At 60.8% G+C, this 57671-nt stretch carries 49 protein-coding genes, 2 tRNA genes and 1 riboswitch (1 of these 52 only partly in view); of the genes, 46 read left to right on the forward strand and 5 right to left on the reverse strand.

Going from position 1 to position 57671, the window contains the following annotated elements:
• From FGQ67_RS00230 to FGQ67_RS00270, 9 genes are all read left to right on the forward strand, one after another.
• Positions 1-1562 carry the 3' portion of a DUF6020 family protein gene (locus FGQ67_RS00230; RefSeq protein WP_249934336.1) on the forward strand. 622 nt of this gene lie to the left of the window's left edge, so 1562 of the gene's 2184 nt are visible here — the last part of the coding sequence; its start codon lies off the left edge, out of view; it ends in the stop codon at positions 1560-1562.
• Positions 1563-1726: 164 nt separating this feature from the next.
• On the forward strand, positions 1727-2533 hold the full coding sequence (locus FGQ67_RS00235; RefSeq protein WP_006234926.1) for a YebC/PmpR family DNA-binding transcriptional regulator: 807 nt from the start codon (positions 1727-1729) through the stop codon (positions 2531-2533).
• 166 nt (positions 2534-2699) lie between these two features.
• Positions 2700-3245 (forward strand): Asp23/Gls24 family envelope stress response protein, encoded by a 546-nt coding sequence (locus FGQ67_RS00240; RefSeq protein ID WP_138339564.1) that lies wholly within the window; start codon positions 2700-2702, stop codon positions 3243-3245.
• Positions 3238-3615, forward strand: coding sequence for a DUF2273 domain-containing protein (locus FGQ67_RS10215; protein ID WP_233504040.1), 378 nt, complete (start codon positions 3238-3240; stop codon positions 3613-3615). Before FGQ67_RS00240 ends, FGQ67_RS10215 begins: the two co-directional genes overlap by 8 nt.
• Before the next feature lie 44 nt (positions 3616-3659).
• Positions 3660-4175, forward strand: coding sequence for an Asp23/Gls24 family envelope stress response protein (locus FGQ67_RS00250; RefSeq protein WP_138339565.1), 516 nt, complete (start codon positions 3660-3662; stop codon positions 4173-4175).
• A gap of 208 nt (positions 4176-4383) precedes the next feature.
• Positions 4384-5406 carry a YitT family protein gene (locus FGQ67_RS00255; RefSeq protein ID WP_117821081.1) on the forward strand — a complete coding sequence of 341 codons (1023 nt, stop codon included), beginning with the start codon at positions 4384-4386 and terminating at the stop codon, positions 5404-5406.
• Positions 5407-5556: 150 nt separating this feature from the next.
• A complete protein-coding gene (locus FGQ67_RS00260) occupies positions 5557-6864 on the forward strand; it encodes a DUF4013 domain-containing protein (protein ID WP_171025107.1) in 1308 nt (435 codons plus the stop codon).
• 195 nt (positions 6865-7059) lie between these two features.
• Positions 7060-7668, forward strand: a complete 609-nt coding sequence (locus FGQ67_RS00265; protein ID WP_138339567.1) for a DUF4234 domain-containing protein — start codon at positions 7060-7062, stop codon at positions 7666-7668.
• Positions 7669-7681: 13 nt separating this feature from the next.
• Complete coding sequence (locus FGQ67_RS00270; RefSeq protein ID WP_171025108.1) at positions 7682-8158, forward strand: DUF2752 domain-containing protein; 477 nt, start codon at positions 7682-7684, stop codon at positions 8156-8158.
• A gap of 106 nt (positions 8159-8264) precedes the next feature.
• On the opposite strand, the gene FGQ67_RS00275 is transcribed toward FGQ67_RS00270, so the two are convergent.
• Positions 8265-9728, reverse strand: coding sequence for a M20 family metallopeptidase (locus FGQ67_RS00275; protein ID WP_138339569.1), 1464 nt, complete (start codon positions 9726-9728; stop codon positions 8265-8267).
• A 162-nt stretch (positions 9729-9890) separates the two neighbouring features.
• Between FGQ67_RS00275 and FGQ67_RS00280 the strand changes: the two genes are divergently transcribed.
• The 12 genes from FGQ67_RS00280 to FGQ67_RS00335 all read left to right on the forward strand — a co-directional run bounded on the left by FGQ67_RS00280 (position 9891) and on the right by FGQ67_RS00335 (position 24430).
• On the forward strand, positions 9891-11534 hold the full coding sequence (locus FGQ67_RS00280; RefSeq protein WP_249934337.1) for an amidohydrolase: 1644 nt from the start codon (positions 9891-9893) through the stop codon (positions 11532-11534).
• 921 nt (positions 11535-12455) lie between these two features.
• Entirely contained in the window at positions 12456-12749 is a 294-nt protein-coding gene (gene groES, locus FGQ67_RS00285; RefSeq protein ID WP_022094351.1) for a co-chaperone GroES, read from the forward strand.
• 96 nt (positions 12750-12845) lie between these two features.
• Positions 12846-14483, forward strand: a complete 1638-nt coding sequence (gene groL, locus FGQ67_RS00290; protein WP_006234938.1) for a chaperonin GroEL — start codon at positions 12846-12848, stop codon at positions 14481-14483.
• 369 nt (positions 14484-14852) lie between these two features.
• A riboswitch (FMN riboswitch) is annotated at positions 14853-15045 on the forward strand.
• A 5-nt stretch (positions 15046-15050) separates the two neighbouring features.
• Positions 15051-15641: an ECF transporter S component gene (locus FGQ67_RS00295; RefSeq protein ID WP_055252299.1), complete on the forward strand. Its 591-nt coding sequence runs from the start codon at positions 15051-15053 to the stop codon at positions 15639-15641.
• Complete coding sequence (locus tag FGQ67_RS00300) at positions 15638-17542, forward strand: energy-coupling factor transporter ATPase (protein WP_138339570.1); 1905 nt, start codon at positions 15638-15640, stop codon at positions 17540-17542. The genes FGQ67_RS00295 and FGQ67_RS00300 overlap by 4 nt, the downstream gene beginning before the upstream one ends.
• Entirely contained in the window at positions 17542-18342 is an 801-nt protein-coding gene (locus FGQ67_RS00305) for an energy-coupling factor transporter transmembrane component T family protein (RefSeq protein WP_138339571.1), read from the forward strand. The genes FGQ67_RS00300 and FGQ67_RS00305 overlap by 1 nt, the downstream gene beginning before the upstream one ends.
• A gap of 30 nt (positions 18343-18372) precedes the next feature.
• Positions 18373-18819, forward strand: coding sequence for a pyridoxamine 5'-phosphate oxidase family protein (locus FGQ67_RS00310; protein WP_138339572.1), 447 nt, complete (start codon positions 18373-18375; stop codon positions 18817-18819).
• Between the two features lie 54 nt (positions 18820-18873).
• Positions 18874-19284 (forward strand): pyridoxamine 5'-phosphate oxidase family protein, encoded by a 411-nt coding sequence (locus FGQ67_RS00315; protein WP_099432117.1) that lies wholly within the window; start codon positions 18874-18876, stop codon positions 19282-19284.
• 257 nt (positions 19285-19541) lie between these two features.
• The gene (argC, locus tag FGQ67_RS00320) at positions 19542-20612 is read left to right on the forward strand and encodes an N-acetyl-gamma-glutamyl-phosphate reductase (RefSeq protein ID WP_138339573.1); all 1071 of its coding nucleotides are present in this window, start codon (positions 19542-19544) and stop codon (positions 20610-20612) included.
• Positions 20613-20746: 134 nt separating this feature from the next.
• Complete coding sequence (argJ, locus tag FGQ67_RS00325) at positions 20747-22015, forward strand: bifunctional glutamate N-acetyltransferase/amino-acid acetyltransferase ArgJ (protein ID WP_171025109.1); 1269 nt, start codon at positions 20747-20749, stop codon at positions 22013-22015.
• An 81-nt stretch (positions 22016-22096) separates the two neighbouring features.
• Complete coding sequence (gene argB, locus FGQ67_RS00330; RefSeq protein WP_138339575.1) at positions 22097-23077, forward strand: acetylglutamate kinase; 981 nt, start codon at positions 22097-22099, stop codon at positions 23075-23077.
• Positions 23078-23146: 69 nt separating this feature from the next.
• A complete protein-coding gene (locus FGQ67_RS00335) occupies positions 23147-24430 on the forward strand; it encodes an aspartate aminotransferase family protein (RefSeq protein ID WP_138339576.1) in 1284 nt (427 codons plus the stop codon).
• A 612-nt stretch (positions 24431-25042) separates the two neighbouring features.
• Here FGQ67_RS00335 and FGQ67_RS00340 read toward each other — a convergent pair.
• Positions 25043-25118 (reverse strand) — tRNA-Val (locus FGQ67_RS00340).
• 187 nt (positions 25119-25305) lie between these two features.
• Here FGQ67_RS00340 and asnB point away from each other — a divergent pair.
• The 21 genes from asnB (at position 25306) to FGQ67_RS00445 (ending at position 50914) form a co-directional block, all read left to right on the forward strand.
• A complete protein-coding gene (asnB, locus tag FGQ67_RS00345; protein ID WP_117563808.1) occupies positions 25306-27186 on the forward strand; it encodes an asparagine synthase (glutamine-hydrolyzing) in 1881 nt (626 codons plus the stop codon).
• Positions 27187-27298: 112 nt separating this feature from the next.
• A complete protein-coding gene (locus tag FGQ67_RS00350; RefSeq protein WP_138339577.1) occupies positions 27299-28861 on the forward strand; it encodes a Mur ligase family protein in 1563 nt (520 codons plus the stop codon).
• A 107-nt stretch (positions 28862-28968) separates the two neighbouring features.
• Positions 28969-29880: an HAD family hydrolase gene (locus FGQ67_RS00355; protein WP_138339578.1), complete on the forward strand. Its 912-nt coding sequence runs from the start codon at positions 28969-28971 to the stop codon at positions 29878-29880.
• Positions 29881-29931: 51 nt separating this feature from the next.
• On the forward strand, positions 29932-30816 hold the full coding sequence (gene murI, locus FGQ67_RS00360) for a glutamate racemase (protein ID WP_117745775.1): 885 nt from the start codon (positions 29932-29934) through the stop codon (positions 30814-30816).
• A gap of 54 nt (positions 30817-30870) precedes the next feature.
• Positions 30871-31596: a ribonuclease PH gene (gene rph, locus FGQ67_RS00365; protein ID WP_138339579.1), complete on the forward strand. Its 726-nt coding sequence runs from the start codon at positions 30871-30873 to the stop codon at positions 31594-31596.
• 141 nt (positions 31597-31737) lie between these two features.
• A complete protein-coding gene (gene rdgB / locus FGQ67_RS00370; RefSeq protein WP_138339580.1) occupies positions 31738-32379 on the forward strand; it encodes an RdgB/HAM1 family non-canonical purine NTP pyrophosphatase in 642 nt (213 codons plus the stop codon).
• Positions 32380-32382: 3 nt separating this feature from the next.
• Entirely contained in the window at positions 32383-32829 is a 447-nt protein-coding gene (gene dtd, locus FGQ67_RS00375; RefSeq protein WP_138339581.1) for a D-aminoacyl-tRNA deacylase, read from the forward strand.
• Between the two features lie 183 nt (positions 32830-33012).
• The gene (locus tag FGQ67_RS00380; RefSeq protein WP_006234957.1) at positions 33013-33309 is read left to right on the forward strand and encodes a Veg family protein; all 297 of its coding nucleotides are present in this window, start codon (positions 33013-33015) and stop codon (positions 33307-33309) included.
• Positions 33310-33311: 2 nt separating this feature from the next.
• Entirely contained in the window at positions 33312-34208 is an 897-nt protein-coding gene (gene ispE, locus FGQ67_RS00385) for a 4-(cytidine 5'-diphospho)-2-C-methyl-D-erythritol kinase (protein ID WP_249934338.1), read from the forward strand.
• Positions 34209-34257: 49 nt separating this feature from the next.
• Positions 34258-34334, forward strand: a tRNA-Pro gene (locus tag FGQ67_RS00390).
• Between the two features lie 112 nt (positions 34335-34446).
• The gene (tatA, locus tag FGQ67_RS00395) at positions 34447-34722 is read left to right on the forward strand and encodes a twin-arginine translocase TatA/TatE family subunit (protein ID WP_022094895.1); all 276 of its coding nucleotides are present in this window, start codon (positions 34447-34449) and stop codon (positions 34720-34722) included.
• Between the two features lie 105 nt (positions 34723-34827).
• Positions 34828-35298 (forward strand): transcription elongation factor GreA, encoded by a 471-nt coding sequence (greA, locus tag FGQ67_RS00400; protein WP_006234960.1) that lies wholly within the window; start codon positions 34828-34830, stop codon positions 35296-35298.
• Positions 35299-35377: 79 nt separating this feature from the next.
• Positions 35378-37342 carry a lysine--tRNA ligase gene (lysS, locus tag FGQ67_RS00405; protein ID WP_138339582.1) on the forward strand — a complete coding sequence of 655 codons (1965 nt, stop codon included), beginning with the start codon at positions 35378-35380 and terminating at the stop codon, positions 37340-37342.
• Between the two features lie 304 nt (positions 37343-37646).
• Entirely contained in the window at positions 37647-39215 is a 1569-nt protein-coding gene (locus tag FGQ67_RS00410; protein WP_249934339.1) for a threonine/serine exporter family protein, read from the forward strand.
• A 311-nt stretch (positions 39216-39526) separates the two neighbouring features.
• On the forward strand, positions 39527-40075 hold the full coding sequence (locus FGQ67_RS00415) for a DUF2798 domain-containing protein (protein ID WP_055285230.1): 549 nt from the start codon (positions 39527-39529) through the stop codon (positions 40073-40075).
• Positions 40076-40356: 281 nt separating this feature from the next.
• Positions 40357-44796, forward strand: a complete 4440-nt coding sequence (locus FGQ67_RS00420; RefSeq protein ID WP_138339584.1) for an acyl-CoA dehydratase activase — start codon at positions 40357-40359, stop codon at positions 44794-44796.
• Positions 44780-45469, forward strand: a complete 690-nt coding sequence (locus FGQ67_RS00425) for a TetR/AcrR family transcriptional regulator (protein WP_138339585.1) — start codon at positions 44780-44782, stop codon at positions 45467-45469. The genes FGQ67_RS00420 and FGQ67_RS00425 overlap by 17 nt, the downstream gene beginning before the upstream one ends.
• A 197-nt stretch (positions 45470-45666) precedes the next feature.
• Entirely contained in the window at positions 45667-48309 is a 2643-nt protein-coding gene (locus FGQ67_RS00430; RefSeq protein WP_138339586.1) for an ATP-dependent Clp protease ATP-binding subunit, read from the forward strand.
• A 106-nt stretch (positions 48310-48415) separates the two neighbouring features.
• The gene (locus FGQ67_RS00435; RefSeq protein WP_138339587.1) at positions 48416-48784 is read left to right on the forward strand and encodes a type II toxin-antitoxin system RelB/DinJ family antitoxin; all 369 of its coding nucleotides are present in this window, start codon (positions 48416-48418) and stop codon (positions 48782-48784) included.
• A 20-nt stretch (positions 48785-48804) separates the two neighbouring features.
• Complete coding sequence (locus tag FGQ67_RS00440) at positions 48805-49308, forward strand: PIN domain-containing protein (protein WP_171025110.1); 504 nt, start codon at positions 48805-48807, stop codon at positions 49306-49308.
• A gap of 148 nt (positions 49309-49456) precedes the next feature.
• Positions 49457-50914, forward strand: coding sequence for an aminoacyl-histidine dipeptidase (locus tag FGQ67_RS00445; RefSeq protein WP_138339588.1), 1458 nt, complete (start codon positions 49457-49459; stop codon positions 50912-50914).
• A gap of 126 nt (positions 50915-51040) precedes the next feature.
• Here the strand turns inward: FGQ67_RS00445 and FGQ67_RS00450 are convergent, their stop codons facing one another.
• The 3 genes from FGQ67_RS00450 to FGQ67_RS00460 form a co-directional block, all read right to left on the reverse strand.
• Positions 51041-52345, reverse strand: a complete 1305-nt coding sequence (locus FGQ67_RS00450; protein ID WP_138339589.1) for a type II toxin-antitoxin system HipA family toxin — start codon at positions 52343-52345, stop codon at positions 51041-51043.
• Between the two features lie 3 nt (positions 52346-52348).
• Positions 52349-52819: a helix-turn-helix domain-containing protein gene (locus FGQ67_RS00455; protein ID WP_171025111.1), complete on the reverse strand. Its 471-nt coding sequence runs from the start codon at positions 52817-52819 to the stop codon at positions 52349-52351.
• A 120-nt stretch (positions 52820-52939) separates the two neighbouring features.
• Complete coding sequence (locus FGQ67_RS00460) at positions 52940-53518, reverse strand: manganese efflux pump MntP (RefSeq protein ID WP_138339591.1); 579 nt, start codon at positions 53516-53518, stop codon at positions 52940-52942.
• A 373-nt stretch (positions 53519-53891) separates the two neighbouring features.
• On the opposite strand from FGQ67_RS00460, the gene disA reads away from it, so the two are divergent.
• From disA to cysS, 4 genes are read left to right on the forward strand one after another with little or no spacing between them, the layout of a single operon-like run.
• On the forward strand, positions 53892-54932 hold the full coding sequence (gene disA, locus FGQ67_RS00465) for a DNA integrity scanning diadenylate cyclase DisA (protein ID WP_006234973.1): 1041 nt from the start codon (positions 53892-53894) through the stop codon (positions 54930-54932).
• Positions 54932-55660, forward strand: coding sequence for a 2-C-methyl-D-erythritol 4-phosphate cytidylyltransferase (ispD, locus tag FGQ67_RS00470; RefSeq protein WP_138339592.1), 729 nt, complete (start codon positions 54932-54934; stop codon positions 55658-55660). The genes disA and ispD overlap by 1 nt, the downstream gene beginning before the upstream one ends.
• Positions 55650-56144 (forward strand): 2-C-methyl-D-erythritol 2,4-cyclodiphosphate synthase, encoded by a 495-nt coding sequence (ispF, locus tag FGQ67_RS00475; RefSeq protein ID WP_006234975.1) that lies wholly within the window; start codon positions 55650-55652, stop codon positions 56142-56144. The genes ispD and ispF overlap by 11 nt, the downstream gene beginning before the upstream one ends.
• Positions 56145-56147: 3 nt before the next feature.
• Complete coding sequence (cysS, locus tag FGQ67_RS00480; RefSeq protein WP_138339593.1) at positions 56148-57614, forward strand: cysteine--tRNA ligase; 1467 nt, start codon at positions 56148-56150, stop codon at positions 57612-57614.
• Positions 57615-57671: the final 57 nt, after the last annotated feature.

The following is a 57671-nucleotide window of genomic DNA, read 5'->3' on the forward strand; positions in this document are numbered from 1 at the left end:
TCGCCTGGGCGCCCACGCTCATCGCCTCGCTGCCCGGCCTTTTTATGGGAGACACGGGCGCGCAGATTCGCCAGTGGTTCAACTACCCCAACGGCACGAGCGACTACCTGCGTCTGCTCAACCCCAATGTGTTGCTCAATGGGCATCACCCCGTGGTGCACACGGCCATCATCGGTTCGTGCGTGCAGCTGGGCCTTTCGCTGTTCAACAGTGCTAACGCCGGCCTCATCATCTACACCTGCACTCAGTTCGTCATCACGGCCGCCTGCATGGCCTATTCCATCTCGTCGCTGCGCAAGCTGGGCGTGAGCCTGCCGGTCCGCGGCGTTATCTTGCTGTTCTTTGCGTTTATGCCGATGTTCTCCAACTACGCGGCGCTGCTCACCAAAGACGTGCTGTTTGCCGACGCGTTTTTGGTGCTGCTGGTGCAGACTGTGAAGCTCGTGGCTTGCGGTCTGCCCCGTCGCGATGCCAATGCCGAGCGTGCGGGCGAACAGAGGCCTGTGCTCTTTGCGCGCCACGACTGGCTGCTGCTTGCTCTGGGCGCCATGGGTTCCACGTTCCTGCGCAACGGCGGCTTGGTGTTTCCCCTGGCGGCATGCGTAATCGCGGCGGCGTTTTGTGCCTGGGACGTGCATGTGGCTCGTCGTGCGGCCAAGCAGACGGGTACTGCGCCAGCGGGCGTCACCCCGCGTTTCCGCTGGGTGGGAGTTCTTGCGGTGCTCGCACTCTGCCTTGTCTCTAATATGTACTTCACCAAGGTCTTTATGCCGGCGCACGACATCACGCCTGGCTCCAAGCGCGAAATCCTCTCGATTCCGTTTCAGCAGACGGCCCGTTTTGTCCAAAAGCACGACGGCCTCAATTCGGGCGTCAATCCCACGGTCAAGGAAGACGGCACCATCGTGGAGGCTCCTTGCGATGGCTTGGTGACTGACGAAGAACGTGCCGTGATCGATCGGGTGCTCCAGTACGAAAACTTGGGCCGTCGTTACAATCCCGACAAGTCCGACGCCGTTAAGAATTGCTTTAACGAGTACGCATCGCAGGAGGACATCAAGGCCTATTTTGAGGTGTGGGCCCAGATGTTCAAAAAGGATCCCGAGTGCTATATCTCGGCGCTTATCAATAACTACTATGGATACTTTTATCCGAGCGCGCGCGATGCCTGGGTTTACAGTACGGCGCGCAGTGCCGAGATTATGGCACGCCCCGATAATCTCAAGTACTTCGACTTCCATCCGGTTGACAGCAACGTGGTGCGCTGGTGCGACCACCTGATCAATCTGTGCCGTGTGGCGGTGCAGCGCATCCCGTTTATCTCGCTCACCATGAGCTCGGCCACCTATGTGTGGATCATGATCGCCGTGGTGGTCTACCTGCTGCGTCGTCATTCATGGCGTGCGCTGGCGATCTGGGTGCCGCTGTTGGGCGTGCTCGCCGTGTGCCTGATTGGCCCGTGCAACGGCTCGACTTACATGCGCTACCTGTATCCGGTCATCGCCTGCATGCCCTTCGCCATCGGCGCCACCGTCACCCGCAGCGACTTCCTCTGGTTCTAACTTGGTGCATTGAGGTCGGGTTTCTTTGCACCAAAGGGGCCATCATCACGACGCCTTCATTTTGGGGTTTATCTCGCAGGCCAGTAGGTATATCATAACGACGTTTGTTTATATTGCCCGAGCATCTGCGCTGGGCTTTAGGTCGAAACCGATAGGAGACACGTATGTCCGGACACTCTAAGTGGGCCACAACCAAGCATCGTAAGGGCGCGCAGGACGCCAAGCGTTCCGCCCTCTTCTCCAAGCTCAGCCGCAACATCACCGTTGCTGCCCGTCTCGGCGGTGACCCGCTGCCCGAGAACAACGCCAGCCTCGCCGCTGCCGTTGCCAAGGCCAAGGCTCAGTCCATGCCTAAGGACAAGATCAAGTCCGCTATCGACAAGGCTTTTGGTTCGGGTGCCGACGCTGCCGTCTACGAGAACATCGTGTACGAGGGCTACGGTCCCGCCGGTGTCGCCGTCTACGTCGACTGCCTGACCGACAACCGCAACCGTACCGCCGCTGATGTCCGTTCCGCCTTCTCCCACGCTGGTGGCAACCTGGGCACCTCCGGCTCCGTCGCCTTCCAGTTTGAGCGCAAGGGCCAGATCGTCGTCGCCAAGGAGATCCTGGACGAGAACGCCAAGAAGGAGACCATGATCGCCAACGGTGCTGCCGGTGACGAGGATGAGTTCATGATGGCCATCGCCGAGGCCGGTGGCGAGGACTACGAGGACGCCGGCGAGGAGTGGATCGTCTGGACTACTGCCAACGAGGTTATGGCTGTCTCCAAGGCGCTCGAGGAGCAGGGCGTCCAGGTCAAGGGTTCCGAGACCACCATGGTCCCGACCACCCCGACCGAGGTCTCCGGCGCCGACGCCAAGAAGGTCCAGCGCCTCATCGATCGCCTTGAGGAGCTTGACGACGTCCAGGATGTTTACAGCACCATGGACATGACCGACGAGGTCATCGCTGCCCTCGAGGAGGAGTAGCGCCCGCACGGGTTAAGCCGTGTATATCTGGGCATAATGAAGCGAGCATGCAAGCCTCGTGGAATAGATGAGCCGGATCCGCGTGCGTAGAGCACCGGACCCGGCTCTTTTATAATGATGCGAACCGTTCTGCATTTCGAGAGCCGAGATTTGAAGGGAGCGCCACGTGCGCGTACTCAAACGAGCCCTAGCGATTGTGTATCTTGCCGCCGCCATCGTGGCGCTGGGTACGCTTGTCTGCCAGTTTTGGGGGGCGTATACGTATCGCTTTATGCTGCTGATGCGCGACCCCATGCCGCGCATTGTCGTGACGGCATGCGGCGGAGTTGTGGCGATCGGCGTGCTGGTAAGCTTTTTCCGCCTGATGTTTGCTCGTCGCGAGCCGTCCTGCGTGCATCCGGCGGGGGAGCGCAATATCGAGGTTACCCTTGCGGCGCTTTCTTCGTGCGCCAGGGCTGCTGCCGAGCGCGACGACCGCGTGATGGTCGAGCATGTCGAGGCCCGCGTCCAAGGCCCCGACGATTCGCACGTCCGATTTAAGGTCGAGGCTATCGCGCTTGACGATAAGGACGTGGCATCTCTGGCTACCGCGATGCAGCAGCGCATCGAGGAAGCTTGCGACACCATGCTCGGCACGCCGGGTACGACTACGCGCGTCCGTTTTTTGCCGTCCAAGACTACCGTCCAGACCGTGGAGGTTTCCGGTGAGTGATACCAATCAAGATAAGACCGCTCGTACGCCGCGCCTGACGATTGACCAGAGCGCCACGCCGGCGAGCGAACCTGTTGATTCCAAAGCAGAGGCAACCGAGTTGCAAGACGCGGCCGCCGCGGATTTTGACGAGGCTATGGGTCTCATCAAGGGTACGGGCGCTGCCATCTGGAGCTATGCTGTGCGCCATCCCAACACCACGCTCGGCGCCGTCGCTGGCTTTGTCCTCGCCGTGTTGGTGCTCACGTTGGGCCTGTGGGACACGCTCGTCATTGCATTCTTCGTGCTGATCGGCGCTGTGATCGGCCAAATTCGCGACGGCGAGAACGGGATCGTCAACTTCTTCGGCCGTCTGTTTAGCGGCCGCTAATATGTATTCGACTGTCGCATCCGCGGCAGGCATAAGGAGGAACCATGGCTTTTAATACGAAGGTCGATGTAGCCGATACCGAGCTCGAGGCAGACGAGACCGTGACCGCCGAGGCCGAGGACGTAACGCTCGAGGACGAGGCGCTCGTCGAGGCCGAGTCCGATGCGGATGAGGACGACGAGGAAGCGGACGAGTCCGAGGACTCGCTGACCTATTCCAACGGTGTGATCGAGAAGATCGTTGCCATGGCCACTCGCGAGGTTCCGCACGTTCTGGGCATGAAGGGTAACCTCATGCACTTTGTGCAGGAGCAGTTTGGTGCCGAGAATCTGACCAAGGGCGTGACGGTCGAGGTCACCGATGACAATCGTGTGGTCGTCAACATCTCCGTCATTATCGAGTACGGCGCCTATGCGCCCGCGATCTTCGACGATGTCAAGGCACGTGTCACCGAGCGCCTTGCCGCGATGACCGGCCTTGAGGTGGCGGGCGTCAACCTGCGTATCGAGGACGTCATCACCCCCGAGGAGTACGAGCACCGCACCAGCCAGCACGAATAACCTTCCAAAAAGGGACAGGTTTGTTTTGGCAGGTTTTATCTGCGAAAACATTAAACGGCCGACCGCGTAAGCAAAAGCGTGGCCGGCCGTTTTTTGTATGCCCCCCGATGTAGGCATACCGCTCGTCTAACTAGGGGTTGCAATCGTCGCGTTCCGCGTTACCCTAATGGGCGCATTGTTTCCAAATCGTTAACGAGGAGTTGCCGTAATGGCCGACGAGCACGAAACAGAAAGCAAGGCATGGGCGATTGAGGCCGCCGCTGCAGAGGCGGCATCGCGTGCTGCCGAGGAGGTGCATCGTCCTCCCGTGGTGCCGATGGAGCGCGTGGTCGATCGCACCGATATCGAGCGCGGCGAGCGTGCCGGTCAAAAGCGCAGCCAGGAGCCGGGCTTCCCGCGCTTTTTTGCCGAGCTCAATCTGGGTCTGATTCTTACGGCCTTTGCCATCGTTGCGTTTAAAACCCCTAATCACTTTGCTTTTGGCGGCACCTCGGGCGTGTCGGTCATTCTGTCCACGCTGTTCCCGACTCTGCCCGTCGGCGTCTTTATGTGGATTATCAACGCGGTTCTCGTCGTTTTGGGCTTTATCTTTTTGGAGCGCAAGGCAATCCTGTGGAGTGTCTTCGCCTCGTTTGCGCTTTCGGCCTACGTCTCGCTGTTTGAGCTCTTCATTCCGACCGATGTCTCGATGACGGGCGATATGTGGCTCGACCTGTGCTTTGCCGTCATCTTGCCGGCGCTCGGCAGCGCTATTGTCTTTGACATCGGCGCCTCGACGGGTGGCACGGACATTCTTGCCATGATCCTCAAGCGCCGCACCACGCTCGAGATTGGCCGCGCCCTGCTGCTGGTCGATATCGGTATCGTGACCATCGCGGCCTTCTTGTACGGCCCGCGTGTCGGTCTGTATTGCGTGCTCGGCCTGTTTGCCAAGACGCTTGTGGTCGACAAAGCCATTGAGAGCATTCACCTGCGCAAAGTCTGCACGGTCATTTGTTCCGAGCCCCTTAAGGTCGAGGAGTTTATCGTCAAGCATCTCAACCGCACGGCGACCATCAGCCGCGGCTACGGTGCCTTCTCGGGCAAGTGTGTGACGGTGATCATGAGCGTGCTGAGCCGTCGCGAGGCCGTGCAACTGCGCCGCTATGCGCGCGAAGTCGATCCAGGTGCCTTTATCACGATCGTCGACAGCTCCGAGATCGTCGGCAAGGGCTTCCGCGGAACGAACTAGCGCGGACACACTCATCAAACAATCGAAAAGCGCCTCGCGCGTTGCAAATACGTCATCTAAGAGCATTTGTCCTCACATTGGGTGATAATGATGCCAAAGACATCGTTTGCGATCCAGGTGATTCGCTCTAGATACGAAGGGATGATTTCGATGTTCTGTTCGCAGTGTGGCGCTCCTATGGGCGATAACGACAAGTTCTGCGGTGCGTGCGGTGCTCCTAATGCTGGTGCTGCAGCTTCCACCCCTCAGGGTCAACCTCAGCAATTTGTCCCTCAGCCTCCCATGAACGCGTCCAAGGGCTGTGTGGCTCAGGCGTTTGAGGATATGACCAAGACTCCGGGCGTGCTGCAGCGCGTGTGCCAGATTGCTTTTTTGCCGGCGCTTATCTGTGTCGTGTCGGTACTCGTGTTGTTTATTCCCGTTATTGGCGGTATTGCAGCTGCCATCGGCTTTTTGGCTGCCTACGTGGCGAGCGTGTGCGGTTCGGGCTTTGGCATCGAGTGGGGTCGCGATCTGTCGCTTAAGATCGATGACGGCATGGAGCGTCCGTTGATGCGTTCCACGTCGTTTGGCCTCGGAGTCTTTTCGAGCGTTATTTCGGTCGTGCTCGAGGTTATCGCTGCCATTCCCGTGATCGGTGTAGCGCTTTCGCTGGTGGAGGGCGTGGTAATTGGCGCTGCGGGCTCGTATTCTTATTACGGCTCTTATGCGCTCGAGGCTGCGCTGTTTGGCTCGCTTGGCTTGCTCGTTCTGGCTATGATTGTCACGGCGGTCCTGGGGGTCTTCTTTAAGATGTTCGCCGACATTGCCGTGATGCATTTTGCGGTGACCGGTCGCGTCGAGAGCGCGTTTTCGCTCGATAAGGTCTGGGCGGCCTTTAAGAACAACAAGACCAAGCTGTTCTGCGCTTCGTGGCTTCCCGAGTTTTTGACTGGCCTGGTCGCCAACGTTGTCACATGGATCTTGACGGTTGTCTTTGGCGCCATTGCCTCTGTCGGTATGTATAGTTACTACTATCGTCCTACGGTTATTGAGGCGCTTGTTACCGGCGGTGGCATCACACTCGTGCTGTTCCTGGTGCTGGTCGCTTTCGTCACCGTATTTCTTACGGTCTTTGGCAAGATGCTCAAGCACCGTGCCGTTGGCTATTGGGTTGCACGTTATGCAAGCGAGTGGGCCGACGAGGACAAGGACGACGTCCTGACTTTTGTGCTCCCGGGTGAGAAGAAGCCTGCTCCTGCGGGATTCAATCCCACGGCAGCCACTGGTGCTGCGCCTGCCCCGGCGCCCGCGCCTGCACCTGCCCCGGCACCCGCGCCTGCCCCTGCCCCGGCACCTGCTCCTGTCCCCGCACCGGCGTCCGGGGCGACGCCTGCGGAGCCCGATTGGGATGCCGTTGCCACGCCGGCGGATGAGCCGGGCGATAATCCTGCTGCCGAAAACAATCAAACCGAATAGCCGGTCGAGGCGCCCTGGGCAACTGAGCCCGGGGTGCCTTTTTCTACTGCGAAAGCAAGAAAATGCCTGGGAAAACGGTTGCAGCAAAATTTCTCGGAAATTGGTCAATGTTGCGCAACAACGTCGCGGCTATTGTTGAGAACGTAGACGTGTAAGGTTTGAAGGCGTGCGACGCCTTAGGAAAAGGAGAGGCTCATGTTCTGTCCCACTTGTGGTTCTCCCATTTCGGATGATGCCAAATTCTGCCCTGTTTGCGGATCCGCCGTTGGTGCCGCTTCTGCCGCTGCGGCCCCGCAGCCCCAGCCCGCTCCGGCCCAGGCTATTCAGCCCGCGCCCCAGCCTCAGCAGCAGTACACCGGTCAATACGCCCAACAGTCAGCATCCGCTCCGATGGGCTATGACCCCATTAAGGCTGACCGCAGCCTGATCGGCTGGCTGCTGCTCTCTCTTGTGACCTGCGGTATCTATTCGTTCTACTTCCTGTATTGCTTGGCACGCGACGTCAACACGTTGTGTCAGGATGACGGCGATTACACGCCGGGTCTGGCGGAATTCATCCTTCTATCGTTTGTGACCTGCGGCTTCTACGCGTACTACTGGTATTACAAGATTGGCAACCGCCTGCAGGCCAACGCTCCTCGCTACGGCCTGGTGTTCCAGGAAAACGGCACCACCGTTCTTCTGTGGCAGATCTTCGGCGCGCTCCTGTGCGGCCTTGGTCCCATCTTCGCTATGAACATCGTCATCAATAATACCAATGCCATGGCAACGGCTTACAACACTCGCCTTGGCGCTCGTGCCTAACAATAAGGGCGGCGTGAACAGCTTCCAGGGACATAGGGGCACGGCAGAGCTCCTTCGCCGCGCCCTTTTTTGCACCGGCGCGCTCTTTGTCGCCTGGCTCGCGCTCTACCTGCTCGACATTGGCTGCATTTTTCGATTGATGACGGGCATTCCTTGTCCGGGATGCGGCATGACGAGGGCGTGGCTGGCGGCGCTGCGCCTCGATTATGCGGCTGCCTTTGCCTACCATCCGCTGTTTTGGGTGGTGCCGATTGCGTTTGTGCTCGCGTTCGTGCGCGAGGAGGTGGCATCGAGCAAGCTAAAGCGTGGTATCGACATTGCGGTCACCGTGTTGTGTGTGCTGGTCGTCGTCGTATGGATCGTGCGCCTCATCAATCCGGCAGATGCCGGTCTGCTCTTTGGCGGCTATGCGCCCGCCGGAGTTCCCGACGATATCATCCACCTCGAACCCCCACGCTGGCTCACCATCCTTCGCTCTTACCTGGCGTGACGGAGGACGCGCTAGAAAAACGGTCGACACATAAGCGGGGGCGAACGTTGAGATAACGTCCGCCCCCGCTTTGCTTTAGCCAGGCTGTTATGGATGGGCGTGACGGCTACTCGTCGCGCTTTTCCTCGTGGCGAGCGGCAGCCCGCGCATCGTGGATGCCCTTGATTGCAGCATGGCGGGCGGTGCGAGCATCGTGCATGGCGTCGCGCGCCTCAGCGGCCGTGGCCTTGGCAGAGCGCAGCTTGGCGGCCAAGTCGGGGTTGGTCTCGGCAACCGCGGCGATCGTGGGGCCGTCGAGCTCCTCTTGCGTGGGCTCGGCCAAAAAGTCGATAGCATACTGGGCGGCCACCATGGAGCCCTTTGCCAGCACGGTCTCGTCAATCTTGTAGAAGCAAGAATGTTGGGCGTACGTGGCGCCAATCTTGGGGTTGCGCGTACCTACAAAGGCGAGCACGCCCGGCACACGGCGCAGGTACTCCGAAAAATCCTCACCCGAAAGCGTGCCGCGGTAATGGCCTTGGCCGGCGGGACCTAGACACTTAATTACGGCCTGACGGCAGCGCTCGCTCGAGGCCGCGTCGTTTTCGACCTTGTAGTTGGCGATGGTGTAGTCGGTGAGCTCTGCCTCGGCGCCCAAGGCCGCCGCGGTATGCTCCACGATGCGGCGCATAAGCTCCGGCATTTCCTCGTGGGTTGAATCGCCGTAGGTGCGTACTGTGCCGGCGAGGTAGGCCGTGCCGGCGATAACGTTGCGCGCGGTGCCGCCGTGCAGCTCGCCGACGGTGATGACGGCCGGCTCGTAGGGGCTGATCTCGCGCGAGACGATGGTCTGCAGGGCGTTGACAATCTCGGCGGCAACCATAACGGCGTCGTGGCCGCGCTGGGGCATGGCGCCGTGGCACGAGGTACCGCGGACATCGATGCGGAACCAGTCGGTATTGGCCATGCGCGGGCCGGGCTCGCAGCTTACGGTGCCGGCGTCGACCTCGCTCCAGATGTGCGCGGCGTAGGCACCATCGACGCCGTCGAGCACGCCCGTGCCGATCATGAGTTTGGCGCCTTGGCCGTTTTCCTCACTGGGCTGGAAGACGATGCGGGCCTCGCCGTGGATGTCGTCTGTCATATGGCGCAGGATCTGCAGCGTGCCGAGCATCATGGCGATGTGGCAGTCGTGGCCGCAGGCGTGCATGCAGCCCTCGTTGACGCTGGAGAAATCCTCGCCGGTCTGCTCGGTGACGGGCAGGGCGTCGATGTCGGCGCGCAGCAGGATGCGGCGGCGTGGCGTGCCGTCCTCGCGGTAGGCATCCGGCGCGGTACCGCGAAGCGTTGCCACCAAGCCGGTCTTGAGCGGACGCTCGTAGGGGATATTCATGGCGTCGAGCTGGTTGGCGATGTCGGAGGTCGTGCGCTCCTCGGCGAGGCTCAGCTCCGGGTGCTTATGGAAGTGCCGGCGCTGCTTGATGATATATGGTTCAAACTCGGTAGCGATATCTTGGATGGCCGCGGTGACGTCGTCAGCCGCGCGAGCCTCGGTCGCCGCCATAATCTGCTGTGCCTTGGTCTTCGTCATGGTCGATTTGCTCCTTGCTGGGTTGATCGCAAAATCGTACAGGCTCTCTCCAGTATGCCACCTGCCGCTAGGGCTGGTAAAGTTGCCGTTTGCCGCTTGGGGTTTTGTTACAAGGGCGGGGGAGTACACTCGGGGGTGTTGAATTTCCTGCCAGAGATGGGGATGCCCATGCAACATATCGATCGGATTATCCGCTCCAAGAACGTCTTTACCGCGCAAGACGGCATCGATACCACCCGCGAGCTGGCGATTGCCATCGCAGGCGACCGTATCGTCGCAGTCGGTGCGCCCGATGACGTGATCGCCGCCGCTCCTGCCGCTACGTCGGTTATCGACTACGGCGAGCAGTTTGTCTGCCCCGGTTTCCATGACGCTCATCTGCACTTCTTCCATACCTCGGTCGGTTCCTCACCGTACATGCTCATGGATATGGGCACGTCCGAGGCGGCGCTGGTGCAACATGCGCTCGAGTTTTCCCAGGACCTGCCCGACGACGCTTGGGTTGTGACGCAGGGCTGGCGCGACTACCGTTGGGACCCGCCCGAGCATCCTACCAAGGCGTCGCTCGATGCGGCATTCCCCGATCGTCCCTGTGTTATGTATTCGGGCGACGGGCACACGCTTTGGCTCAACAGCCGCGCACTCGAGGCGCTCGGCGTCACACGCGACAGCGAGCCGCCAGCGGGCGGCAGCTACGACAAGGATGCAAACGGCGAGCTCACGGGCATTGCTCACGAGGCGGCTGCCATGCAGCTGCTACCGCGCTGCCTTGAGTGGCTGGGCGAGGATCGCATCGCAAGCGCTTACGCCGATCAAATGAGGCGGATGGCCGAGCAGGGCATCACCTCGATATGCGATATGTCGCTCATGCCCATGCCGGGCTGCGATTTTATCCGCGACGACGTCTATGACAAGCTGCAGGCAGCCGGCAAGTTGGGCATCCGAGCCCATCTGTTCCCCACGCTGTTGGATGACCAGTCGCGCTTGGAAGAGCTGCAGACCCGCTACGCGAACAACGCGCTGCTCTCGGCGCCAGGCTTTAAGCAGTTCTTCGACGGCGTGTCGAGCGAACACACGGCCTATCTCACCGAGCCCTATACCAATCCGCGCTTCCCGGGCGACCAGGGCCGTCTGACGGTTCCCGCCGAGCGCATGCGCAAGCTAGTTCTGGCGGCCGCGGAGCGCGGCCACACCGTGCGCATCCACGTCATCGGCGACGGTGCGATTCATGCCGCGCTCGATATCTTTGAGGAGGCCTCCGACCTGTACGGGCTGCCCCAGCACGGCCATAACACGCTCGAGCACCTGGAGAACCTTCTGCCCGAGGACATCGACCGCCTGCGCAAGCTCAACGTGGTTGCTTCGAGCCAGCCCTGCCACATTACACTCGACCCGGGTGGCCCGGAGCGCGACCTGGGCCTGGAGCGCAGCCGCATCATGTGGCCGTTCGCAACCTATAAGCAGCGCGGCATTCGCCAAGCCTTCGGTACCGACAGCCCCATCACAGCTGTTACCAGCATGAACGTGCTCTACACGGCTATCACGCGCCAGGACCCCAAAAGCCACTGGCCCGAGGGCGGCTGGCTGCCGAGCGAGCGCATCGATGCGGCAACAGCCCTGCGCAACTACACCCTGGGCAGCGCCTACGCGGCAGGCGACGAGCAAAACCTCGGCAGCCTGGAACTCGGCAAATACGCCGATCTGGTAGTCCTGGACCAAAACCCGCTCACCGTTGACCCCCAAGACCTCCAGGCCACAAAAATTCAGGCCACCTACCTGGCAGGTAACTTGATTTACGAGCGCTAAGTATTCATGCCGTACCGTTAAGCGCGGCTCGGACAGCCTATTTTGGGATAGCGCTCGAGTCGCGTTTGTTTGCCGGTGGGGATTTGTTAGGAGCGTCCCCGCTCTGATGGATTTGGGCGCAGGGCGGATGCGCCGCTGCCCTGCGCGCTCAATTTGGACATCAGCAATGCTGCCTCTTGGTGTTTTGCATACTTCCCATTACAGATTGCATAAAAAGGCTGGGATATTCTTCCTGATCCTGATGTACCCCCGCCCGTGCCGTGCAAAAAACGGAGTATTCAGCACCGCGAGCTCTGCCGGTGCCGCTGCAGTCGGGTAGCATTGTGGAGATCGACGTCATTTTGGGGTCCGACGTGGCGCGAGGCATGCTTGTTTGTCTCGACGAGGCCTGTCTGCCGACCCAAATCGCCGGTCGAAGGCTACCGTGGGACTAATTAGATGCGCCCGGTGCGTATGCATTTGTCCCGGCCTGCTGAAAACTCCCAAAAATGCACGGTGCTCCCCAGGGGACCCGTGCTCGCAACGAAAACCATGCTCATGTCGCTATCCGCATCGCCTTTTTGCTGCACTGACTTTTCTGAATGCCGGGCTCGAATTAGTTAACCTGCCTCCCGTGTGGCTCCGGAGGGGCGGGGCATAAGGTTTATCGCGAGTTCCGCACGAGCCGAAGGCCACTTAATGTGGCCTTCGTGCGAGCAGGACTGCCCGAGCAGGAAACCTTATGCCCCGCCCCTCCGGAGCCACACGGGAGCCACTGCTAAGTTATCCCCCGGCATTCAGAAAATCTAAGTGCCAAAAAATAAGATTTTTTGACTCTGTGTTGTATAACCCGCCATTCGTGGGTACCATTCAACGCGTACGCAAACAAAAAGGGTTAATTCGCGTGGTATAACCGCGCGGCCCAAAAAGGAGGAGACAAGCATGTCGTCTTTGAAGCCGCTTGCAGATCGTGTTCTGGTCAAGCCCGACGAGGCCGAGCAGAAGACCGCTTCCGGTCTGTATATCGCCAGCAACGCTCAGGAGAAGCCGCAGCGCGGCACCATCGTTGCCGTGGGCGCCGGCAAGGTCAACGACAAGGGTGAGCGCATCCCCATGGACGTCAAGGTTGGCGACGTTGTCATCTACGGTAAGTTCGGTGGCAACGAGGTCAAGGTCGACGGCGAGAAGTATCTGCTGATGCGCGCCGACGACATCTACGCCGTCGTCGAGGCCTAGTCTCGTCAGAATCTCTGATTCGTCTTTGAGCGCGCCCGCCGCATAGGACTCGGAAGCGGCGACGCGAGTCACATTTCTTTTGGAGGATTACCTACCATGGCAAAGAACATTACGTTCAACACCGATGCCCGCGCTAAGCTTGCCAAGGGCGTCAACACTCTGGCCGACGCCGTTACCGTCACCATGGGCCCCAAGGGTCGCTACGTTGCGCTGCAGCGCACGTTCGGTGCTCCGACCATCACCAACGACGGCGTTTCCGTCGCTAAGGAGATCGAGCTCGAGGACAACATCGAGAACATGGGCGCTCAGCTGGTGAAGGAGGTCGCCACCAAGACCAACGACACCGTGGGTGACGGCACCACCACCGCAACTCTGCTCGCTCAGGCCATCGTCAACGACGGCCTGCGCAACGTCGCCGCTGGCGCCAACCCGCTGGCCATCCGTCGCGGCATCGACAAGGCCGTTAACGCCGCCGTCGCCGAGATGAAGAAGCAGGCCAAGCCGGTCGAGACCAAGGAGCAGATCGCTTCCGTCGGTACCATCTCCGCCGGTGACCCCGAGGTCGGCGAGAAGATCGCCGAGGCCATGGAGGTCGTGGGCAAGGACGGCGTCATCACCGTCGAGGATTCCCAGACGTTCGACATCACCATCGACACCGTCGAGGGCATGCAGTTCGACAAGGGCTATGTCTCCGCTTACTTCGTCACGGATAACGACCGCATGGAGGCCGTGATGAAGGATCCGTACATCCTCATCACCGACCAGAAGATCTCCAGCGTTCAGGACATCATGCCCGTTCTCGAGGCTGTCCAGCGCGCTGGCCGTGGCCTGCTCATCATCGCTGAGGACATCGACGGCGAGGCTCTGCCTACCCTGGTCCTCAACAAGATCCGTGGCGCCCTCAACGTCTGCGCCGTCAAGGCCCCGGGCTACGGCGATCGCCGCAAGCGCATCCTCGAGGACATCGCCGTTCTCACCGGTGGCCAGGCTGCCCTGGACGAGCTGGGCGTGAAGGTCGCTGACATCACCGCCGATATGCTCGGTACCGCTAAGTCCGTCACCATCTCCAAGGACAACACCGTCGTCGTCGGCGGCGCTGGCTCCAAGGAGGCCATCGACGCTCGTATCGCTCAGATCAAGGGTGAGATGGAGAACACCACCTCTGACTTCGACCGTGAGAAGCTCCAGGAGCGCCTGGCCAAGCTCTCCGGTGGCGTTGCCGTCATCAAGGTCGGCGCTGCTACCGAGTCCGAGCTCAAGGAGATTAAGCATCGCGTCGAGGACGCCCTGCAGGCTACCCGCGCTGCTGTCGAGGAGGGCATCGTCGCCGGCGGTGGCGTCGCCTTCATGGACGCTGCTCCTGCGCTCGATGCTGTCGAGATCGACGACCCCGAGGAGAAGATCGGCGTCGATATCGTCAAGAAGGCTTTGACCGCTCCGGTCGCTACCATCGCCAAGAACGCTGGCTTTGAGGGCGCCGTCGTGGTCGACAAGGTTGCCGAGCTGCCTGCCGGCCAGGGTCTCAACTCTGCCAACGGCGAGTGGGGCGACATGATCGAGATGGGCGTCCTCGACCCCGTCAAGGTCAGCCGCGTCACCCTGCAGAACGCTGCTTCTGTTGCCAGCCTGATTCTCATCACCGAGGCCACCGTCTCCGATGTGCCCAAGAACACTCAGCTTGAGGACGCTATCGCTGCTGCTACCGCTGGTCAGCAGGGCGGCGGTATGTACTAAGGCCGACAAGGTCTAGAACTCCCACCGGGAATCCGGGGGCGTGACGGGGCTTCTCTCCGGAACGTCCTCGGACATGCAAAGAGGCTCCGCATCGCGCTTCGCGCTGCGGAGCCTCTTTGCGTCCAGTGCGGAATGTTCCGGAGAGAAGCCCCGTCACGCCCCCGGATTCCCTGCGTTTACGGCCTTGAGGTCGGCGGGCGGAGAAAGTGGTTGTTGGGGATACGTGTCCCGGTCGCTGTTTCGCGGCTTTGCCGCGAAAGGCGCGTCACTTTGGGATGGGTGGGGAGCGTGGTTGTTGCGGCAACTGATCCCCACCATAAATTACCCTCGGCATACTTGCGCGAACGATTGCTCGTGCTACACTTGCAATTGCTGTTTCAGGGCGGGGTGGAATTCCCCACTGGCGGTAAATCGGGCGGTGTCAAAGGGACGCCGTGGAGCAGGCGAGGTGCCTGCGACTGAGCCGATGAGTCCGCGACCCGTGCGTGTGTTGGTTCGCATGCCGGCTGAACTGGTGAGATCCCAGTACCAACGGTTAGAGTCCGGATGAAAGAGGCAGGTGATCTTATGTCTGAACAGTCGCAGCATATCCATTTTGAGAACACGAATAGGTGGAGCACCAAACAGCTCGTTACCATGGCGCTGATGTGCGCCCTGGGCGCCCTGTTTATGTACGTGCAGCTGCCCATCCTTCCTTCGGCGCCGTTTTTGACCTATGACCCGTCGCTGGTGCCGGCGATGGTGTGCGGGTTTGCGTATGGTCCCGGCGCCGGTACCGCTGTTGCCGCTATGGCTATCGTTATCCATGCGCTCACCACGGGTGACTGGGTCGGCGCGCTTATGAACTTGGTTGCCACGCTGGGCTATATTCTGCCCGCGGCTATCGTTTACCAGAAGATGCACACCTATAAGGGTGCCGTGATTGGCCTGGTGCTTGGCGTCATTGCCGCTACAGCGCTGTCTATGGTCGCAAACCTTACCATTGGCGTATGGTTCTGGTATGGCTCGGTCGATGTGATCGCCCCGCTCATGATTCCTGCCGTACTGCCGTTCAACCTTATCAAGACCGTGCTTAACTCGGTATTGACGCTTGCGGTGTACAAGGCGGTTTCCAACCTCATCACGCCTAAAAAGGACCAGGTCAAAGGCCGCGCATGATTGAGTGTCGGGGCGTTTCCTTTAGTTATGACGGTGCCGCACCGGCGCTCGACGGCGTCGATCTGAACATCGAGGACGGGGAGTTTTTCTGCATCCTCGGTGGCAATGGGTCGGGCAAGTCGACGTTTGCCAAGCATCTGAATGCGCTGTTGCAGCCCGATGCGGGCACGGTACGCATCAACGGCATGGATGCGTCCGACCCCGAGCTGGTCTACGACATTCGTTCGACCGCGGGCATGGTATTCCAGAATTCCGACGACCAGCTGGTGGCAACGCTTGTCGAAGATGACATTGCGTTTGGTCCCGAAAACCTAGGCGTGCCATCGGCGCAAATTGCGCAGCGCGTACGCGAGGCGCTGAAAGGCGTGGGCCTGGTGGGCTTTGAGCACCACGAGACCCATGCGCTTTCGGGCGGCCAAAAGCAGCGCGTGGCGCTTGCCGGCGTGCTCGCCATGGAACCGCGCGTGCTCATATTGGACGAGGCTTCCTCGATGCTCGATCCGCGTGGGCGCAAGGGCCTCATGAAGGCTTGCCGCGCGTTGCACGATCGCGGCATGACCATCGTGATGATTACGCACTTTATGGAAGAGGCCGCCGAGGCCGATCGTGTCGCCGTGTTTCAGACGGGGCGAGTTGCCATGCTGGGCACGCCCGAGGAAATCTTGACGCGGGCGGACGAACTTGCGCAGCTCAACTTGGATATGCCGGCGTCGTGCTGTCTAGGTAGGGCACTTCGTGAGAAGGGCGTGCCCGTTTGCGCGCAGGTGCGTGAGGCGGATATGGTCGCTGAGATTGCGCAGGCTTATGCCGAGCGAAGTGGGGTAGACATCGTAGAGCGGCCCTTTGCGTCCGATCCTCGTATGCTCGACAACGCATCCTCTGCAAACGATGGAACAGTAGCGTCGGAGCCCGTCATCGAGATTTCGCATCTCTCACATAGTTACTCGCTGAGCGCCCGCGAGCGCCGCTGCTGGCATAAGCGCTCGGCCACTGCGGGCAAATCGAGCAAACAGGCTCTCTGGGGAAACGACCCAAGCAGCCCGTGGGCGCTGCGCGATGTATCGCTGACGGTGCGTCGCGGCGAGTTCCTGGGGCTAGCAGGTCATACCGGTTCGGGTAAGTCGACGCTGGTCCAGCATCTCAACGGTTTGATTCGTCCCCAGGAGGGAAGCGTTTGCGCGCTGGGGCTCGACCTATCAAACAAGAAAGACGCCGCCGCTGTTAAGGCCAAGGTCGGCGTGGTGTTTCAGTATCCCGAGCGCCAGCTATTTGCCGAAACCGTGGCGCAGGACGTGGCGTTTGGTCCGCACAACCTTGGCTTGCCGCAAGATGAAGTCGACCGTCGTGTCGAGTCATCGCTCTCGCGCGTGGGCCTCGACCTTTCTACGGTCGGCGACAAGAGTCCCTTTGAGCTTTCGGGCGGTCAGCAACGGCGTGTGGCATTCGCCGGCGTGCTCGCCATGGAGCCCGAAGTCCTGGTGCTCGATGAACCCATGGCGGGGCTCGATCCGGCTGCGCGCAGGGATTTCCTTGAGCTTATCGATCGACTTCACCGCGATGGCCTGACCGTTGTCATGGTTTCGCATAGTATGGATGACCTGGCCAATTGCTGCGACCGCATTGTCGTAATGAACGAAGGCGCGGTGTTTGCCGAGGGAACCCCCGCGCAGGTGTTTGCGCATGCCGATGAGCTCAAGTCGATCGGCTTGGGCGTTCCCGCCGCCCAGCGTATGGCGCTGGCGCTTACGGAGGCGGGCGTGCCGCTGCGTCGCGGCGGGCTCTATACGGTTGAGTCGCTGGCAGACGAGTTGGTGGACCTGCTAATCGGTCGCTCGGGCGGTCCTTCTAACGTCGCGGACATTGCTAAATCCAAGACGGTCGCGCGAGAGGAGGGCTGCTAATGGAGGCGTTTTCGTTTGGCAGCTACTATCCCGGCGATAGTGCGATCCACCGCCTGGACCCGCGAACTAAGTTGCTCTTGGGCTTTGTGTTTCTGATCACGACGCTCACAGTCAGCAGCTTCCGCGGACTGGCCCCGGTCGCAATCTTCGTTGTCCTGATCTATGCCGTGTCCCGGGTGCCGGCTCGTCGCGCTCTGTCGTCGATGGCGCCGCTGCTGGCAATCGTCATCGTGGTTGCGGTGCTCAACCTGTTTTCCGACCAGAGCGGGCGCATCCTGTGGCAGCTCGGCTTTCTGCAGATAAGCGAGGGCTCGCTGCGTTCTGCCGCCTTTATGGCGTGCCGCCTGACCCTGATGATGGCCGGCATGAGCGCCATTACGCTCACCACGCCCACGCTCGACCTCACCGCGGGCTTTGAGCGTCTGCTCGCACCGTTTGCGCGCGTGGGGCTCCCTGCGCATGAGCTCGGCATGATCATGGGTATCGCGTTGCGCTTTATGCCGCAGTTCGCCACCGAGATGAAGCAGACGGCGGACGCGCAGGCAAGCCGCGGCGCGCGCGTGACGTGCGGTCCGCTCGGCGGTGTGCGCATGCTCGGCAGTGTGGCGATTCCGCTGTTCACCGGCGTGTTCCGTCATGCCGAGACGCTTTCGGCCGCCATGGATGCGCGCTGCTATCACGGCGAACAGGGACGCACGCGTCTGCATACACTTACGTTTGGCCGCGGGGATGCACTGGCCGCGGTGGTGACGGTGCTGCTGCTCGTGTGTGTCATCGTCATCAACCTTCAACTTGTTTAGGCGCGATTCGAGCGCAAGAAAGGGGTCCCTATGACCGACAACGACCGCACGGCTCAGCTTGAGCGCGCCTGTTCGTATCTCAGGCGCATTCCGGCGTGGTATCTGGCCACGACCGATGTGGCCGACGGGTATCAGCCTCGCGTGAGGCCGTTTTCATTTGCCATGGTCGATGACGGTAAGCTGTGGTTTTGCACATCGCGCGACAAGGATGTGTGGGCCGAGCTCAGCGCGAACCCCAAGTTTGAGGTTTCGGGTTGGAAACCGGGGGAGTGTTGGATTGTACTGACCGGCGAGGCCGCGCTCGAGGACGATGCGGTCGTGAGCGACAAGGTACGCCAGGCGGGTTTTAAACACATGGTGGGCATCGGCGAGGAACACGATAGCGCCAACGACGGCCGCCTTGCTTTCTTTTCGGTCCGCAACATTGCCGCGCGCTTCTGTGATATCGACGGCAGCGAGGAGCGCCTGGAGCTCTAATTTCCCAAATTGATTACCCATTCCAAAAAGACTGGTCAGGCGACAGGAGGACACATGGACGGATTGAATACGGTGTTGGAGTATCTGACGTCGGTGCCGGCGTGGTACTTGGCGACGAGCGTGGACGGGCAGCCACATGTGCGTCCGTTCTCGTTTGCACAGATTCAGGACGGCAAGCTGTGGTTTGTGACAGCGCGCACTAAAGATGTGTGGCAGGAACTGCTGCAAAACCAGCGCTTTGAGGCCACGAGTTGGTGGCCGGGCCATGGCTGGCTCATCTTGCGCGGGCGTGCCGGCTTGGATGACCGGGCTTTAGACGAAATGCGCGAAGCCGGGTGGAAGCATCTAGAGCGCCTGGGCGAGCACTATGAGGGGCCTAACGACCCCACGCTCGTCTTCTTTAGCGTCGAAGATCCCGAGGCTTTTATCTGCAATCACGACGAATGGGTGCCGGTCGAGCTCTAGCCAGCTGGCTCATCCTAACAACTTAGTTTTCGCATGGGCGGGCCCCGTGTTGCCCGGCACCGTAAGGAGTGCCGGTCAATACGGGGCCCGCTCTATTTGTCAATTCCTTCAAGCGAATGTGTCGGGAATGTTTCAATGCATGAATATGCAAGCCATTTACGTGTAAATGCATCTTTTGGTGCTAAAGTTTCAACCCACTTCATAACGACCGCTGCGAAATGCGCATCGGTGCATAAATCGCAGACAAGGAGTCTGATATGTCTTTGAAGGTTGGAATCGTCGGCGCGGCTGGATATGCCGGAGCCGAGCTCATTCGCCTCGTGCTCGGCCATCCCGAGTTTGAACTTGTTGCCATTACGTCCAACGCCGATGCCGGCCAGCCGTTGTCTGCGGTGTACCCGAGCTTCACCGGCGTAAGCGATCTTGTCTTCACGACGCATGATGCCCCCGAACTCAAGAACTGCGACGCGGTATTTTTGGCCGTGCCGCACACGGCTGCCATGGCTCAGGTGCCCGCCCTGCTTGCCGCGGGAGTCTCCTGCATTGACCTCTCGGCCGATTATCGCCTGAGCGATCCAGCCACCTTTGAGGCCTGGTATGCCGCCGAGCACACGAGCCCCGAGTTGCTCAAGACCCGCGCTTTCGGTCTGCCCGAGCTGTTCTCCCAGGATTTGGAGACCGCCGCATCCGACCATGCCACCGGAAAGCCCGTGTTGGTCGCCTGCGCCGGTTGCTATCCCACCGCAACGAGCCTTGCCGCCGCGCCCGCCGTGCGCGCTGGCTGGGTTGCCCAGAGCGGCCCCGTGATCGTTGATGCCATCAGCGGTGTGACGGGTGCCGGCAAGTCCTGCAACGCTCGTACGCATTTTTGCAGCGCCGACGAGAACTTGGAGGCCTACGGCGTGGGCAAGCATCGCCACACGCCCGAGATTGAGCAAATCCTTGGCCTGACCGATCGCGTCGTCTTTACCCCGCACCTGGCACCGCTCAAGCGCGGCCTGCTCTCCACGGTGACGCTGCCGCTCACGCCGCAGGCCATCGACTCCCTGGCTCTTGAGGATGTCGTCGACTATTACAAGCAGTTCTACGCTGGACGCACCTTCGTGCGCGTGCTCGATGCCGGCCAGCAGCCCAAGACGGCTTCGGTCGTCGGCACCAACGCCGCCCAGATTGGCCTTGCGTTCAACAAACGCGCGGGCGTGCTGGTGGCGACGGGCGCCATCGACAATCTGTGCAAGGGCGCTGCGGGCCAAGCGGTCCAGTGCGCCAATATCGTCTTTGGCTTTGACGAGCGACGAGGCTTGCCCACAGTGGCGTGCCCGGTGTAGCACATTCGATTGTTAACGATTTGGTAGTCGGGCATCGAGTGGGGCGCCACTCTTAAGCTGGTCTCATGATCACGACTGGCATGGCGCACCAACCGATGTCCGTTTTTTGTTTGACATAAGGAGTCATAAAGACGATGAATACCGAGCTGTTTGATATCAAGATTCGCGCCGTCGAGGGTGGCGTTACGGCTGCGGCTGGTTTTAAGGCTGCAGGCATCCACGCTGGGTTCCGCAAGAACCCCGAGCGTCTGGATTACGCGCTCGTCGTGCCCGATAAACCCTGTCCCGGTGCCGGCGTGTTTACCACCAATCGCTTTTGCGCGGCGCCCGTGCAGGTGAGCCGTGCCAACCTGGGCGGTGCCGACAAGGGCTACGGTATCATCGCCGGCGTTTCGGTCAACTCTGGCAATGCCAACGCCGCTACGGGTGAGACCGGCCTTGCATGCGCGCGCGAGACGTGCAGCATCGCATCGCAGGTCATCGGCTGTGAGCCCCAGCAGATTCTGGTTGCCTCCACGGGTGTGATTGGCCAGATTCTGCCGATCGACACGTTTGAGACCGCCATTCCTGCTGCCTACGAGGCGCTCTCCGCCCACGGTGGCGCCGATGCCGCTCGCGCCATCATGACGACCGACACGCACTCCAAGGAGTACGCCGTGTCCTACGTCAGTGAGGCTGCGGGTCATGCGGGCAATGTCTATACGGTAGGCGGAATGTGCAAGGGCTCGGGCATGATCATGCCCAACATGGCCACCATGATCGCAGTTATCACCACCGATGCCCCCGTCGAGCCTGCGGCACTTCATGCCCTGCTGCTCTCGACCGTCAAGCAGACCTTTAACAAGGTAACGGTCGATTCCGACACCTCGACCAACGACACCTGCATCATGCTTGCCTCCGGTGCCGCTGCCGCAGATGCCGAGCCTATCGTCGAGGGCTCCGATGCCTTCGACGAGTTGGCATTTGCCGTGCACGAGGTGTGCGAGAGCCTGGCACGCAATATCGCCGCCGATGGCGAGGGCGCATCCAAGCTTGTTACGGTCAACGTTACCGGCGCCGTGAACGACGAGGAAGCCGATATCGCCGCCCGTGCCGTTGCCAACTCGCCGCTCGTTAAGACCTGCATCGCCGGCCACGACTGCAACTGGGGTCGCGTTGCTATGGCGCTTGGCAAGTGCGGCGTGAAGTTTAATCAGGAAGACGTTTCCATCGACATGATGGGCATGCCCGTCTGTCGCGACGGTCTGACTGTTCCCTTTGACGAGGACGAGGCTCTACGACGTTTCGAGGCGCCAGAGATCGTGATCTCGGCCGACCTGGGCGCAGGCGACGCGGCAACGACCGTGTGGACCTGCGACCTCACGCATGAGTACATCTCCATCAACGGCGACTACCGTTCCTAGATTCCGGGCACGCTGCGTATCTTGCCGCGATTGCGGACAGCGGAGCACGGCGCGATAACGATATGAAAGACGAGGCAGATTATGAAATTCGCACGCGATTGTCGTTCGAGCGAATCCAACGAAGCAACCGCGCAGCTGCTGTTCGAAGCGCTGCCGTGGATTAAGAACCTGACCGGCAAGACGGTTGTTATCAAATATGGCGGAGCCGCCATGGTTGATGAGCAGCTGCGCCGCGACGTGATGAGCGACATCGTTTTGCTCAAGATCATCGGTATGCGCCCCGTCATCGTGCACGGCGGCGGCAAGGCTATCAACGAGGCGCTGAGCCATTACGATATTCCCGTCGAGTTTAAGAACGGCCAGCGCGTGACCTCGCCGGCGACTATGGATATCGTGCGCGAGGTGCTGGGCGGCAAGGTTAACCAGGAGCTGGTTGCTGCCATCAACCACCACGGCAACCTGGCCGTGGGCGTGTCGGGCAGCGATGCCGGCACGCTCATCGCCGAGCCGCTCGACCCCGAGCTCGGTCGCGTGGGCAAAGTGACGCACGTCAACACCGACTATATCGAGCGCTTACTCGATAGCGAGTACATTCCCGTCATCGCCACCGTCGCGGCGGGGGAGGACGGCGGTTTCTTCAACATCAACGCCGATACCGCCGCCGGTGCCGTTGCCGCGGCGCTCCACGCGCATAAGGCGATCTTTTTGACCGATGTCGATGGCCTGTACAAGGACTTTAGCGACAAGGACTCGCTTATCTCCAACCTAACGCTCGACGAGGTTAACGAAATGCTCTACGGCGGCGAGGTCGATAAGGGCATGATTCCCAAGCTGCGTGCGGCCGTCGATGCGCTTACCGGCGGCGTATTTCGTGCCCACATCATTAACGGTACTACGCCGCATTCGCTGCTGCTGGAGCTGCTGACCGATGCCGGCGTCGGTACCGTGATCCATTCCACCGAGATGGCTTACGAGTTCGATACGCATCCGCATCCGCTTTCGACGTTTGCTGCGCGTCTGACCGAGAACCTCGACGAGGTCGAGAAGCTTCAGACGGTCTAGCTGACCCGCAGCCGCCCCATTCCTGCATCCATAGCCCCGCGCCGTCCGGCGCTCAACGAAAGGCATCCCATGTCACTTGCAGCTCAGCAATCGCTTGAATCCCATTACGTTATGCATACCTTTGGCCGCTCTCCGGTCGAGTTTGTCGAGGGCCATGGCATGAAGCTCACCGGCGACGATGGCCGTGAGTACCTCGACTTTCTTGCCGGCATCGGCGTGTGCAGCCTAGGTCATGGCAACCTGGCTGTGCTCTCGGCGCTCGAGGCACAGACCAAAAAGCTCATGCATGTCTCCAATTACTTCTACATCGAGCAGCGTGGACAGGTCGCGGCGCTGCTGTCCAAGCTTGCTAACGACGACGTAGATGGTGCGCGCGTGCTTGCCGATGCCATTGCCGCCGGCGATGAGACCACGGCAGCTGCTCTTGGTGCCCCGGCTGCGGGCGAGCAGGTGTGGGAGACGTTCTTTGCCAATTCCGGCGCCGAGGCCAACGAGGGCTCGATGAAGCTCGCGCGCTTGTACGCCAAGCGTGCCGGTAACGGCGGCAACACCATCGTGTGCATGCGCGGCGGCTTCCACGGCCGTACGCTCGAGACCATTGCCGCCACCATGCAGGATTGGCTGCAGGATAGTTTCCGTCCGCTGCCGGGTGGCTTTGTGGCCTGCACGCCCAACGATGTCGATGAGCTGCGTGCGATCTTTAAGCAGCTGGGGAGCGAAATTTGTGCCGTGATGCTCGAACCGATCCAGGGTGAGAGTGGCGTGCACCCCATGACCGAGGAGTTTATGGCGGCAGCGCGCGACCTAGCACACGAAGTGGGCGCCGTGCTTATCGCCGACGAGGTCCAGTGCGGTATCTTCCGCACGGGTAAGCCGTTTGCGTTCCAGACCTATGGCGTGGAGCCCGACATTATGAGTCTTGCCAAGGGCATTGCCGACGGCGTACCCATGGGTGCCGTCGTGGCAAAGAAGGAGATTGCCGACGTGTTTAAGCCGGGCGACCACGGCTCGACCTTTGGCGGTAGCTGCTTGGCCGTCGCGGCGTGTGCCGCGACGCTCTCCGCGCTTGTGCGCGGCGATTATGCCGAGCATGCTGCCAAGGTGGGTGCCTATATGGAGCAGGCGCTGGCTAAGCTTCCGCATGTGGTAGAGGTGCGTGGCCGTGGCCTGATGCTCGGCTGTGATTTGGATGATGCCGCGGGCGACGCACATGATATTGTTGCCCGCGCGCTGGCCGCCGGTGCCGTGATTAACGCTACGGGTGCTCATACGCTGCGTTTCTTGCCGCCGCTCGTCTGCGAGGAAGCCGACGTGGACAGTCTGATCGAGATCCTGTCGGGTGTCTTGGTCTAACGCAGCGCAATAACTCAATTTGGACCGGGTTCCGGACTGCGGGCGTGCCCTATGTGGCATGATTCAGCGGTCTGGAGCCCGTTTTGCCTTAGATTTGCTAAGGCAGGGAGACCCGCTGGTCAAAAAACATTAAATATGAGTACTGCTACCGATTTGGTAGCAGCAATTTTGGACTAATAAGGCCAGATGGCAAGTCGAAATGGCGATGAATGCACGATTTTGATCCAACTGTTAGTCCTTATAATGGACATATGTTGCGTAACTTAAGCAAATACTATCTTTTTATATGTTGCAAACAAAGTAGCAGTACTCATTTTTGCCATTTTTTGGCCACGGCCTTTGTGACAGACGTGCTGGCGGGTTCGAATCCCATGCACCGGGCGCAAGCAAAAACGGTCCCCTTGCGAGGACCGTTTCCAATTCTGTGGTGGGCGATGAGGGATGTCCGCGTGCGGCTGGCGCCGCCCGCGTCCCGCTTCGTCGCTCCGCTCCTCGCGTGCTGCGCTGGAAAACGCTTGCGCGTTTCCTCAGCTCCGCACCCTGTCGGGTTCGAATCCCATGCACTGGGCCCAAAAAAGAAAGGCTCCCATTGCTGGGAGCCTATCAAATCAGTGGTGGGCGATGAGGGATTCGAACCCCCAGCCTTGTGCGTGTAAAGCACCTGCGCTAACCGTTGCGCCAATCGCCCGTGCGGAGAGAGTATAGCAAAACAATCGCCTCATTCACCTCATATCCATTAAAGGTAACTCGCGCGTGTCACAGCGGAGCTGATTCAGTTGAGATTGCCTGAACATTCCGCCCCTCTTTACGCCCTCGGGTATACTCAAAAGCTACTGATTCGATTTGATGCCCAGCAACAGCAGAGGGGATAGTATATGTGCGGTTTTGTCGGTTTTGTCGGTGGGACGGATAACCAATCCGAGGTGCTCACCAAGATGATGGACCGCATCGTCCATCGCGGTCCCGACATGGGCGGTCAGTTTATCGACGGCCGCGTTGCCCTGGGCTTCCGCCGCCTGTCGATCCTCGACCTGACCGAGGCCGGCGCTCAACCCATGGCCAACGAGGACGGCAGCGTCGTCATTGTCTTCAACGGCGAGATCTACAACTTCCAAGAACTCCGTTCCGAGCTCGAGGCCAAGGGCTACAAGTTCCACTGCGGCGCCGACACCGAGAGCCTCCTGCACGGCTACGAGGAGTGGGGCGAGGCCGTCCTCGATCGCCTGCGCGGTATGTACGCCTTCGTCATCTGGGACAAAAAGAAGAACAAGCTTTTTGGCGCCCGCGACATCTTTGGCATCAAGCCGCTTTACTACTATCCCATGGCCGATGCGGGCGACGGCGCTCCGGGCGTGCTCTTTGGTTCCGAGATCAAGAGCTTCCTGGACTACCCGCACTTCCACAAGGCGGTCAACAAAAAGGCTCTGCGTCCGTACATGACGCTGCAGTATTCGGCGACTGAGGAGACCTTCTTCGAGGGTGTCTACAAGCTGCCGCCGGCGCACTACTTTACCGTCGATATCCCGACCGGCAAGATGAACATCGAGCGCTACTGGGATTGCGATTACTCTGCCGTCGAGAAGCCGTTCGAAGAGTATGTCGACGAGCTGGACGAGGTCGTGCACGAGAGCGTCGAGGCCCATCGCATCGCCGATGTCAAGGTCGCGTCGTTCCTCTCCGGTGGCGTCGACTCCAGCTACATCGCCGCTTGCCTTATGCCCGACAAGACCTTCTCGGTGGGCTTTGACTACAAGAATTTCAACGAGACCAACTACGCCAAGGAGCTTTCCGATAAGCTCGGCGTCGAGAACGTTCGCAAGATGATCACCGCCGACGAGTTCTTCGGTGCGCTCGAGGACATCCAGTATCACATGGACGAGCCGCAGTCCAACCTGTCTTCCGTGCCGCTGTGGTTCTTGGCCGAGATGGCCCGCAAGGACGTTACCGTCGTGCTTTCGGGCGAAGGCGCCGACGAACTCTTTGGCGGCTACGCCTACTACGAGGATACGGTCCCGGTGCGTAAGTACAAAAAGATGGTTCCGCTGCCCATCCGTCGCGCGCTCGGTAACCTGGCGCTGCATATGCCGTACTTCAAGGGACATAACTTCCTGGTCAAGGGTGCCGAGATCCCCGAGAAGTCGTTCCTGGGACAGGCTCTGGTATGGCCGGAGCGCGAGGTCGACGGCGTGCTCAAGCCCGAGTACAACACCGGCGACGGCGCCTTCGAGCTTGCCGCTCCCATCTATGCGCGCGTGAAGGGTCAGCCCGAGCTGGTCAAGAAACAGTACCTGGACATGAACATGTGGCTCCCGGGCGACATTCTGCTCAAGGCCGACAAGATGTGCATGGCGCACTCGCTGGAGCTGCGCGTGCCCTTCCTGGACCGCAAAGTCATGGAGTTCGCCGAGCACATTCCCGACCGTTACCGCATCAACGAGAACGGCAACAAACAGGTACTCCGCCACGCTGCCAACAAGTCGCTGCCCGATGAGTGGGCCACCCGTCCCAAGGTGGGCTTCCCGGTGCCGATTGTCTACTGGCTGCGCGAGCAAAAGTGGTACGACTATGTCAAGGAGTACTTCACCGCGCCGTGGGCAAGCGAGTTCTTCGATACCGACGAGCTCATGCACCTGCTCGATCTGCACTTTGCGGGCAAGGGCGATTTCCAGCGCAAGATCTATACGCCGCTCGTGTTCCTGGTGTGGTACAAGCGCTTCTTTATCGACGAGGACCAGCCCGCTGTTCAGGCTGCCTAGCCTCGGCTTACGAACGCCTGCGCGTAACGGCTCCTCCGGGAGCCGTTTTTGCGTGGGTGCGTTTCAGTTACTATAAAAACCGTCCCTGCCAAATGGCTGAGAAAGGTGAAAGATGCACCATTCGGATTCCGCGATCGTGACCACGGTCGATACGCTTGCCAAGCTTCTCGATGTGTGCGGCGAGCTGCGCGCATCGGAGCAGGTTGACGAGCGTGCCGTGACCGGCTGCTCGTTTGATTCGCGCGCGGTCTCGGCAGGTGATGTGTTCTTCTGCAAAGGTGCTGCCTTTAAGCCCGCGTTTTTGCGCATGGCGCTCGATGCGGGTGCCGTCGCATTTGTGTGCGAGGAGTCGCTGGTCGAGTCTCTGGAGCCGCTGGCGCAGGAGAGCGGTGCTGCGATGCTGGTCGTGGACAGCGTTCGCACGGCCATGGCCTTGTTGCCGCCGGAGGTCTACGACCGTCCCGACCGCGACGTCAAGATCGTGGGCATCACCGGCACCAAGGGAAAGACCACGGCCGCTTTTATGCTCCAGTCCATCATCAAGGCGGCGGGCGAGTCCTGCGGCATGATCGGCTCGGTGAGTACCGACGATGGTATCGAGTGCTACGAGAGCACCAACACCACGCCCGAGGCTCCCGAGGTCTGGCGCCATATCGCCAACTGTCGCACGTCCGGTCGCCAGTCCATGGTCATGGAGGTCTCGAGCCAGGCGCTCAAGTACCAACGCGTCGAGAATCTGCCGTTTGACGTGGCGTGCTTCCTCAACATCGGCCGCGACCACATCTCGCCGATCGAACACCCCACGTTTGAGGATTATTTTGAGAGCAAACTCAGGATCTTTGACCAGGCAAAGACCGCCGTGGTGAATCTGGGCACCGAAGAGGTCGACCGTGTGCTGGAGGCAGCGTCGACGGCCGAGCGCTTGGTGACCGTTGGCGTCGAGCATCCCGAGGCAAGCCTGTGGGCGAGCGACGTACGCATGGTCGGCTTTAGCATCGAGTTCAACTTGCATGGCCTGTGTGCCGACGAGTCCGAGGCGGGGGAGAAGGTCCTGTTGGGTATCGCGGGAGACTTTAACGTGGAGAACGCGCTGGTCGCTATCGCCGCTGCGCGCGAGATCGGCATCGGTATCGATGCTATCAAGAAGGGCCTCTCCAAACTGCGTGTGCCGGGCCGTATGGAGGTCGTGGAGTCGAAGGACGGCCGCGTGATCTGCGTCGTCGACTATGCGCACAACCAGCTTTCGTTCCGTTCGCTTTTCTCGTCGGTGAAGCGCGCGTTTCCCGCCAGCCCCGTCATTGCGCTGTTTGGCGCTGCCGGCGGCAAGGCGCAGGAGCGCCGCGAGCAGCTTCCGCGCGAGGCCGCACCATATTCCGACCTGATGATCTTTGCCAATGAGGACCCGGCTCACGAGGACCCGATGAAGGTCTGTCGCGAGCTTGCCGAGCATGTTCCCGACGATACGCCGAACAAGATCATCCTCGATCGCGAAGCCGCTGTGCATGCGGCGTTCAAGGCGGCGCGCGAGGAGTACATCAACCCCGATGCTCCCACCATTGTCTTGCTGCTGGCAAAGGGTGACGAGGAACTCATGCACGTGGGCGACGAGTTCGTGCCCATCGAGAGCGACCTTTCGCTGGCCAATCGCCTGATCGATGTTACCCAGTTTGACTAATGAACCATGATGGCGGCGGCGCTCTGAGTGCGCTGTCGCCATAAGCGTGTTCCCTCAATCAAAACATGCCGTCCAAGTCCAAACCCTTCTATGTAAACGGAGTAACCATGTCCCACAACACCCTGCCGACTGTTGCCGAGCTTTCGGGCGAGATGCGCGAGCGCTTGGCCAAGGTCAAGTACGTCTTTACCGACCTGGATGCCACGATGCTCGCACCCGGCTCGTGCGTGCTGCGCGACAACGACGGTAACCCCTCGACCAAACTCGTCGAGGCCGTCGTGGCGCTCGCTCGCGCTGGTATTCAGGTGGTTCCCACCTCGGGCCGCAACCGTACCATGATCCACGAGGACGCGCGCGTGCTCGGCCTCAACTCCTACATTGGTGAGATGGGCGGTCTGGTTATGTACGACCTCAAAGCCAACGATTGGGAGTATCTGACCGGTGACATGCCTTACGACCCCGCCTGCGGCCTTACTCCGCACCAGGTGATCGAACAGACCGGCGTGTGCGAGAAGATCCTTGCCCGCTGGCCGCACAAGATCGAGTACCACAACGACATGTCGACCGGCTACAAATACCGTGAGGTCACCGTCGGTATGCGCGGCGATGTGCCCGACGATGAGGTCCAGGCCATCCTGGACGAGGCCGGCTGCGGTCTGATCTGGGCTTGCAACGGCCATCTGACTCACCTGTCCAAGCCGACGACGCTCGAGCTCGATCGCGTCGAGGACGGTCGCGCATTCAACATCAACCCCGCGGGCCTCAACAAAGGCGTCGCCATTGCGCGCTTCTGCGAGCACCTAGGGATCGAGCGCGAGGAGACGCTCGCGCTCGGCGACTCCGAGTCCGACTTCTACATGGCCGATCACGTGGGCACGTTCTGCCTGGTCGAGAATGGCCTGACGAGCGCCGGCGCGCCCGAGTTCCTGGCTGCTTGCGAGAACGCTTTCGTTACGCGCGGCAAAATTGTCGACGGTTGGGCGGCGACGGCAGAGCTGCTGGTCGCGGCGCGTTCGTAGCGCGGCGTCGCCGCACTTGGACATGTCTTTTCGAGAGAGACTGGTGAGGTAATGTCCGATATCGAGAATCCGGCAGGCGACACGCGCCCGATTGGCGTGTTCGATTCTGGTTTGGGCGGTCTGACGGTTGCGCGCGCGATTGCGACGGCGCTGCCGCACGAGTCCGTCTACTACTTTGGCGACACCAAGCGCTGCCCTTACGGCACGCGCACCGAGGATGAGGTGCGCTCGTTTGCGTTGCAGGCGGGTCGTTGGCTTTCGAAGCACGACGTCAAGATTATGGTCATCGCCTGCAACACGGCGACCGCTGCGGCCTTGCGTCTGGCCCAGCAGGTGCTCGACGTTCCCGTGATCGGTGTGATCGCGCCGGGTGCCCGTGCGGCAATCAACAGCACCCGCTCGCGTCGCGTGGGCGTGCTCGCCACCAACCTCACCATTCGCTCGGGCGCCTACACGCGCGCCATTCAGGATCTAGATGCCGGCGTCGATGTATACGGCTGTCCTGCCTCGAGCTTTGTCGAGGTTGTCGAACACGAGCTCGCCTCGGGTGCGCATCTGCAGGAACAGTGGCTTGAGAACGAGGACATCTTCGATACGCCTGCCGTGCGTGCGCTGGTGGGTGCCACGGTTGAGCCGCTGCGCGACCACGGTATCGATACCGTGGTGCTCGGCTGTACGCATTTTCCGCTGTTGGTGGGACCTATCCGCCATGCGCTGGGGCCTGGGGTGCGCGTCGTGAGTTCCGCCGAGGAGACCACACGCGAGCTGACCGATATCCTCACGCGCCGCGAGCAGCTGGCGGGCGACGCCGCCGAGCCGCAGCATCGTTTTGCCACGACGGCCGATAACATTGCCGAGTTTGCGGTGGCGGGCAGCTTTATCTTTGGTCAGCCGCTCAAGAGCATCGAACATATCGATATCGATGAGCTGAAATAGATGTAAGGCAGCCGCCAAAGCCTTCGCCACATCTTTTGCCGAAAGGATATTTCTATGGAGTACATGCAGGTCAACCGCGCCAACGGTCGCGCCGCCAACGAGTTGCGCCCCGTTAAGCTCACCCGTGGCGTCATGAAGCACGCCCACGGCTCGTGTTTGGCCGAGTTCGGCGACACGCGCGTGCTGTGCGCCGCCACTATCGAGGAGGGCGTGCCGGGCTGGCGAAAGGGAGCTAAGGCCGGCTGGGTGACCGCGGAATACGCCATGCTGCCGACGTCGACCGGCAAGCGCTGCAAGCGCGAGCATGCCAACCGCAAGGGTCGCTCCATGGAGATCGAGCGCCTCATTGGCCGCAGCCTGCGTACCGTCGTCAACATGAAGGCGCTCGGCGAGTACACCGTCACCGTCGACTGCGATGTGATTCAGGCCGATGGCGGCACGCGTACAGCGAGCATCACCGGCGCCTGGGTGGCGCTGCACGACGCCCTCGCCATGTGGGTCGAGGCGGGCAAGATCGAACGCATCCCGCTTATCGGCCAGGTGGCTGCCATCTCCATGGGCGTTGTCGACGGCAATACGCTGCTTGACCTCGATTATTCCGAGGACAGCCATGCCGAGGTCGACATGAACCTCGTCGCCACCGAAACCGGTGAGATGATCGAGCTCCAGGGCACCGGCGAGCAGGCGCCCTTCGACCGCAAACGCCTCAACGCCCTGCTCGACCTGGGCGACAAGGGTATCGCCGAGCTCATCGAGCTTCAGCGCCAAGCCATCGCCTAACCTGCCAAATAGGGACAGGTTTATTTTGGTAGGTTTTATCTGCGGAAATGCTGCGTTGAAAGGTCTGATTGCCTGAGAGGGGAGAGGCCAAGTGCCCGAACGCCCCTCACGCAGCTTGCTATAGAGACAAGGAGGCCAGTTATGGCACTTGAGAAGATCGACATCGACACTCTCGACCCGGCTGCAACTATCGTCGTGGCAACCGGCAACGCCCATAAGCTCACCGAGATTGAGGCCATTTTGGGCAAGGTCATGCCCGAGGTACGCTTTGTGGCGCTCGGTCAGCTGGGCGATTTTGAGGACCCCGAGGAAAACGGCACAACGTTTTTGGAGAACGCGATCATCAAGGCGCAGGCTGCCGTCGAAGAGACGGGGCTCATGGCCATTGCCGACGATTCGGGCTTGGTCGTTGATGCCCTGGACGGCGAGCCGGGCGTGTATAGCGCGCGCTATGCGGGCGTGCATGGCGACGATGCCGCCAACAACGCCAAGCTGCTCGTTAACCTGGAAGGCGTGGCAGACGAGGATCGCACCGCGCGTTTTATAAGCGTCGTTGCGCTCATCGACACGGACGGTTTGGTCACCTATGGTGAGGGCGCCTGCGAGGGCGCTATCGCACACGAGGGCCGCGGCGATCACGGCTTTGGCTACGACCCGCTGTTCCTGCCGGTCGACACGCCGGGCAAGACCATGGCCGAGCTGACGGCGGACGAGAAGAACGCCATCAGCCATCGTTTCCACGCGCTCGAGCATCTGTCCGCCAAACTGACGGGCGAGGAGTAGGCCGTGCGCGCGGTGGTGCAGCGCGTACTCAACGCCGGCGTGACGGTCGACGGCGAGTGCGTGGGCAAAATTGGGCGCGGCTATCTAGTGCTGCTGGGCGTGGGCCACGGCGACACGCGCGCCGAGGCTGATAAGCTGTGGGGCAAGCTCCGGGGCTTGCGCATCAACGAGGACGAGAACGGCAAGACCAACTTGGCACTGGCCGATGTCGACGGCGAGGTACTCGTGGTGTCGCAGTTCACGCTATTTGCCGACTGCCGCCACGGCCGCCGCCCATCGTTTACGGATGCCGGCGCCCCCGATGTCGCCAACGAGCTCTACGAGTACTTCTTGACGCTTGTGCGCGAGGACGTTGAGCACGTGGCGCACGGCATCTTTGGCGCCGACATGAAGGTCGACCTGGTCAACGACGGCCCATTCACCATCGTCTTGGACACCGACAACCTTTAGGTTACGCGGTTTTACCAAACCGCGTAACAACTGGTCATGCGAGGTTGTCGTCTGGTACGTATTTGGGACGGGGCTTATTTAGCTACTTGCGTATGGCAACAGCAGGGTGCTATAGTATTAGAGTTTTGTCTATCTTAGGGGTATTATCCCCTTTTTGAATTGCACCTTCTGGAGGCCCTGTTCATGGAAGAGATGGAAGTCAATCACGTCGACGACATCCACGAGAAGCTGACCGATATGGTGGGCGATCGCGTCAAGGTTAAGGCCAACATGGGCCGCACCCGCGTTGTCGAGCGCATGGGCACCATCAAGAGCGTCCACCCCGCCGTCTTCATTGTCGAGGTCGACGAGCGCCGTGGCCGTAAGTCGCGTCAGTCCTACCAGTATATCGATGTCCTCACCGGTCAGGTCGAGCTGTTCGACCCCGAGAGCGGCGAGCACATCTTTACCCCGCTCGGCAATCAGCTCGAGGAGCATTAACGGTGACCGATCGGTCCCTGACTCTTTCCGCGCCGGCAAAGATTAACCTCTACCTGGGGGTTCATACCGAGCGCGATGACCGCGGCTACCACAGGGTCGATTCCCTGATGGCAGCCGTCGGTCTTTCCGATACCGTGACGGTCACGCCGGCGCAGGCGCTGGCCGTTCAGACGGTTCCGGCATCAGATTTTCCCATGCAAAAGAATACGGCGTATCGGGCTGCGGTTGCTATGGCCGAGCATTATGGTCGCGAGGCAAACATCTGCGTGACGATTGAGAAGCGTATTCCATTGTGCGCCGGCTTGGGCGGCCCCTCGACGGATGCGGCCGCGGTCATTGTCGCCTTGGCGGAGCTCTGGGGCATTGATCGCACCGACCCAGCACTCGACGACATCGCGCGCGGCATTGGTGCTGACGTCCCGTTCTTTTTGCACGCGAGCCCTGCGTTCTACGTAGGTGGGGGAGACGTGCTGGCAACTGAGTACCCAGCGCTGCCCGCGACGCCCGTCGTGCTGGTTAAGCCGCGCGAGGCGAGCGTTTCGACAATTGAGGCTTATCGACGTTTTGACGAGGCCCCGGTGCCTGCGGACAAGCCCGGCGCGATGGCTTCTGCCTTGCGTGCTGGTGATGCAGAGACGGCATATGCGCTCATCCATAACAACTTGGGTGTCATTTCCGCACAGATGGAGCCGCAGATTCAAACGGTTCTCGATTGGCTGCGTAAACAGGACGGCACCGTTGCTGTAGATGTGTGCGGATCGGGTGCCTGCTCGTTTGCCATTTGCGACACCGCCGACATGGCCGAAAGGCTTGCCGACGCTGCCCAGCAAAACGGCTGGTGGTCCTGCGCGACGGAGCTCATTCCCAACACGGTTCGCGTCGAAGTGCCAAAGAAGTAAAAATTTCTCTAGCACACGACGGAAATCTTTGTTACTATAGTCGAGCTAACGGGTTGTGGCTCAGTTTGGTAGAGCACTGCGTTCGGGACGCAGGGGTCGCTGGTTCAAATCCAGTCAACCCGACCAGAGCATGAGGAGGGACCGCTTCTTGCGGTCCCTTTTTTTAGCTATTGTTGTGATACCGCGATAGCCGCGGTATACTCATTCGAGCTTGTCTCGCTGTATTGTGGAGGTCTACATGTTTGGACTGAGGGCTCCTGAGCTCATCATTATTCTCGTCGTTGTCCTGATTATCTTCGGGCCCAAGAACCTGCCGAAGCTCGGCAAGTCCCTCGGCTCTACCGTCAAGAATATCCGCGAGGGTATGGAGGGCGACGATAAGGCCGAGACCAAGCAGGCCGAGGAGGTCGTGGTCGAGCAGTCCGAGGAGGACAAGGAGATCGCTGAGCTCGAGGCCAAGCTCGCTGCTGCCAAGAAGAAGCAGGCAGAGGACAGCGACGCGGACGCAGAGTAGTCCCATCCCTTTGGGGTGAGCACCTGACCGGCTTGCCCGCAGGCTAGCCGGTCTTTTTCGTTTTGTTGACAGTTGATTGTTGATCAGAGTTGGGGAGATATCCGTATGGACGCAAGCCAGATCGTACTGACCGCTGAGGGCCGCCAGAAGCTCGTCGAGGAGCTCGCTTGGCGTGAGGGCGATTACGCCAAGGAGATCGTCGAGGACATCAAGGAAGCCCGCGCGTTCGGCGACCTTTCGGAGAACTCCGAGTATGACGCCGCTAAGGACAAGCAGGCCCAGAACGCCGCTCGTATTGCCGAGATCCAGGCCATCCTCGCCAACGCTCAGGTTGCTGCCACCACGGGCGATTTGACCGTCTCCATCGGTTCCACCGTTTCGTTGATTGACCCCAACGGTGAGGTCATGGAGGTCACGCTTGTCGGTACCACCGAGACCAACTCGCTCGAGCACAAGATCTCCAACGAGTCTCCGGTCGGTCACGCCATCATCGGCCACGGCGAGGGCGATTCCGTCGAGGTCGTTACGCCTTCCGGCAAGACTCGCGTCTACACCATCGCCAAGATCGCACGCTAGACCACGGTCCCGCGTAAAGGTATGTTTTCGCTCCCTGGGACCGAATCCTGGGGAGCGTTTTAGTTTGAGGAGCTAACTTATGGCAGAGAACCAGAACGCCGCCGATCAGGCATCGACGCTCAACGACGAGCGCGCCACCCGCCTGGCCAAGCGCGCCGCCCTGTTCGAGGCGGGCCAGAACCCCTATCCCGAGCACTCTGAGCTTGAGGACTACGTCGCCGATATCGAGGCTAAGTACGCCGAGCTTGCCGATGGCGAGGACACCGAGGACATCGTGAAGATCGCTGGCCGTGTGGTCGCCAAGCGCGGTCAGGGCAAGATCATGTTCATCGTCGTGCGCGATGCGACTGCCGAGATTCAGCTGTTCTGCCGCATCAACGACATGGACGAGGCTGCCTGGAGTACGCTCAAGGCCCTCGACCTGGGCGACATCCTGGGCGTGACCGGCGTGGTCGTGCGCACCCAGCGTGGCCAGCTTTCCGTTGCCCCTAAGAGCGCGACCCTGCTTGCCAAGGCCGTTCGTCCGCTGCCCGAGAAGTTCCACGGTCTTTCCGACAAGGAGACCCGCTATCGCCAGCGCTATGTCGACCTGATCGCCAACGACGACGTTCGCGAGACCTTCCGTAAGCGTTCGCAGATTCTCTCCACCTTCCGTCGCTTTATGGAGTCCGACGGCTACATGGAGGTCGAGACCCCCATCCTGCAGACCATCCAAGGCGGCGCTACTGCCAAGCCGTTCATTACCCACTTCAACGCGCTCGATCAGGAGTGCTACCTGCGTATTGCCACCGAGCTGCACCTCAAGCGCTGCATCGTCGGTGGTTTTGAGCGCGTGTTCGAGATCGGCCGCATCTTCCGTAACGAGGGCATGGACCTTACCCACAACCCCGAGTTCACCACGATGGAGGCCTACCGTGCCTTCTCCGACCTCGAGGGCATGAAGGCACTCGCCCAAGGTGTCATCAAGGCTGCCAACAAGGCCATCGGCAACCCCGAGGTCATCGAGTACCAGGGCCAGACCATCGACCTTTCTGGTGAGTGGGCCAGCCGTCCCATGACCGACATCGTCTCCGACGTGCTCGGCAAGCAGGTCACCATCGACACGCCGGTCGAGGAGCTTGCTGCCGCCGCGCGCAAGAAGGGCCTGGAGATCAAGCCCGAGTGGACTGCCGGCAAGATCATCGCCGAGATTTACGATGAGCTGGGCGAGGACACCATCGTCAACCCCACGTTCGTGTGCGATTACCCCATCGAGGTCAGCCCGCTCGCCAAGCGTTTTGAGGACGACCCGCGTTTGACCCACCGCTTTGAGCTGGTCATCGCCGGCCACGAGTACGCCAACGCATTCTCCGAGCTCAACGACCCGGTCGACCAGGCTGAGCGCTTTGCTGCCCAGATGGCCGAGAAGGCCGGCGGCGACGATGAGGCTATGGAGTATGACGAGGACTACGTGCGCGCCCTCGAGTACGGTATGCCTCCCGCGGGCGGCATTGGCATTGGTATCGACCGCGTGGTCATGCTGCTTACTAACCAGGCTTCTATCCGCGACGTCCTGCTGTTCCCGCACATGAAGCCCGAGAAGGGTTTCCAGTCCGGTGCCGCTGCCGCCAAGGCTGCCGAGGCCGGCAACGCCGCGAGCCCATTCGTTACGTCGCTTAAGCCCACGCTCGATTACTCCAAGATCGCCGTTGAGCCGCTGTTTGAGGAGTTCGTCGACTTTGATACCTTCTCCAAGAGCGATTTCCGCGCTGTGAAGGTCAAGGCATGCGAGGCCGTCAAGAAGTCCAAGAAGCTGCTGAACTTTACGCTCGACGACGGTACCGGTACCGACCGCACTATCCTCTCCGGTATTCACGCTTATTACGAGCCCGAGGACCTGGTCGGCAAGACCTTGCTCGCCATCACCAACCTGCCTCCGCGCAAGATGATGGGTATTCCCAGCTGCGGCATGCTGATCAGCGCTGTCCACGAGGAGGAGGGCGAGGAGCGTCTCAACCTGATCCAGCTCGACGCCTCCATCCCCGCCGGCGCAAAGATGTACTAACTTGTTACGCGGTTCTACGAACCGCGTAACGGCTCGACGCTGCGCGGGCCGCATTTGGACAATCTGACGTTCAACTTCAAGGGCGCGACCAAAAGGTCAGCGCCCTTTCGTTTCACGTCACCTTGTCTCAAATGCGGCCCGCTCGCTGACGTTGCCAATACATCGATGTAGTCATTGGGGACGTTCTTAAACGACTACCCAACGGATATTGCGCACATGGCTCGCATGACAGTCGTCTCTTTTATGTTTCCTTTAGCCGTTGCTGCCTAGGATGGGGGTTAGTCGACAGGAAGGGAGCACCGGGATGGACGACGCGAGCGAGCGTGCAATCGAAGAGGACATGCTCGATCAGTTCAACTACTTTGATGATGAGGACGAGGAATTGATCGACCGTCGCGAGCCGGCGGCGCTCGATACTTTCGACCTTATTGATGAAGAGCCCGACGAGGACGAGGTCGGATCAGCGGAGCCCCCACAGCCTTCGCGCCTTGACTCGCTGCTTTCGAGAGCCCCCATGCACCACGGCGTTCGTGTCGGCGCGCTCCATATGAAAACTGACTGGCACCAGATCGTGACGGCAGGCGATGAGCTTGCCGTCGATGCGCCACTCACCGATAAGTCATCCATCATCTGCCGCACCGGCATGCTTATGCTGGCAAGCGGAACAGGTGCCTGGCGCGTGCGCGATACCATGAATCGTGTTGCTGCCGTACTCGGCGTCACGATTCACGTCGACCTGAGTCTTCTGTCGTTTGAGTGCACTTGCATCGAAGATGGCCACTGCTTTAACGAGGTTGTCAGCCTGCCCACAACGGGAGTCAATACCCATCGCATTTGGATGATGGAGAGTTTCCTCAAGGAAATCGAGACCTATGGTCGTCGCTTCACGGTACACGAGTATCACGAGATGCTCAGGACCGTTGAGAGCTCAAAGCCTGATTACTCTCCCTGGCAACAGGGCCTTGCGGCAGCCTGTGCTTGCGGCGCCTTCGTCTTTTTGCTCGGCGGCGGCCCTATCGAGATGGCCTGCGCGTTCGTGGGCGCGGGTGTCGGCAACTTTGCCCGCTCCCATATTCTCAAGCAAGGCCTTGGTCAGTTCAGCGCGCTGACGACCGGCGTTGCGCTCGCTTGCGTTTCGTATCTGCTGGCATTGCTCGGCCTTGGCCAGGTCATACCGGGGGCAATGTCGCACCAAGAAGGCTATATCGGCGCCATGCTCTTTGTGATTCCCGGCTTTCCACTCATTACGGCAGGCCTCGACATCGCTAAGCTCGACATGCGAAGCGGTATCGAGCGCCTTTCATATGCCGTATCGATTATTGTGATGGCGACCCTCGTAGGTTGGATGGTTGCCGAGTGTGTTGGCCTGGCGCCGGACGACTTTGCCCCACTGGGCCTTTCGCCGCTTGCCCTTACGCTCCTGCGCGTGGTGATGAGCTTCGTTGGCGTATTCGGCTTCTCGGTGATGTTCAACAGCCCGGTAAAGATGGCCGCGGCAGCTGGGTTGATCGGCGCCGTGTCCAATACCCTGCGTCTGACCCTTGTCGATGCGCCGACGATGATTCCCTTCCTGGGCCTCAGCACGGGAATGCCTCCCGAGGCAGCAGCGTTTATCGGCGCGCTGGTATCGGGGCTGCTCGCAAGCTTGGCTGAAGTCAAGCTCACCTACCCGCGCATCGCCCTCACGGTGCCTTCGATTGTCATTATGGTGCCGGGCTTGTATCTGTATCGCTCGATGTATTACATGTGCACCTTCGACACGGTCAATATGCTCGGCTGGTTTGTGCGCGCAGTGCTCATCGTAGCGTTTCTGCCCGTTGGACTGGGTGTGGCGCGTACGCTCACCGACCCTCGCTGGCGCCACACCAGCTAATTGGTACAAGGGGGACAGGTTACTTTGCACCAAATGAGTTGCGGTGAAATAGGGACTGAATTGTTGCTTAAAGGGTCAAAACAGTCCGTATTCCACCGCAACTTATGGGGTCGGGGGTTTTGGTGCCCTGCATCTCCACAAACTCAACGCTTACGAAGCGCGCGCCGTTCGTGTTAGGGTAGTTCCACCACATAAGTAGTCGCAGACGCGCGTAACACGGGCGGGCGAGATGAAGTCCCAACAGCTCCATCTTGCCCGCCCGTTTTTGTTGCGTGGTGCCGCGGCGTAACACAGAAAGGAATCTGCCCTTCATGCCTATCAACAAACGAGAGAGCCTGCTGTTCACCTTTATCATGTGCTTTTGCATGGTGCTCTGGATGAGCATCTACAACGTTGCCCTGCAGCACGGGGCCATCAACGGCGAGGTCGTTGCCGCTGCGTGGCTCGGCTTCCCCGTTGCCTACATTTTTGCCATGTGCTGCGACTGGTTCGTCGCCAGCCCGCTCGCCAAGGGTTTCGCCTTTAAGTACTTGGTCACGCCGGGCAAGAGCTCGCCGCTTGCCATGACGCTCGCCGTCAGCTCCTGCATGGTCGTTCCCATGGTTATCATCATGTCGCTGTACGGTGCCTGCGAGGGTCTGACGCACATGCCCGGCGGCATCCTTGCGAACCTGTATTCCGTGCCCGCGATCTGGATGATCAACATCCCGCATAATTTTGTGATGGCGCTGCCGTGGAACCTTTTGGTAGCCGGTCCGATTTCCCACTTCGTCTTCCGTCGCGCCTTCCCTGTGGGGACGGTTTTCGAGGAGGAGCATGCCGAGCTCTTGGAGCAGGCTATGGCTCCTGAGTGCGAGTAGCTCGCTTAGGGATCTGCTGAGCGCGGGCGACTTGCTTGGTTGGAGCCCTAAGCGTGGATAGCTCTCTCAGCGACATCGCGGGCGTGAGCGGTGCGCATGACCGGAGGGCCCGTGCTGCTCCGTTGCCCGACGTGCTAGCGCGCAGAACAATCTGTTGGTGCATTCGGCGGCTGCTGAAGCGTTTCGGCAGCCGCTTTTTATACGGAGTTTAAATACAACAGTCTGTTGTATTACGTAGAGTGGTATATCTCTAGCGGGAAAAATGCGAGAGACGGAGCATTATGGCGTTGCTAGTAGGATTGGACGTAGGGTCAACGACGACCAAAGTTTACGCGATGCACGAGGATATGACCGAGGCGTGGTGGGGATATCGCCGCCACGGGGCGTGTCAGACAGCGAGCGTGCGCGCCATGCTCGGCGAGCTCGCCGAGCGCTTTCCCCATGAGTCACTGCGCGTTGCGGTGACCGGCTCGGGTGCGCGCGATATCGCGACCGCGCTGGGCGCCTCGTACGTTCAGGAGGTGGTCGCCAACGCGCTCGCGATCAGCAGGTTCTATCCGCAGACGCGCTGCGCCATCGAGCTGGGCGGCCAAGACGCCAAGATGATCTTCTTCCGCACCAACGATAAGGGAGACATCGAGGTTGCCGACATGCGCATGAACGGCTCGTGCGCAGGCGGTACCGGTGCATTTATCGACGAGATGGCAAAGCTCATGGGGGTCGGAACCGAATCGGGCGAGTTCGAGCAGCTCGCAAGCCGGGGAACGACCGTCCACGAGGTCTCGGGCCGCTGCGGCGTGTACGCAAAGACCGATATCCAGCCGCTGCTCAACGAGGGCATTCCTACCACCGACCTGGCGCTTTCGGCGCTTCACGCGGTCGCCCGCCAAACGATCGGCGGTCTGGCCCAGGGTATCGACATCGAGCCACCGGTAATCTTCGAGGGCGGTACGCTCGCCTACAACCCCACACTGGTCCGCGTGTTCCGGGAGCAACTGAATCTATCGGACGATCAGGTTATCGTCCCGCGCGATCCGCAGATCATGGTCGCGCGCGGTGCCGCCCTGTCGCTGACCGACATGTTCGCATCGTCCCAACCGATCGACCTTCCCGACGCTTTTGTCCGGCTGGATAAGCTCGAGACGGTCGCGCCCGCAAGCGGGGAGGGACGTCTTGCCCAGCCCTTTTTTGCCACACCTGCCGAGCAGGCGGATTTTACGGCACGCCATGGCAAAGAGATGCCGGCAAAGGGTCCGGATGCGTATGCGCCCGGAGAGACGGTGCGTGTGGCGCTCGGTATCGATTCGGGGAGCACGACGACCAAGTTCGCCCTGGTCGATGAGGCGGGTGAGCTTGTCGATTCGTTCTACGCGTCTAATAACGGCAGACCGCTCGACGTCGCCCAACAGGGTCTTGTCAGCTTGAAGAACCGCTGGGAGACAGCGGGAGTCACGCTTGCGATCGATGCCGTGGGCACCACGGGATACGGCGAGGAGCTTTTCGCGCGCGCGTTCCACGCCGACTACCATACGGTCGAGACGGTCGCGCACGCCCGCGCCGCGTGCGTATGCGTTCCCGATGCGACCTTCGTGCTCGACATCGGCGGACAGGATATGAAGGCCATCTGGCTCAACCACGGCGTGCTGACCGATATCGTCGTCAACGAGGCGTGCTCTGCGGGCTGCGGCTCGTTCCTCGAGGGTTTTGCCAAAAACCTCGGAATAGCCGTTGAGGATATCGCGACCGAGGCATTTTCGTCCAAAGCCCCCGCCGTTCTCGGCAGCCGCTGCACGGTGTTCATGAACAGCAGCGTCGTTTCCGAGCAGCGGCGCGGTAAGGGTCCGGGCGACATCATGGCCGGTCTCTGCCGTTCGATTATCGAGAACGTGTTCACCAAGGTCATTCGCGTTTCAAATCTCAACCGTCTGGGCGACAAAGTCGTCGTCCAGGGCGGCACGTTCCGAAACGACGCGGTGCTGCGCGCATTCGAGCAGTATCTGGGCAAACCCGTCACGCGTGCGCCCCACCCGGGGCTGATGGGCGCTATCGGTATCGCCCTGCTCGCGCGCGAGGAATGCTGCAAGGGCGACGCCGGCACGTCGTTTATCGGGCTCGATGCCGTGGAGCGCTTCGAGCATCGCGAGTTCGGCGGCGTTACCTGCCGTCGGTGCAACAACCGCTGCCAGCGCGCGGTCGTGGCATTTGGCGACGGCTCGCTTTACGTCACGAGCAATCGCTGCCCGCGCGGCGGCGCCATCTCATGGGATGAGCTCGTGCGCGAGGTTCCCGCGGCGGAGGAGCTGCGTCCGCAGGGTGCTTGCGAGGCACAGGCACCCGGCACGGGGCGCGACCGGACCGCGGCTGCCCCCAATCTCTTTGTCGACCGCGAGAAGCTGCTGTTCGAGCCGTACCCCACGGTTCCCGTCTGCGGGGGGCGCGATGTCACGATCGGCATTCCCCGTGTGCTCGAGTTCTGGGACACCATGCCGTTCTGGTCGACGTTCTTCAGCACGCTCGGCTTTAAGGTGCGCGTCTCGGGACGCAGCACCAAGGCGATGTACGAGCGCGGTCTGGCGCACGTCACATCCGACACCGTGTGCTTCCCGGCCAAGCTCGTCCACGGGCACATCCGCAATCTCGTCGACGCCGGCGTCGACCGCATCTTCATGCCCATCATCACGACGGTGCCCACCGAAAACACCGCCTCTACCAGCGAGTGGATGTGCGCCGTCGTAAAGGGATACCCCTACGTGATGCGCAATTCCGATAACCCGGAGGAGCGTTTCGGCGTTCCGTTCGATACGCCGCTGTTCCACTGGTACGACGAGGGCGACCGAAACCGCCAGCTCAAGGCGTGGTGCAAGGAGACCTTCGATATCGATGCCGACCTGGTTGCCAAGGCGACCGAGCAGGCGGACCGCGCGCAGCAGACGTTTGAGAACCAGCTGCAGCTGCGCGGCAGGCAGGTGCTCGAGAACGTGCGCGAGGACGGCGGCTACGCGGTGGTGATCGCTTCGCGCCCGTACCACAACGACCCGCTGGTCAACCACGGGCTGCCCAAGCTCTTCTCTGAGCGCGGCATCCCCGTGCTGACGCCCGATGCGGTGCCGGGGGTCTGCAACGTCGATCTTTCCAACAGCCGCATCGACATCGTGAACAACTACCATGCGCGCATGCTGTCGTGCGCGGTCATCGTCGCATCGACGCCCGAGCTCGAGCTCGTGCAGATGGGCAGCTTCGGCTGCGGCCACGATGCGTATCTCACCGACGAGATCGCGCGCATGATGGGCGAGATGGGCTCCAAGGTTCCGATGATGATCAAGCTCGATGAGAGCGACGTCGCCGGTCCCATGGGCATTCGCGTGCGTTCGTTTATCGAGTCGGTCAACCGTCGTCGCGCGGAGGAGCGTGCCGAGGGCGCCCGGGTGCACGCGGTCCATCCGCTCGACGACCCGTATAAGGTCAAGTACACCAAGCGCGACCGGCACGACAAGATCGCGCTGGTCCCCAACACCTCCCATGCGTTCTGCAGGCTCATGACCGCGGCGATGCGCAATCAGGGCGTGCGCGCCGAGGCCCTTGATATCGGGCGCGAGGATGCCATCCGCCTGGGCAAACGCTATGTGCACAACGACATCTGCTTCCCCGCGCAAATCGTGATCGGCGAGGCGCTCGCGGCACTCAAGAGCGGTAAGTACGACCCGCACGACGTCGCCGTGGTGACTGGCAAGTATATCGGCGACTGCCGCTTGACGCACTACATGCCCCTGCTGCGCCGCGCGCTCGACGACGCGGGATACGACTATGTCCCGGTGCTCACCAACGACGACGTCGATGCCCACAATGCGCATCCGGGCTTCAAGCTCGGCCTTGGCCCGAGCATCCAGATCGCCTACGGTCTTCCCATGATCGATGCCCTCGAGGCCATGCTTAGGCGCATCCGTCCCTACGAGCTCGAGAAGGGCGCGGCGGACGCTGCGTTCGACCGCGCGCTCGATGAGGTTATCGAGGGCATGGAGCGCTCCGGGCTGAGAGGCCAGGCGACGGGCTTCAAACGCGCGCTTGCGATCATGGACGCCGTTCCGTACGACCGCTCGAACCCGCATCCGACCGTTCTCATCGTGGGCGAGTACCTGCTCAATTTCCATCTCGGCGCCAACCACGAGATCGAGCGCTACCTCGAGGACAACGGGCTCGAGGTCATCGAGGCGCGCATGACCGACGTGATCCGCAAGACCTATTTCTACAAGCATGCGCAGTCGCGCGAGTTCCACGTCGATCTGTCGCTGCCCGAAAAGGCCTGGTACGCCACGGCGGACAACCTGTTCGAGCTCGCGCACGACCGTTGCGACCGCCTGGGCGCGGCGAGCCCGCTCTACGAGCCGCCGACGCGCATGCCCGAGCTCGTGCGCGCGAGCGATAAGATCCTGCACCATACGTTCGATGCGGGCGAGGGCGTGCTGATTCCGGCGGAGATCCTCGAGCACGCCAAGCGCGGCTGCCGCAACTTCGTGATCCTGCAGCCGTTCGGGTGTCTGCCCAACCATGTCGTGGGGCGCGGGCTCATCCATGCGCTCAAGGAGCAGTATCCCACGGCGCAGTTCCTGCCGCTCGACTACGATCCCGACGTGAGCTTCGCCAACGTGGAGAACCGTCTTCAGATGCTCATCATGAACGCCAAGGCGCAGGGGTGCGGTGAGGCGCATGGCGAGACCGCGTAAGGACGCCGATGCGCCCGATGCGCGCACCCGTATCATCGAGGCGTTTTGGGAGCTCATCGAGAACAACAGCATCTTCGAGCTGTCGGTTGGCGAGGTGACCCGCGCCGCCCAGTGCAATCGCGGAACGTTTTACTACTATTTTCACGATTTCGATGAACTCGTCGCCATCGCCATGACCCAGCTGCTGCAGGATAACGAGCTTATCACCGATGCCCTCTGGCATTTTTCGAGCGAGGGCGACCTTTCGGCGTTCGACCGGCGCGACGTCCGCTGCCTGCTGCGGCGCATCGTCATCACCATGAGGGCGGGTGCCGCCGAGCAGGTCGTGCAGGGCATCCATACGATCATCATCGACCGCGTGAGAGAGATCGTCCACCCCGACGGAGAAGAGCTCAAGGCAGATTCGAGCTTTGCGGTGGGCTTTCTGGTCTCGGGCATCATGGGCTTTGTGATGGCGGTCGGCTTTGCCCGGGAGGGCGGCGAGGAGATAGACCTCGAGCAGCTGGGGGACAGCGCGTGCGCGTACCTGAGGGCGGTCGCCATGCAGACGGTTGAAACGGTCGCGCAAGTCGAGGGCGTCGATACATCCGAGCTGCTCGAACGCGTCTCCAAGGAGGCCGATGCCTATCGCGCATCGCGTGCGACGAGTCCCGACGTGGTGAAAGACGTCTAGGGTTTCTCTTGCGGGGCGCCCGTCGCGCATCGCGCGGTGAGTCCCGCGATGCGGTCATAACCTGCATTCATGTGAGCCGGGTTTATAGATATTCCTCCAGCTGTTAACATATACTCCATATGGGTAAAGAGACCAAAGCGCTGCCGCGGGGCGGCGCTTTGCGTTTGAAAAAACTAGCTCGTCTAAGAGGAACTAGCATGTTAGACCGTTTTACCGATCGTGCGCGTAAGGTCATGTCCATGGCCAAGCAAGAAGCGCTCGATCTTCATTCAAATAAGGTGGGCACCGAGCACCTGCTGCTCGCGCTTGCCAAGGAGGACGAGGGCATTGCCGCCGAGGCGCTGCGTTCGCTCGACATCTCCTATGATGACATCATGGATACTCTCAAAGAGGTCCAGACCACGGTTCCCGAGCCCAGTGAGGAGACCGAGGCGGCCAAGCTCGCCTTTACGCCGCTCGTCATTAGCGTGATGGAGCGTTCATTCCGCGTGGCGCGCGAGAACAACCAGACCTACGTGTCGACCGAGCACTTGCTGATCGGTATCGTCGAAGAGGGCAACGGCATGGCCATGGACATCCTCATGCGCCTGGGTGTGTCGTCCGCCTCCATCAAAAAGGCTATCGAGAAACTCACCGCCAAGGACCAGGACAAGAAGCGTCCGCTCGCCGGCGCCGGTGCTGGTCGTCCCGGTGCGGGCCTGCCGTTCTTTAGCGGCTCGGATACCTCTCAGCAAAAGGGGGGTGGCACCGATACGCTTAAGCAGTTCGCGACCAACCTCACGCAGAAGGCGCGCGACGGCGAGCTCGACCCTGTAATTGGTCGCGAAAAGGAAGTCCAGCGTATGATGGAAATTCTTTCGCGCCGCACCAAGAACAACCCGCTCATTCTGGGCGACCCCGGCGTGGGCAAGACGGCCATCGTCGAGGGCCTGGCTCAGCAGATTGCAGCCGGCAACGTGCCCGAGAACCTCATGAACCAGAATATCTGGACGCTCGACCTGCCGGGCCTCGTGGCGGGCGCCAAGTATCGCGGCGAGTTTGAGGAGCGCCTCAAGAACGTGATTCAGGAGGCCACCGAAGCCGACGACGTCATCCTGTTTATCGACGAGATGCACACCATCATCGGTGCCGGTTCTGCCGAGGGCTCCATCGACGCGAGCTCCATGCTCAAACCCGTGCTCGCGCGCGGTGCCTTTCAGATTATCGGTGCCACCACGGCCGAGGAATTCCGCAAGTACCTCACCAAGGACCCGGCCTTCGAGCGTCGCTTCCAGACCATCGATGTCGAGGAGCCGAGCGTCGAGGACACGGTCAAGATCCTGACCGCACTCAAGCCGCGCTACGAGGAGCATCACCATGTGCGCTATACGCAGGGTGCTATCGAGGCCGCCGCGAACCTTTCCAACCGCTACATCCAGGATCGCTTCCTGCCCGATAAGGCCATCGACCTCATCGACGAGGCCGGTGCCCGCGCTCGCATCGCCGCGAATCGCGCGCCCGAGCCGGTGCGCGAGGCCGAGCATCGCATAGAGGAGCTCAAGGCCGCCGCGCAGGAGGCCACCGAGGGCGACGACATGAACAAGGCCGCCGAGATTACCGAGCAGCAGAAGGCCGCCGAGATTGAGCTCGCCGAGGCCAAGGCTGCCTGGACCGCTGAGCTCGACGCCAGCCCGCTCACCATCGATGTGAGTCAGATTGCCGACATCGTGTCCGTGACCTCTGGCGTGCCGGTTTCCTCGCTCACCGAGAGCGAGAGCCGGCGCCTGCTGCAGACCGAAAGCGTGCTCAAGACGCGCATCATCGGCCAGGATGAGGCAGTCGAGGCCGTCGCCAAGGCCGTGCGCCGCAGCCGCTCGCCGCTCAAGGACCCGCGTCGTCCCGGCGGCAGCTTTATCTTCCTGGGTCCCACCGGCACAGGCAAGACCGAGCTCGCCAAGACGCTCGCCGAGTACCTCTTTGGCAGCAAGGACGCGCTCATCAGCTTCGACATGTCGGAGTTCGGCAGCGAGTTCGAGGTCTCCAAGCTCATCGGTAGCCCTCCGGGTTACGTGGGCCACGACGAGGGCGGTCAGCTCACCAAGGCCGTTCGCCGTCATCCGTACTCGGTCGTGCTGTTCGACGAGATCGAGAAGGCGCACCCCGACATCTTCAACATTTTGTTGCAGGTGCTGGAGGAGGGCCGCCTGACCGATAGCCAGGGCAAGACGGTCGACTTCCGCAATACCGTGATCATCATGACGTCCAACGTGGGCGCCCGCGAGATCGCGCAGGATGCGAGCGTCGGTTTTGGCACCACCGGTGAGCAGGGTCTCACGTCGAGCGAGATCCGCGGCCGTGCGATGGGCGAGCTCAAGCGCCTGTTCCGCCCCGAGCTGCTCAATCGTATCGACGATATTGTGGTGTTCCAGAAGCTCTCGGGCGAGAATCTCACCAAGATTGCGCACCTGCTGGTGGACGATCTGCGTCAGCGTTTGATTGCCAACGGCATGAACATCAAGCTCACCGATGCGGCCTATGACAAGATCGTGGCCGAGGGCACCGACCTCACCAACGGTGCGCGTCCGCTGCGCCGCGCCATTCAAAAGCTCATCGAGGACCCGCTGTCCGAGGAGCTCCTGGCCGGCGAGTGGGGCGAGGGCGATACCGTCCTGTGCGACGTGGCCGATGGCAAGTTTGTCTTTAGCCACGGCACGGGCGAGATCCCGGCACCGCGTCAGGCGGGCACGCTCGGTGGCGATACCGCCCCGGCGGCACCGCACACCGGCAACGCCGCGCCCGTGAGCGGCGGCGTGACCTCGGGCCCCGGCGGCATGATGCAAGCCGGTTCCGGCGCGCTGTAGGGCGTAACATAGCTTTGCGAAGGGGCACTCCTGTCGGGGCGCCCCTTTTTTATGAGTAAATGGTGCTATACTCGAAATATAAATATGTATAGCAGAAGGAGCTAGCATGCCAATATCGGTACTCGACTCACGGCCGGTCCAGATGAATGTGCGCATGGATCGCCAACTCAAAGAGGCTGGGGACGCCGTGCTGGCGCATATCGGCATGACGCCGTCACAAGCTGTGAGGGAGCTGTGGCAGTACTTGACCGAGAACGGTCATATGCCCGTCGCAAAAAAGAATGATGACGAAGTCCTGCCTGACGACATACGATCGAAGGCGAGTTCGTCCCGCGTCTCGGAAGGGGCTGCGTTAATTTCGAATTTTTATGAGCGGTTCTCGATTCAGAGGCCGAGCCCCGATGAAGCCTTTGATTACGACGAGTTATACGATCAAATGATGAGCGAGAGATTCAGCGATTGGATCGAATTATGAGTGGCGTCGGAACGAAACGTGTGCTCAAGCTGTTGATCGACACGAACGTCTGGCTAGATTACTTTCTCGCTCGCACGAATGCGACCAGGCCGATAGTCGAGCTCCTTTCTCGCGCGGCGGAAGCGGAGGATATCGTCCTCTTCTCGTCCTCCCTGTCTGTCAAAGACGTCTATTACATTCTGGGAAGGACGATGAAGGCCGACGCCCGCCGTGAGGGGGCTCTCACTCCCGAAGCCATCGCCGGTGCCGACGAGACAGCGTGGGCGTGCGTTCGCCTGATTCGGCAAAAGTCGATTATTGCCTCGGTCGGTGCAGACGAGGTCTTCGACTCCTTTGTGTTCAAGTATCATCACAACGACTTTGAGGACGACCTGATGCTGGGCGTCGCCAATCGCATTGATGCCGATTACGTCGTGACAGAGGACAAAAATCTCATCAAACATACCAATGGTGTATGCATTAATGTTCAACAGGCGTTGAAGTTGGTTGAAGGGTCCAACGTCCCTTCGGCACGGCCCGTCTAACCTGCTTTATCTTGATAAAGTGGCGTTTCCTCGCCGTTAGCCGATGATGCGAGGGCGCTCGGCGTTTTCGACTGGTTTATGCACGCAAAGTCTGGGAATATACAAGTCGCATGTCTTACTGTCTAACCAGTTGCGCCAAGGAGGCACCATGGACTACAAGATTACCGGTTACGAGCCCGCCCAGCTGTTCCATTTCTTTGAGGAGGTCAGCGCGATCCCCCGTGGGTCTGGCAACGAGAAGGGCATCAGCGATTTCCTGGTCGCGTTTGCCAAGGAGCGCGGTCTCGATGTGTACCAGGACGAGGTCTACAACGTCATCATTCGCAAGCCCGCATCTGCCGGCGCCGAGAATGCCCCGACCGTGATGCTGCAGGGCCACATCGACATGGTGTGCGACAAGCTGGGCTCCGTCGAGCACGACTTTACGACTGATGGTATCGACCTGGTCGTCAAGGACGGCGTCCTCACCGCTAACGGCACCACTCTGGGCGCCGACAACGGTATTGCCGTCGCTCTGATGCTCACTGTTCTCGATGACGATTCGATCGTTCACCCCGCCCTCGAGTGCGTATTCACCACCGACGAGGAGACCGGCCTGGTCGGCGCCGAGACGCTCGACAAGTCCCAGATTAGCGCCCGCACCATGATTAACCTTGACTCCGAGGAAGAGGGCGTTGCTACCGTCAGCTGCGCCGGCGGTGTCGTCGTTACCTACACCTGCCCGATCGCGCGCGAGCACAAGACCGGTAGCGCCCTCACGCTCGACATCTCCGGCCTGCTGGGCGGCCACTCCGGCAGCGATATTAACCTGGAGCGCGGCAACGGCAACCTCATCATGGCCCGCATCATCGACCGCCTGATGGTTGCCGGCGAGCCCGCCATCGTTAGCTTTAACGGCGGCACCAAGGACAACGCCATCAACCGTGAGTGCAAGGCCGAGCTGGTCTACGCCGACCACGCTGCAGCCGAGGCCGCGGCCCAGATCGCAAAGGGCATCATCGCCGACGTTACTGCCGAGCTCGAGGTCTTCGACCCCGGCTTTACCTGCACGGTTGAGATTGCCGACAACACTGAGGTCGAGGCCATGGACGAAAAGTCCGCACTTGCCCTTATTCGCGCTCTGCGTCTTGCCCCCAACGGTGTGATCCGCCGCAATGTCGCCACCGACGGCTCCGTCGAGGTTTCCTCCAACATCGGCGTGGTTGCCACCTCTGACGACCAAGTCAAGATCATGCTGTCCCCGCGCTCCTCGATCACCTCGCTGCAGAACGAGTTCAAGGACCGCCTGCAGATGCTGGCCGATGTCCTGGGATTCGACGCCAAGTTTGAGTTCGAGTATCCCGGCTGGAGCTATGCCGAGCATTCGCCGGTCCGCGACATCTTTGTCGAGAGCTATCGCGAGCTCTTTGGCTCCGAGCTACGAATCGAGTCCATTCACGCCGGCCTTGAGTGCGGCCTGTTTGCCGAGGCCCTGCACGGCCTGGACGCCATCGCCGTGGGCCCGACGCTCTCCGATGTCCACACCCCGGACGAGAGCATGGAGCTCGCTTCTGCCGAGCGCTTCTACGAGCTGCTCATCGACGTCCTCAAGCGCCTCGCTGCGTAAAGGTTGCGCTAGCAGCAGTCCGAGCCACGTGTTGGTGGATTGCAAATGACATTATGAGAGGGGGCACCCGAGCTTTTGCGACGGGTGCCTCCTCTCTTCTTTTGGGAAATGGGAGATTACGGACACCTAGCCCATATCCGCCTTGATGAGGTCGAGGGTGCGCTGGCAGTTTTCGCAGACGGGGCCGAGCATATGCTCGCGCAGGTCCGCCATGCCGGGCAGGTCGGCGTATTCGTCCATGACCTCTTCCATGCAAATGGGTACCTCGTAGGCGAGGTCCATCATGGTCGCAAAGCAAAACTTCTCGGATAGCCCGGCATCGGTGAGCGCCGCCTCCAGCGCGGGGTCGCCCATACCGTGGTATCGGCGGATAGCGCCTGGACCGATGCGCCCCACACGATTTTCGCCGCCAACGCTCATGGCAAGGCGCGCTTTTCGCCGCATGCGTTCGTATGCCAGCCCCGATGCAACGTCATACATACGGGCCATCATAGCTGTGCTGCCGTTTCCAAGAAGCAGGGAATAGTTCTTCGCATGCGCGTCCGGTGCGCCGATGATGGCGTTAAAGAAAAGTATCTGCGTAAACAGATACAGGTTAAGTTGATGATGGCTCGTGTTGACGAGGAGTTCCTGAATGTCGCGTGCGGTCGGGCCACCGTCTGCCGTGTACTTTTGAGCGGGCATCACTCCAAGGGCCTGACAGAGGTCTTCTTGGTGTAGACGCATGATTGTTCCGTCTTTGGCTTTCACACGGTCATAGCGTTCAACAATGAGGGCGGGTTCGTCCTCAAATAAGCGATACTCAACGTTCGCCGTTGCGATACCCGCGCGCTGGGCGCTTTTCATGCAGACAAACTCATTAAGAGCTTCAAGTTTAAATCCGATAACGCCATTTTTGAAAATATGCGTCGTGGGCGAGGAACCTACGCATTCGCACCAGCGACCGTCTATGAGCGCGAGTGCGAACTTGCCCTGGTTGCCTCCAAGTGACCAACTTTCATCTAGGCCCATCCACGATGCCTCGCGGTCATCCCTGATCGACTTGAGGCGCAAGGCAATCTCGTGGTCGTCTATAGGGCGGTATTCGCCAGTGCGATGCAAGGCGGCGTCGATATCTTCTTCGGCGCAAAACTGCACTCCGCCCGGACAGTCGAGTCCGATATGGCTGAGCAGCGCAACGGGATTATTGGGCCTGGCGTCGAATTCGGCGGCAATCGCTTTTCGTTGGTCCTCGCTGTCGGGCAGAAGGCCAAACAAGTACGGATTCATGACCTGTTGGCCGTATGTGCGATTTGATACGGGAATGTTGGTCGATAGGGCTGGCCCGTCATAATCTTGATCGTAGGCAAAACTGACTAGACCGCTCTCATCTTGCATGAGCGTTCCTGCGGGTACGCCGCAAATAATAGTCCGAAGCGTTTTTCTGGCCATTGGCTATCTCCCTTCGGGCTTGGTTTGGGCAGATGCGCTTGCGGCAATCGAGACTCCGAGATTGGACATGGCGAAATCGGCGAAGGCCTTGTCGTAGAGCTCGGCCGTAAAGGGGGTATCTGGAAGAGCTGGAATGGCTGCGCCGCGTCGGTTGCGATGGTGAAGACGTTGAGTGTGATGGCACCTGGGGGTGCTACAAGGTTGCAAATCGGCATGCGGGGCGTCGGTTGGCTGCTCATGTTTCGTGTCGTCGATATTCCCTTGAGCAACTAGTGCCAGTCCGAGAGCACCGAAAACCGCCAGCAGCTTGTCGAGCCGAATACCCGTGGCATCTCCCAGCTCGAGCGATGCGAGCAGGCGCTCCGAAACACCGGCTTTTTTAGCGAGGGTTGCACGGGTGAGACCCTGAGCATCGCGTGCCTGGCGCACGTAGATGCCAGCTTGGCGCGGTGTGGTGATGGGAAGGGTATCCACGGCGATCTCCTAACGTGCAGACTTTTGCATATCAGTATGACATGCAAAAGTCTGCATGAAAAGGCCTCATGCAAAACTCTGCATGAGGCCTTGCCCGGACGTTTAGTTTTGAAGGGTGTTTTACAGCGCCAAAAACCCCAAGTGTTCCAGCAGAATCTTGAGGCCGATAAGGATAAGCACGACGCCACCCACGATGGTGGCGGGTTTTTCGTAGCGCGCGCCAAAGGTGTGGCCGATCGCCACGCCGGCGACGGAGAAGATAAACGTTGTGATGCCTATAAGCGATACAGCGGGCACGATGTCGACCGAGAGTGCCGCAAACGAGATGCCCACGGCTAGGGCGTCGATTGAGGTGGCAATGGCGAGGAGCAGGTACTCGACCAGGTCAATCTTTTCGGCATCCTTGCCGTCGCCTTCATCCTCGTCCTCGGTAAAGGCTTCCCACAGCATTTTGCCGCCGATGAAGGCGAGCAGGATAAAGGCGATCCAGTGGTCGATGGGGCCGATGATGCCCATAAACTGACTGCCAAGCGCCCATCCGATTACGGGCATGCCGGCCTGGAAGCCGCCAAAGAACAGGCCGAGCACCACGGCGACCTTAAGGTTGATCTTTTTCATGCCGAGACCCTTGCAGATGGAAACGGCAAAGGCGTCCATCGAAAGGCCAACGGCGAGCAACACGAGCTCTGCGAGTCCCATAGCCTGGCTCCCTCTCTGCGGGCGAGCCCGCGTGTACCTCTTGGGGGAATAACAAAAAAGACCCGTGGCGTACGCGCTGCGCGCACAACCACGAGTCTCGTTCATTAAGGCAAGCCAGACCGTTTCGGCCAGTATGTTGACTTGCCGCGCCACCGGAGGCGAACCCGGCCACGCGACTACTCCCTCATTCATGTGAACCCCGATGCTACCACATAAGCAGCCCATTTGGGTTGGGCTCTCAGCTGTGTTCGCTCATTCTGTAAGCATCGGATTTCGCAAGCGCCGCGGGGACAAACCGTGAGAAACTATTGAGCGTTTATGGAGCGTATACGATGGGAGCGATGCCTTGGATAAGAACGAGCTGCAAAAGCGTATGGAACAGGCCATCCGCCTGACGGCACCTGGTCAGCCGATCCGCACCGCCCTCGACATGATCATCGCCGGTCACCTGGGCGCCCTTATCTGCGTCGGTGACACCGAAAACGTGCTCGCTGCCGGTAACGACGGCTTCCCGCTCAACATTTCGTTCACCTCGAACCGTCTGTTCGAGCTCTCCAAGATGGACGGTGCCATCGTCATCGACGGCGACCTCACCCAGATCCTGCGCGCCAACTTCCACCTCAATCCCGATCCCTCGCTTGCCACGAGCGAGACGGGCATGCGTCACCGCACCGCCGCTCGCATGTCGGTGCTCACCGATGCCATCGTGATCTCGGTCTCGGCCCGTCGTGCCGTCGTTAACGTGTACGTTCACGGCAAGAGCTACGAGATCCAGCCCGTCACCACCATCATGAGCTCGGTCAACCAGCTCGTCGCCACGCTTCAGACTACTCGTCAGTCGCTCGACCGCTCCCTGCTGCGCCTGACGGCCCTCGAGCTCGACGACTACGTTACGCTCGCCGACATTACCGGTATTTTCTCGAGCTTCGAGATCATGCAGCAAGCAAAGACCGAGCTTAAGGATTGCATCGTCAAGCTGGGCAACCAGGGCAAGCTCGTGCAGATGCAGCTCGAGCAGCTCGCCGGTTCCAGCATGGATACCGAATACGACCTGATGATCCGCGACTACGCGAGCGATTCCTCCGAGGCAAACGCCGAGAAGATTCGTGCAGAGCTCGCTCGCATGACGCCTAAGGACCTGTCCGACCCGCAGCACGTGGCGGCAGTTCTGGGCTATGACGACCTGGACGAGGACTCCGTCATGACGCCGCTGGGCCTGCGCACGCTTTCGCGCGTGTCCGTCGTGCGCGACGGCGTGGCCGAGAAGATCGTCGACGAGTACGGCTCGCTGCAGGAGCTCATGGACGACATCAGCGAGGATCCGGAGCGCCTGGGCGACTTTGGCGTCAACAACCCTGCCATTCTTGCGGACTCGCTGTACCGCATGAAGGGCACCAAACAGGGGAACGCATAATGGCGCCCGTATGCGCCGTGGTCGTTGCCGGCGGCAGCGGTCAGCGCTTTGGAAATCCCGGCGGCAAGCAGCTCGTTAACGTGGCGGGCCGTCCGCTCATGAGCTGGTCCATCCGCGCGTTTGATCGTAGCGACAAGGTCGGCCATATCGTGGTGGTGTGTCCTGCCGAGCGCCGTGCCGAGATGCGCCGCCTTGCCATCGACCCGTTTGACTATGACACGCCCATCAGCTTTGCCGATGCCGGCGATACCCGTCAGGATTCCACCCGTGCCGGCGTGCATGCGGTTCCGGCGGGTTTCGAATATGTCGCCATCCACGATGGCGCTCGTCCGCTCATTACGACCGAGGCCATCGACCACGCTATCGACGTGCTCATGGGTGACCGCTCGCTCGACGGTGTCGTGTGCGGTCAGCCCGCGATCGACACGCTCAAGATCGTCGACGGCGATAATATCGTCGAGACGCCGCCGCGCGAGCTCTATTGGGCCGCGCAGACGCCGCAGATCTTTAGCGTCGACGCGATGAAGCGTGCCCATGCCGCGGCGATTGCCGAGGGCTTTATCGGTACCGACGACTCATCGCTGGTCGAGCGCATGGGCGGGCGCGTCCGCTGTGTCCAGAGCCCGCGCGACAACCTTAAGGTGACGGTGCCCGAGGATCTGCGTCCCGTAACCGCGATTCTGCTTGGCCGCATGGCCGAGGGAGAGGACCTTCCCTATGTTCAGTAACCTGCGCATTGGCCACGGCTACGACGTCCACCGTTTGGTGGAGGGGCGTCGATGTATCATCGGCGGGGTCGACATTCCCTACGAGCGCGGCCTGCTGGGCCACTCGGATGCCGATGTGCTCGCGCACGCCTTGGCCGACGCCATTCTGGGCGCCTGCCGCGGGGGAGACATCGGCAAGCTATTCCCCGACACCGATCCTGCCTACGAGGGTGCTGATTCGATGGTGCTGCTCGCTCGCGTGATGGACTATGCGCGCGAGCTGGGCTTTGAGTTTGTCGATGCCGATTGCACCATTGCCTGTCAGCAACCCAAGATCACCCCGCACCGCGATGCCATGCGCGCCAACCTTGCCCATGCCCTGGGCGTTGACGTCGAAAATGTAGGCGTCGCCGCCACTACGACCGAAAAGCTCGGTTGGGAAGGCCAGGGCGAGGGAATCGGCGCCTGGGCCGTCTGCCTGCTACAGAAAACCGTTAAGGAGTAACGAATGCGTATCTACAACAGCGCTACCCATAAAAAGGAAGAGTTCCAGCCCATCGAGTCCGGCAAGGTTCGCATGTACGTGTGCGGCCCCACGGTCTACGACAACATCCACATCGGCAATGCCCGCACGTTCATCAGCTTCGATGTGATTCGACGCTGGCTCATCGCGAGCGGCTACGAGGTCACGTTCGCCCAGAACCTCACCGATGTCGACGACAAGATCATCAAGCGCGCCAACGAGCAGGGCCGTACGGCTGCCGAGGTCGCGACGGAGTTCTCCGACAAGTTCATCGGCGTCATGCGCGCCGCCAACGTGCTCGATCCCGATGTGCGCCCCCGCGCCACCAAGGAGATCGGCCCCATGATCGCCATGATCAAGACGCTTATCGAGCAGGGCCACGCTTACGCAGCCGATAACGGCGATGTGTACTTTGCCGTGCGCAGCGATCCCAACTATGGTCAGGTCTCGGGCCGCAACATCGACGACCTTATGGTTGGTGCGCGCATCGAGGAGAACGAGGACAAGATCGACCCGCTCGACTTTGCCCTGTGGAAGGCCGCCAAGCCCGGCGAGCCCAGCTGGCCGAGCCCCTGGGGCGAGGGCCGTCCCGGTTGGCACACCGAGTGCGCCGCCATGGTGCATCGCTACCTGGGTACCCCGATCGATATCCACGGCGGTGGCTCCGATCTTGCTTTCCCGCATCACGAGAACGAGTGCGCCCAGGCCACCTGCGCCTGGCACCAGGGCTTCTCCAACACCTGGATGCACACGGGCATGCTGCTGGTTGACGGCGAGAAGATGTCCAAGTCACTCGGCAACTTCTTTACGCTGGCCGAGGTCCTCGAACAGCACTCCGCTGCCGCCCTGCGCCTGCTGATGCTGCAGACGAGCTATCGCTCGCCGCTCGACTTTTCTTGGGAGCGCCTGGAGGGTGCCGAGAACTCGCTCACGCGTATCGCCGGTACGGTCGAGAACCTGCGCTGGGCCGCGAACCATGCGACGGCCGATGCCGATGCGGCTGCCGCCGAGGCGTTTGCCGCCAAGGCCGCCGAGACTCGTGCCACCTTTAAGGAGTGCATGGACGACGACTTTAACACCGCTGGTGCCATGGGTGCCGTCTTTGGCTTTGTGACCGAGTGCAACCAGTACCTGGAGCAGGCGGGCGACGCTGCCGACAAGGCCGCCGCGCTTGCCGCCGCCGACACGCTGGCCGAGCTGCTCGATACGCTTGGCGTTGAGCTCCCCGAGCCCAAGGTCGAGTTGCCGCTGGGCCTGCTGGGCGTTGCCGCCGGTTTGGTTGCCTACACGGGTGACGACGTGGACGAGGCCGCTGCCAAGATTCTCGAGGCCCGCGCCGAGGCCCGCGCCGCCAAGAACTGGGATCTGGCCGACGCCATCCGCGACCAGCTCAAGGACCTGGGCCTGACGATTGAAGATACCGCCGCCGGCACTCGTATCAAATCTCTCTAATCCCCGCGGGTTTCCCAAGCACCCGACCTTGCCGTTCAAACCGTCGCTCGCGTACTC

The organism is Collinsella aerofaciens (genome assembly GCF_005845035.1).
GTDB lineage: Bacteria > Actinomycetota > Coriobacteriia > Coriobacteriales > Coriobacteriaceae > Collinsella > Collinsella aerofaciens_I.

Excerpts from the sequence above, each read along its gene's own strand:
- FGQ67_RS00235 (WP_006234926.1), top strand. The coding sequence starts at position 1,727 with ATGTCCGGACACTCTAAGTGGGCCACAACCAAGCATCGTAAGGGCGCG.
- FGQ67_RS00250 (WP_138339565.1), top strand. The coding sequence starts at position 3,660 with ATGGCTTTTAATACGAAGGTCGATGTAGCCGATACCGAGCTCGAGGCA.
- FGQ67_RS00255 (WP_117821081.1), top strand. The coding sequence starts at position 4,384 with ATGGCCGACGAGCACGAAACAGAAAGCAAGGCATGGGCGATTGAGGCC.
- FGQ67_RS00260 (WP_171025107.1), top strand. The coding sequence starts at position 5,557 with ATGTTCTGTTCGCAGTGTGGCGCTCCTATGGGCGATAACGACAAGTTC.
- FGQ67_RS00265 (WP_138339567.1), top strand. The coding sequence starts at position 7,060 with ATGTTCTGTCCCACTTGTGGTTCTCCCATTTCGGATGATGCCAAATTC.
- FGQ67_RS00275 (WP_138339569.1), bottom strand. The coding sequence starts at position 9,728 with ATGACGAAGACCAAGGCACAGCAGATTATGGCGGCGACCGAGGCTCGC.
- FGQ67_RS00280 (WP_249934337.1), top strand. The coding sequence starts at position 9,891 with ATGCCCATGCAACATATCGATCGGATTATCCGCTCCAAGAACGTCTTT.
- groES (WP_022094351.1), top strand. The coding sequence starts at position 12,456 with ATGTCGTCTTTGAAGCCGCTTGCAGATCGTGTTCTGGTCAAGCCCGAC.
- groL (WP_006234938.1), top strand. The coding sequence starts at position 12,846 with ATGGCAAAGAACATTACGTTCAACACCGATGCCCGCGCTAAGCTTGCC.
- FGQ67_RS00295 (WP_055252299.1), top strand. The coding sequence starts at position 15,051 with ATGTCTGAACAGTCGCAGCATATCCATTTTGAGAACACGAATAGGTGG.
- FGQ67_RS00300 (WP_138339570.1), top strand. The coding sequence starts at position 15,638 with ATGATTGAGTGTCGGGGCGTTTCCTTTAGTTATGACGGTGCCGCACCG.
- FGQ67_RS00305 (WP_138339571.1), top strand. The coding sequence starts at position 17,542 with ATGGAGGCGTTTTCGTTTGGCAGCTACTATCCCGGCGATAGTGCGATC.
- FGQ67_RS00310 (WP_138339572.1), top strand. The coding sequence starts at position 18,373 with ATGACCGACAACGACCGCACGGCTCAGCTTGAGCGCGCCTGTTCGTAT.
- FGQ67_RS00315 (WP_099432117.1), top strand. The coding sequence starts at position 18,874 with ATGGACGGATTGAATACGGTGTTGGAGTATCTGACGTCGGTGCCGGCG.
- argC (WP_138339573.1), top strand. The coding sequence starts at position 19,542 with ATGTCTTTGAAGGTTGGAATCGTCGGCGCGGCTGGATATGCCGGAGCC.
- argJ (WP_171025109.1), top strand. The coding sequence starts at position 20,747 with ATGAATACCGAGCTGTTTGATATCAAGATTCGCGCCGTCGAGGGTGGC.
- argB (WP_138339575.1), top strand. The coding sequence starts at position 22,097 with ATGAAATTCGCACGCGATTGTCGTTCGAGCGAATCCAACGAAGCAACC.
- FGQ67_RS00335 (WP_138339576.1), top strand. The coding sequence starts at position 23,147 with ATGTCACTTGCAGCTCAGCAATCGCTTGAATCCCATTACGTTATGCAT.
- asnB (WP_117563808.1), top strand. The coding sequence starts at position 25,306 with ATGTGCGGTTTTGTCGGTTTTGTCGGTGGGACGGATAACCAATCCGAG.
- FGQ67_RS00350 (WP_138339577.1), top strand. The coding sequence starts at position 27,299 with ATGCACCATTCGGATTCCGCGATCGTGACCACGGTCGATACGCTTGCC.
- FGQ67_RS00355 (WP_138339578.1), top strand. The coding sequence starts at position 28,969 with ATGTCCCACAACACCCTGCCGACTGTTGCCGAGCTTTCGGGCGAGATG.
- murI (WP_117745775.1), top strand. The coding sequence starts at position 29,932 with ATGTCCGATATCGAGAATCCGGCAGGCGACACGCGCCCGATTGGCGTG.
- rph (WP_138339579.1), top strand. The coding sequence starts at position 30,871 with ATGGAGTACATGCAGGTCAACCGCGCCAACGGTCGCGCCGCCAACGAG.
- rdgB (WP_138339580.1), top strand. The coding sequence starts at position 31,738 with ATGGCACTTGAGAAGATCGACATCGACACTCTCGACCCGGCTGCAACT.
- FGQ67_RS00380 (WP_006234957.1), top strand. The coding sequence starts at position 33,013 with ATGGAAGAGATGGAAGTCAATCACGTCGACGACATCCACGAGAAGCTG.
- tatA (WP_022094895.1), top strand. The coding sequence starts at position 34,447 with ATGTTTGGACTGAGGGCTCCTGAGCTCATCATTATTCTCGTCGTTGTC.
- greA (WP_006234960.1), top strand. The coding sequence starts at position 34,828 with ATGGACGCAAGCCAGATCGTACTGACCGCTGAGGGCCGCCAGAAGCTC.
- lysS (WP_138339582.1), top strand. The coding sequence starts at position 35,378 with ATGGCAGAGAACCAGAACGCCGCCGATCAGGCATCGACGCTCAACGAC.
- FGQ67_RS00410 (WP_249934339.1), top strand. The coding sequence starts at position 37,647 with ATGGACGACGCGAGCGAGCGTGCAATCGAAGAGGACATGCTCGATCAG.
- FGQ67_RS00415 (WP_055285230.1), top strand. The coding sequence starts at position 39,527 with ATGCCTATCAACAAACGAGAGAGCCTGCTGTTCACCTTTATCATGTGC.
- FGQ67_RS00420 (WP_138339584.1), top strand. The coding sequence starts at position 40,357 with ATGGCGTTGCTAGTAGGATTGGACGTAGGGTCAACGACGACCAAAGTT.
- FGQ67_RS00425 (WP_138339585.1), top strand. The coding sequence starts at position 44,780 with ATGGCGAGACCGCGTAAGGACGCCGATGCGCCCGATGCGCGCACCCGT.
- FGQ67_RS00430 (WP_138339586.1), top strand. The coding sequence starts at position 45,667 with ATGTTAGACCGTTTTACCGATCGTGCGCGTAAGGTCATGTCCATGGCC.
- FGQ67_RS00435 (WP_138339587.1), top strand. The coding sequence starts at position 48,416 with ATGCCAATATCGGTACTCGACTCACGGCCGGTCCAGATGAATGTGCGC.
- FGQ67_RS00445 (WP_138339588.1), top strand. The coding sequence starts at position 49,457 with ATGGACTACAAGATTACCGGTTACGAGCCCGCCCAGCTGTTCCATTTC.
- FGQ67_RS00450 (WP_138339589.1), bottom strand. The coding sequence starts at position 52,345 with ATGGCCAGAAAAACGCTTCGGACTATTATTTGCGGCGTACCCGCAGGA.
- FGQ67_RS00460 (WP_138339591.1), bottom strand. The coding sequence starts at position 53,518 with ATGGGACTCGCAGAGCTCGTGTTGCTCGCCGTTGGCCTTTCGATGGAC.
- disA (WP_006234973.1), top strand. The coding sequence starts at position 53,892 with ATGGAACAGGCCATCCGCCTGACGGCACCTGGTCAGCCGATCCGCACC.
- ispD (WP_138339592.1), top strand. The coding sequence starts at position 54,932 with ATGGCGCCCGTATGCGCCGTGGTCGTTGCCGGCGGCAGCGGTCAGCGC.
- ispF (WP_006234975.1), top strand. The coding sequence starts at position 55,650 with ATGTTCAGTAACCTGCGCATTGGCCACGGCTACGACGTCCACCGTTTG.
- cysS (WP_138339593.1), top strand. The coding sequence starts at position 56,148 with ATGCGTATCTACAACAGCGCTACCCATAAAAAGGAAGAGTTCCAGCCC.